Origin of the sequence: Saccharicrinis aurantiacus (genome assembly GCF_947489045.1) — a bacterium.
GTDB classification, from domain to species: Bacteria; Bacteroidota; Bacteroidia; order Bacteroidales; family Marinilabiliaceae; genus Saccharicrinis; species Saccharicrinis aurantiacus.
In genome coordinates this window covers 1-57,671 of sequence record NZ_CANLCN010000014.1, presented here as the reverse complement: position 1 = coordinate 57,671, position 57,671 = coordinate 1, and the positions used below count along the sequence as shown (strand labels likewise).

Below are 57,671 nucleotides of genomic sequence, written 5' to 3'. Positions count from 1 at the left end.
CCAAGCCGACATTTGACCACAATCTTCGTTACCGCAGTGTCCATCGGGTGTAGCCGAATATTGCGTATCTGCAATTTGCTTTACAATCTCTTGGGTTTTCCAAGGTTTGCCAATGTAGTTGTATAAATACCCAACATGGTGGCTTGGCTCGTTTCCGTGTGCATATTGACCAATCATACCTGTGCTGAAAATTGGTAATACATCATCCGCAGTAGGATAGTAGGTAAACATAGAATCGAGTTTCTCTTCGAAACGATCTGCCGAACCTAGTTTATTAATTAAGCCCTGTGTGTTATGCGGTACAAACCAAAAGTATTGCCATGCATTCGACTCGCAATAATCATCGGTATATTCCTTGGCTATAAAATGCTTAACAAAGCTTCCGTCTGCTTCAAGGGTTCTTAAAAAGGTGCTTTCGCTATCGTAATGATTGGCCCAATTGTTCGAGCGTTGCATGAAGTAAGCATAGTCGTCAGTTTTGTTTAAATCCTTTGCCAATTGAGCAATACACCAATCATCGTAGGCATATTCCATGGTTTTAGATACCGACCAGTTTTCGTGCTCATTGTTTGTTGATACAAAACCTTTTTCTTTATACTCATCAAGGCGTTGTGCATCCTGCATGGCAGAAGCTTTACAGGCTTTGTATAGTTCCTCGGCATCAAAATCAGCAAGCATGCCTTTAAAGTATGCATCTACAATTACAGGTACTGAGTGGTAACCCATCATCATATCCGTTTCGTTTCCTTCGAAAGACCAAACTGGTAATAAACCTTTCTCGTGGTAATGTGCCATTAAGGATTTAATCATATCCTTAACTCGGGCTTCGTGCATGATTGTGTATAAAGGATGCGCAGCTCTAAAGGTATCCCAAAGCGAAAATAAATCGTAGCGCGTATAATCGCTGGCATTTTCAACTTCTCCGTTCGGAGCTTTATAATCGCCTTTTACATCAGAGAAAACGCGAGGATTCAACATGGTTTGATACAATGTGGTATAGAAAGTTCTTTTTAAAGAATCGTTAGTTGTGCTGATATCTATTTTCGATAATTCAGCAGTCCATTCTTTACTAGCTTCAGCTTTGATAGTAGCAAAATCTTTGTTGTCTAGCTCCGCTGCAAAGTTGGCTTCAGCCCCTGCAATGCTCGATGAGGCAATGGCTACCTTTACTTCAATTACCTCAGCATTTGCTGAATCGAAGTTTACCTTTACTTTGGTGTGCTTAGCTTTTGCTTCGTTCTTTACCTCTTTATTTTCGGCAAATAGATTGTATGAATCAAAGGCTGAAGAGAATTCAGCTTTAAAATAAACGCGTTGGTCGGCAGCCCATCCTGAAGACATTCTGTATCCAACTAGAGTTTTATTATCAATTACTTTGATGTACGTATCCGTTGGACCATCCCAGTTTAGCGAGTAGCCTAAATCTAAAAGAATAGCTTTGCCTTCATCTTTTGGGAAATGATAACGTTGCACACCGCCACGGCTCGAAGCAGTCATTTCTGCTTTAATGCCAAAATCTTTAAGGTTTACCCAATAGTAACCCGGTTGTGCGCCTTCTTCATCGTGTGAAAACACAGAAAAAGGACGGTTGCCATTTTCTGCAATGGTTCTGTTGCTGCGCTTATTAACTGGCATAAACAATAAATCGTACAAATCACCAGCGCCAGTTCCGCTAAGGTGTAAATGACTAAATCCGCTTATTATCGTATCCTCGTATGAGTAACCTGATATTCTATCCCATCCGCTTAAGCCATGATCGGGACTTAACTGCACTGCACCAAAAGGAAACTGTGCGCCAGGATAAGTATTACCCGGGCCATCGGTTCCCATAAATGGATTTACTAGGCTTAGTAAGTCTTCTTTAACTTGAGTTTGTTTGGGTGTGCATGCCACAAGCAGACTAATGAGTATTGTGAATAAAATTAATTTAGTCATATCTAGTTGATTTTTGATTCGTGAATAGTTTCGAAAGAAGCCGCATCAAATAAAGACCAGCCTTTGGCTCCTGATTGTAGTGCTGTATCAAACGCCTTTTTAAGAGAATCGCCTTCGAGGTTTGGCACAAATAAGCCCGTGTAAATTGGGAATTTGTTGTTAACAGTAGCTACGCCTTCAGCTGTTGTTTCGCCAATCCAAGCAATGTCTTCCTTATAAAAGTTGTGGTAAATCATAGGAAGAGCACCATCTAAGTTCCACTGATCCCAAGCTTGGTAAACCATAGTTCTTGACATCTCTGGCGATGGAAATACCGCTGCTGTTAGTGCTTTGTTTTTGCTGTGCACCATAGTTGCAATTTGATTCACCAATTGCGTTACCGTATTTAATCGGAAGTTTACCCAGTTGGCATCGGTGTTTGGATCGTCTAAAGAAAGTGGGCTGTAACCATATTCAGCTTCAAAAGCTTTTAGGTTTGATGGGTTGTATCCGTAATCCCATTCGGCATATACTTTATCTTGAACAATGTTGTAGTTACTCCAAAGGTCGGTTGGCAAAATGGCATCGCAATAGCGCACATAATCCAAATGAATACCATCTAAACCTTCAATTTCAAGTAAATTATTTACTTGCGTAAAGATGAGGTTTTGTACTTCAGGAATTGAAGGACAAAGCCATTGGTAGTAATCTACGTAAGGTCGTTTATCAAAACACGATTCGCCAAGGCGGTTGACTGAATACCACTCTGGATTTTGCAAAGCAGTTGTGTCACCTGGGCGGTTTAAGGTCCACATCCACGCGTGTACCTCAATATTTAATTGATGCGCCAAAGGAATAACTGTATTCAGTACTTTTTCGTTGGCACCAATGAGGATGGCGTTTATGCCCGCAGTTTTGTATTTTGCGAAATCAGCATTCCATTCTTGTTCCGTTTTAGTTTCATTGGCATGAATCCAAATCCAATTCTTTTGGGATGCAGATTGCTCTTCTTGCGAGGAACATCCGCATAGCAATGCCACAATGGCAATAAGTGCGTTGATATGTAAAAACTTCTTTCTCATTACTTATAGTAGTGCTAATTTATTTTTCGTAATCGTCCTTCAGTATTCGATAGAAAAGAGGTTTTTGAGTCTGGTGTTGTTCCTGTTATTTCAAAAGAGTGGCTTAAGGTGTTTAGGGTAATCTGGTATTTTTGGCTCAGTTCAATATCGATATTTAAAGCCTCCAAGCTTTTAGCATAGTGCTTGTTTAAATTAAAATATTGCTTTTGCGCTTTGTAAATATGAGCGATAAATTGACGTAAGAATTCGGTTTCGTAATCGTAGAAATTGTCACCCTCCGTTGTTTCATATTCTAAGAAGGTTACCATTCCCCAAAGTTCGGGGCGGTGCATATCAATGGCGCCAATGGGCGACCATACCCAATTGTTCTCGGGTAAGAAACGTCCGGTATTGGGGTGTTTCTTTTTGTGGTATGTGCCATTAATAACTTCAGACTCCCATTGAACTCTTGAAAAGTTTATCCGCATATTTTCGCCATGAACAGGCAATCTTTTAGGTGTGTTTGTTGAAATTATGCTTTCCCACGGAATGGCTACTTCTACTGTCCAACTATCATCCTTATCATTTGGATTGTTTAGGGTGCCGTTAATTTTTATGGCTGATTGTAAGCCCTTAATGTCGTATTCGTTAATAACTGGGCCTGCCTCGCGATATGGTTTGGCCAGATATAAATCCCACGCAGTATTTAAGGCATTCAATTCTAATTCGATGTAATTGTGCGTATCTCCATTGGCATCAATGAAAATTTCAATATCATTATCGTGAAAAATGACTTCATCTCTATCTTTAATGGTAGCCCAAATATGTTCTTCCTCTATGTAAAATGCGAAGTACAAAAAGTCATCGTTCCAAAGCATTTTAGCCATTGTTTCAAAGTAGGGCTTGTGTATATCATGTCCTTCAATATCAACAAATAGGTTTGTCCACTGCGCATCTTGCCACTCGGGTTTATTGATGTCGCCGTTGATAACAATATCACCAGTTATTTTTTTGCATAAGTATCTCTCGGGCTCAATAAACCTAAAGTCTTGAGCTGACAAAGCTATGCTGCACAAAATTGTGATTAACGATATGTAGACTCTTCTGTTCATTAGTAATTGCGTGGTTCTTTGTTTTCAGATTCTTTTTCCCAAACAGGTAAAACGCGTTCTTCATCATCGGCAATAGCCTTACGATAGAAGTCGTTGCTATAACCTTTTTGTTTTGGTCTGTTATCGGCATCACGCACCAAACCATCATTATATTTTACGATTAGATGATGCGATAATTGCGTCCATTCTTTTAGTAAGGCTTCAGCGTTTTGATTTCCAAACTCAGTAAAGTTGTTGGCACGCGTTACATTGTTATTGGAAGTTTGTTCTTCTTCTAATGCCCTGTAATCATTAATAATATTTGTTTGTACTTCTGTTTGTTTTGCTTTTACGTCTTCAATCATATCGCTATAGCGAAGATTTACATAGTTGCCCACAAAGTTGAAAACCCACCACATAGATTCCCATGAGAATTCGTTGAAGTTGGCATTGCTATATGACTCAGGAATACTATTTACAGATGCATTAAATGGCATGTAAATGTTGGTGTAGGTATTGTCTAAACCCAGCCACATTGTTGATTCTGTTTTAGTATCATCACCTTTTAGCTCAGCAATAAATGCATAAGCTGTAAGTGGCGTTGAAATGGGGCGTTCCCATGAAGCCTCGGTTTCGTCGACAGTAAATGTTAGCGGACGAGAGCGGTTGGGGTTGCCATGGGGTCCGGCTTTAAAGCCTTTTTCCATATCCCATGCAGTACCATCGTAGTGACTTCTGCTCAAATCCATTATATCTTGCAGCGATAATTTTTCATCGGGTTTAATCCATAAAGGATAGCGCTCAGCAGATTTATCGCCACGTGCATAATCAGCTGTAAAGTTTTGTGATGGCGCTACTCTGCGGAAGAAATCCCATACGCGCATTTCGGTATATCTTAATTTGGCAGGATTAGCAGGATCGTATGTGTCGCAAAAGCTAAATGTACCATCGGTTTTAGGATTGTAGTAGCTTTTCTTTTTGGCAAAGCTTACCACATCTTTGGCGTACATTACGTTTTTTTTGTCCTTAAAATCGATTTTGCCAATGCGAGCATGGTTGGCATGGGCACTCACGTATCCATCGGGCACTTTTACAGCTACCCATATGGCACCTTTTTCATTGGCACCTTTGCCTATCATTTCTAAAATCCAAGCCTCGTTGGGGTCGGCAATGGAGAAGCTTTCGCCCTCTGAGCCATAACCATATTCTTCCACAAGTGAAGTGATTACTTTAATCATTTCACGAGCCGTTTTAGAACGTTGTAAACCCAATTCCATTAGGTGCCAATATTCTAAAAATTCGTTGGTGTTGTGCAGTTCTTCTCTTCCGCCAAAGGTAGTTTCGCCAATGGTAACATTAAACTCATTAATGTGGTAACCTATGGTGTGGTATTCTTCTTTAGCTTTTGGTATAAAACCTTCTTTTTTGTTGGGCCACGAAACTACTTTAACGCTGTCCGTTTTTGTGTACAAGCCACCTTTATGAACAGGGAATGCCGGAGAATAAGCTCCATCGTTGGCATAAAAAATATAGTTGGCTCCGCTTGTTGATGCACCATTTGTAATTAAAAAGTTGGTGCAGGCAAAACTTTCTGCCACAAAGCAAAATACTACGAATAAAAGAAGGCTGCGCATGTTTATATTTTTTGATTGTGGAACAAAATGATTTGTTGGTTCTCAGAAATAGCTGTCATTTTTTTAGAAACGAGCTGCCCATTGGCATTGATGAAGCTTAGGCTAAAATCAGTTCCTTTCTCAACTTTAAAAGTTAAGTATCGGTTCATATCATCAATGGAGCCGCTTGTTTCTCCGCTATTAATGGTTTCTCCATTAGCAATTAGGCTTACTTCTGCTTTAACGCGATTGTTACCCGCTAAGCTGCAATCTTCATTTTTGAGCATTACCACTTGTAATTCAACGCTATTTTGTGAATTATTTCTAGCCAGTTCCTTTTGGTATAAATCAATGTACCTATCGGTAACATCAACGGCATGCACGTATTTTATATTATCATCCCATACCAATGGAAAATGTAGTTTGGTTGGCTTAAACGATGATGCATACATCCATTGTTCAGGTTTTGATTTATCGGCCTTGCCGGCACGCTCTAAAAACCAAGCCTCGTCAAAAGTACCTGATGGATAATATTCGGTAAAGTGCCATTGGCCGTTTACATAAACCTCAACCCAATTGTGGTTGCCTGAGTTGTTAAACCAATCGGGAGTTCCGGCAACACGAGCCGGAATACCAACAGATCTAAAGGCATCAACCAATAGTATTGATAAACCAGAACACGAAGCCATGCCCAGTTCCATCGATTCGTATGGACTCTGGTCGGGCTTTTCTCTATCGGTATTATATTCTACATTGAGCTCATTAAGAATATTGTTGTTAATAGCCCAAATGGTCTCTTCAATACTTGAAGCATCGCTCACATATTTGCTAAACCGTTTATAGAAATCAGGGCGCCAATAATCTCTGCGTTCGTTTAATGAAGCATAAGGAAGTACTTCGTTAAAGAAAACATCCTTATCCAAATTCTTTGCCCATGCATAATCATTGCGAGCGATATAGGCATATTTAATATTCTCAATTAGATATTCTGCACTTAATTCTTCTAAATCATGTTTGGGCATGTATTGAATTAAAAATTCAAGTGCTTCTTTTTGCTCGCCTTTAAAATGCGCTAAAGCCATTTCTAATTCGTGTGCGTTATTGCCACTTTGGGCAAGCGCATTTTGAATTGGTTCGCTGTACTTGTTTGAACATGAAGTTGCGATAAGCAATATTGCTAGTGCAATTATATTTAGTGTTTTATGCATATTAGTATGTGTCAGTTATTGATTTAAGTGTGATGGATTCGGTGGATAAAGTTTTACCATTGGTTGATTTAAAATCGATTACATACTCTTGGTGAGGCACTAAATCGAAATAGTTGTCGCTCCAACGTCCTTCAATAGAAGTGCTTATCTCAAGGTTTTTAATGAATGTATTGCTCTTAAGAATTACTTGTTGTATTCCGTTTTTAGAAACTATCTTATAATCGATTTTACCTTTGCTAAGTTTTAAGTCTTTTACTTTAGAAAATAAGAAGGTTGATTGTGTATTGTGTTTCTCATACGCAGTATTAAGTACCAATACTAAATCGTTCAGATTTTCTGATTTGCTTAAAGAGGTAAGTGTTTCGTTAAGTATTATTTTATTCTCATTCGCTTTTAATTGGAAGTCTTTGTTTTGCTCCCAAACCATTGTACCATCCAACTTAATAATTTGAAGGTGACTGCTTACTTTGCAATCCTCAATTTTATCAGATATAATGTGAACGCTTAAATTACCCTCGTTAATTATTGCTGAAGAGATTACTGACTCAAACGCTTTTTTTATAAAATATTGCATGGCTTTCCAGTTGCCTAAATAGTCGATTCCCGACCAAGATACGGCTGGCCAAACATCGTTTAACTGCCAATATAAAGTGCCCATGTTAAAAGGTTTGTTACGACGGTGTGCCTCAAACCCAATGCGCATTCCTTCGGCTTGCATTACCTGATTTAGATATACAAAATTTTGAAAGTTGCTTGGCATAATGTAGTCGCGCTCCATGTATTCTTTAATGGTAACATTACCAATAGAGCTTTTTTGGTGGGCTCGCATTACATCAGAATCTATATCCCAATCTTTCTCTTCAGAAAATGTTTTTATGGTTTCCATGCTTGGGAATGATTGAAAGCCAAATTCACTCATGAAACGAGGTACGTACTCATTCATTTTCTCAAACTCGTGTTTTCCCCACCAAACACCCCAATAATGGTTATCGGCAATGTTCATGTCGGCTTTATTGCCCCAATTGCTGATGGGAGAGGAGTCGTAGTAGAATCGTTCCGCATCAAGCTCTTTAATTTTTCGCGGAAGCAGTTGGTTGAATAATTTATCGTAGCCCTCAAGTAATTCTTTTTGGTCGGCTTCGGTATAGCCATATTTTTCTTGCCATCCCCAGTTATCCCAGCCAACTTTAATTTCGTTGTTTCCACACCACATGGCTAATGAAGGGTGATTTCTTAGTCGCTTAATATTGTATTCAGCTTCTTTTTCAACATTGTTTAAAAATGCATCATCAGAGGGATACATGGTGCATCCGAAAATAAAATCTTGCCAAACCAATATGCCTTTTTCATTGGCCAATTTATAGAAATAATCATCTTCGTAAATACCACCGCCCCAAATACGAACCATGTTCATGTTCGATTCAATCACATTATCGAAATACGTATCGTAAACAGAATCTCTTACTCCACCTAAAAAAGAGTGGTTTGGAATTGCATTAACCCCTTTAATGAAGGTTGGAATGCCATTTACCTTTAAATAGAAACTTTCGCCAATTGAATCAGGCTCATTGATGACTTCAATGGTTCTTAGTCCGATGCTTTGTTTTTGTTTATCGGCAATATTATCATCAATAACTAATCGTGTCTCAAAATGGTATAAATGTGCTTCTCCCATTCCATTGGGCCACCATAATTCAGGATCATCAATGGTATATTTTAATGTAATGTTGTTTGTGCCCTTTTGTAAGTTTACTGATTTGCTGGCAACAATATCTCCATCGGCTATAAGCTTTAATTTTGCATCTATTTGAGACGAAGACTCTACTTCAGTATCAAAAGCAATTTGAGCTTGTTTGCGACTTAGCATCTTTTGAGTAAAGTGCACATCGGTAATTTGTGCATCATTCCAGGCTTTAATCGAAATTGGTCGCCAAATACCCGACGTTACAAATCGTGGTCCCCAATCCCAACCATAGTGGTAAGGTGCTTTGCGGGTAAAAACACTCAGGTGTTCATCAGACCTATCATTATCTGCCGGATAGATAAAGTTGGATTTATCAAAGGCAGGCATGGCCATTTTTATGGGAGAGTGAAAATATATTTGAATGGTATTTTCACCTTCAACCAAGTACTCTTTCACAGCCTTTTCGTAAGCAACAAACATATTCTCAGTAGAAAGAATTTGATAGCCGTTTATGCTCACGTCAGCATAAGTATCTAAACCTTTAAACTCAAAATTAATGTGTTGGTTGCTAAGAAGTTTTTGATCGACAAAAAAGGTGCCCTTGTATTGCCAATCCTTATGTTCAATCCATTGTAAGTTCTCTTCATTATTGCCATAAAATGGATCTTCGATAATTTTATTTTTAAATAAATCGAGGTGTACATTTCCGGGCACAACTGCAGGATACCAATCGTTACTCTCAGCTTGTGAGAATTCCCATTGGGCTTCTAAATCGTTAATGGAAAAATTTTCTTCCATTGATTGGCACGATTGAAAAAGCGGTGCCAAACAAACTGTTACTAGAACTGATAATTGAAGTATCCTGAGCATAATAGATTATTTTAGTTGTTTGATTACCGAAAGTGCTGCTGTAATTTTTTCGGTATCAACAGTTAATTTTGAGTATTCTTCAGACTCTACATTTCCCATGTTTAATCTGTGATTAAAGAATTCCATCTCAGATTTTATTTCTTTCACTGCCGACATATGAAACTCAGTGGCGCCAGTTTCTTTTTGTAGTTGAGCAATATTTGAAGCATTTACGCCGCTGCCTACTAACACTGTAATTCGATTATTGGCTTGTTGAATCATTTGTTGTAAGGTTTTACGTCCTTCAACAGCTGTATCTTCCATACCAGAACTAAGCACAATATCAACCCCAATTTCTATCAAATCATCCAAGGATTTTTTGGGGTCATTTGACATGTCAAATGCTCTATGAAAGGTAAATTTCATTGGACGAGCTAGTTCAACCAATTCTTTTGTGCGTTTAATATCAATACTACCATCGGCATTTAAAACGCCTGAAACTACACCGTGTACTCCAAGTAGTTTGGCTAATTCAATATCACTTTTAATTACTTCAAACTCTGAATCAGAGTATAAAAAATCGCCACCGCGTGGCCTAACAATTATAAATATATCAGGATGCCCTGTTTCTATGGCAGCTTTAACAAAACCTGCACTTGGAGTTGTTCCGCCCTCTTTTATGTTGTTACATAATTCAAGACGATCTACTCCAAGTTTTAAAGCTGCTTTTACACCTTCTATATTGTATGTACTTACTTCTAATTTAAACATTGATGCTTTTTAATAAACTTTTTAACTGTATAAATTAGAGCAGAGTTAATCCCGCTAAGGATTTGTAGTTGATTAATGATTGGTCCTCTGGGTTGAGTTCGGTAATTAGGTAATTTAATTTTTCGGTAGGTATAATATTAAAGCTTTGAACAGAGCCAAGTTTTTCACTTAGGGCAACAGAAACTACCAAGGCACTTCTTTCGGCCATTTTTCTTTTTACCAAAACTTCTGTTCGGTCAATATCGGTTAATCCTTTTTCAATGCTAAAGCTTCTTGTACCAATGAAAAAGATATCGGCATTTACCTCATTTAATATATTAATGGTATCTGCGCCAACTGTAATAGGAACGCCTGATAATATGCGGCCTCCTAAAAAGTGCGTTTGAATATTTGGTTTATTGAGCAATTCAATGGCAACAGGTAAACAGTTAGTCATTACCGATATATTTATATCGTTGGGTAATTGACTGGCTATTTCTTGATTGGTAGTACCTCCATCTATAAAAATAAGCATATCGTCTTTTAATAACGAGATGGCTTTTTGTGCGATGATCTTCTTCTCTTCAAAGGCAAAAGTTTTTCTATCATCATAGTTCATAGGGATGTATGCTGCAGATTCATTTAGTACTGCTCCGCCATGAACTTTTCTGATAAGCCCTTTTTGCGAAAGTTCTTTTAGATCTCTTCTAATGGTATCTTCAGAAACATTCAGTTCTATACTTAATTCTGATGATAAAACTTTAGATGATTGTTTTATCATATCCAGAATTTCCTGATGCCTTTCTTCCTTTAACATTGTAGTGTGCATATTATATATAATTAGGTGAATTTATTGTAGTGTTATGTATGCGGATACGTTCCAATGGTTCAATTCATTTTCCTTTTCTTGTTGTGCCTGAGGAATTGAAATTGAGATTGTATTTTCTCCTTTTTTCAGGTTGTTGAGTTCAATAACAAAGGGCTCCACTTGTGAGCCTGGGCACCAGTTTGATCGAGAATAATCAGATGATGCAATAAACTCATCAATTTCTAATTCTTTGGTATCTCCTGTTTTTAGGTTGCCCATAACGGCAGTTCTTTTTTCTGTCCAAACACCAGAATGCGGGTTGAAACGTCTGAACGAAGCACAATCATCTCTCCAAGGAATATCGCTATAAACGATTTCATTGTTTACTGTGATAATGTTCTCCTTTTTTACAAATTCATCGCCACCAGAGTGACCGCCATGACCCGTTGTGATGTAGTGTAATTGTGCACTTTTATAATTAGCGGGTAATTCAAACGTGTATTCTAAGTTACCTCTGCTAAAACCATCATATAGTTTTTCAGGTTCAATATACCTTACAGTATTTACTAATGGAATTACCTGAGTTTTTGTAATAGGATCTACTTCAGCTTTCGATTCTGTATAATTTAGTTTGGCAGAGAACTCATATCCTCCTTGAGTCCAAACATCAATAAAGGCCCCAATCCATACTTCTCCTTCTAATTCGCTAATTAGTTGAGTTACATCTTGCTCCCAAACTACTTTTTCTTCCCAATGTGGGATGTATACAGGCTTACGTTTCATTAACTTCGGATCGTTAGAATAATACCCGATTCCAAAAGGAGTCATAAATCTTAAAATCTCAATCGAAGGCTTGTAATTTTCTGTTGGTACAACACCCGGAAATTCAATATTTTGATTCTCAAATTGGGCTTTAAAATCACTGTCTAATAAAAAGTTAATATCACTGCTTTGCGGAATTAAAAATAGTGAACCAGTTTTATCCCAGGGATCGCCAGCTGATTTAATTTCGGTCTGAACACTTACTGTAGCTTGTTTGCTGTATTTTGGTAATTGTACTTTTTTTAAGATAATTCTTCCGTTATCAACTTTAATAATCTTCTCATCTAGATTTGTGCAGTTTTCTGCCGGATTAAAGTTGACTGCTTCCTCATTGAAAATAACAATGGATTTATCTCCAATAGATTGATCTTTAACAGAACAAGCTGATATGATTACTGCTAAAGCAAATATTATAATTCTATTCATCGTAAATTAGTTATTTAAGTTGCTTACTGATGGCGGGCGAGAGTTTATTTCTGATGCCCATTCTTTATTGGGTTTGTTGCCCATTACAAAGTGTAACTCTCCGCCATTCATGATTTCTTCGTAAGAAATATACGAGCGGTTTAACTCTTTGCCATTTAAGCTTGCTGATTGTATATAAAAGTTTTCGTCTGAATGATTTTCGGTTGATATAACAAATTGTTTATTTCCTTGCAAGTTAATGCAGCTTTTTGCAAATAATGGTGTTCCAATAATAAAATTACCATCGGTTGGGTTAACAGGGTAGAAGCCCAATCCGCTTAGTACATACCAAGCAGACATTTGACCCATATCTTCGTTACCGCTAATTCCATCAGGAGAATTTGGATATTGCTCTCTCATAATTTGATGTACTAACTCTTGTGTTTTCCATGCTTGGCCAATATAGTTATACATATAAGCAATGTGATGACTTGGTTCGTTTCCATGTGCATATTGCCCAATCATACCAGTGATATCTGGGGATGCATCTTCTCCTGTAATCTCTGAGCTTTCGTTAAATAATAGAGTCAACTGTTTTTCAAAAGCATCTTCATTTTCAAACTGATTAACGAGTCCTTGAATATCGTGCAAAACAAACCACGAGTGTTGCCACGCATTTCCTTCTGTATAATCGGTTCCAACTCTGTGTGCTGAGTGTTTAGGATCAAAGTTTTCTCTCCAATTGCCATTGGAATCTTTACCGCGCATAAAACCAACTCTTCCGTCGAATAAATGTTGGTATGCCATTGAGCGATTTAAGAAATATTTGTAATCATCCGTGTATCCCAATTTATTGGCCACCATTGCTACGCCGTAATCATTGTAAGCTAATTCTAAACTGATGGTTACTGATTCATCCATTAAATTATAAGGGATGTAGTTGTGTTCTCTCAATTCTTTAAGTCCACGTTGGTCTTGCATCATGGTTGCTTTCATTGCTTGAAAAGCCCTTTCAGTATCAATGCCCGGAAGATTTTTCATAATAACTTCGGCAAGCATTGAAACGGAGTGATAACCTGTCATGGTATTGGTTTCGTTTCCTGCTAAAACCCATACCGGTAAAATGCCAGTTTCATCGTAATGCGCTAACATTGTGTTGGCAATATCAACAGCAACATCGGGGTTTGTAATGGTTAATAATGGATTTTGTGCTCTAAAAACATCCCAAAGTGATAACCCCGAATAATGATTTCTACCATCGGCTTTATGTACTTTTATATCTCCACCTCTGTATTGCGAGTCAACATCCGACGCTAAAGTTGGGGCTAACTTAGAACGATACAAGGCTGTATAAAAAACGGTTTTTTTGTCAATATCTTCTCCCTCAACAGTAATGTTACTTAAGCTTTCTGTCCATATATTAGCAGCCTGTGTGCGTGCAGTATTAAAATCCCAAGTTTGGTTCTCTGTTTGTAGGTTTGCAATAGCACCTTCTTTGCTAACGCTAGAAATACTAACCTTAACTAGTATCTCATTAATATCTTGCTTGAACTTAAATAATGTATTAATGGCTTTGCCAGTTGCTTTTTTGTTTTTGGCTATGTTAATATTACCTGTAGATATTACATCTTGAATCGGTTCTGAGAATTTAGCGCAGAAATATACCCTTTGATCTTTGGCCCAGCCTGTGCTATATCGTTTTCCGATAACAGTATGTGCATCTATATATTCAATCTCAGTTTCGGTACTTGCATCCCAATTTACAGCATATCCAAGGTCAAGTACTATATTCCTATTACTACCTTTCGAAAAAGAATATTTATGGAAACCTGTACGAGGAGTAGCTGTTAACTCTGCTTTTATACCTGTTTCTTTAAAGTTTACACTGTAATAACCAGGTTCTGCTACTTCATCATTGTGGGTATAATATGCAGCATAAGGCTTATCATCTCGTTGTTTATATATTGTATTTATATCAAAATCGGCAATTGTCGGCATTAGTGAAATGTCTTGTAAATCTCCAATTCCCGCACCGCTAAGGTGTGTGTGACTAAATCCAACAATTATACTGTCGCTATAGTGATATCCTGATACCCAGTTCCAACCTGATTGACCATTGTCTGGACTTAACTGTACCATCCCGAAAGGTAATTGAGCACCTGGGTATGTGTGTCCATGTTCATCCGTGCCGATAAATGCATTTACGTATTTATTCGGCAAATCCGCATTGGTTGTAATATTTGTTGTATTGCAACTACTTATAGTGATAATAAGTATGATTGCAATATAGTAATGTCTTATTTGCATGGTATAGTTTTTCGAATCAATATCAAATATAATACCAAAAATGCATAAACACGCATGTTATTCTTCGTGTTATTAATATTTTATATAACACATTTTATATTTTAGTTAAACTTTATTTAACAAACGAATATCTCGTATGTCACGTAAATACAGGCTTATGTTGTTTGTGAGTGTTGTTTTATAGGCTGTTTGTGTGATGTTAAAATAAAAGATAAAAATCTATTTCTTTACTTTTCTTATTTCTTGGCATGTGATTTGTTAGTGTATTGAAACGAAAATTAACACTTGCAAACGTGCATAAACACGAAACTAACTCACAGGAGAATATTAAGGGGATGAATTACTATGATTCAAACCTGCTAACACACTTAATTAATTTATAAAAATCATTACATGAAAAATCTATGGTTATGTATTTTTTTACTGTTTACGGGGGCAGCATTTGCGCAGCAAACAGTAACAGGTAGGATCACTACTCCGGAGGATCCTGAGGGATTACCTGGCGTTAATGTTACCATTAAGGGTACTACTAACGGAACGATTACAAATATTGATGGAATGTATTCTATCGATGTTCCTAGTGCTGAATCAGTACTTGTTTATTCTTTTATTGGATATAAGAATATTGAAATGCAAGTTGGTGATGAAACGAATATTGATGTTACGTTAATTGGAGATTCAGAACAACTTGATGATGTTGTTGTAACAGCATTAGGTATTAAAAGAGAGAAAAAGGCACTTGGGTATTCAGTAGCTGAGGTAGGTGATGAAGCTTTTGAGACATCTAAAGCAGCCAATCCAATGTCGTCATTATCTGGTCGTCTTTCAGGAGTACAGATTAACTCAACCGGACAGGGACCTGCAGGTTCTACATCGGTAATTATCCGTGGTAATGCATTAGCTGATGGATCTAATGAGCCATTATACGTAGTTGATGGTGTACCTATTTCTAACAATCAGTATTCAGATGCCAATAATAAAGATGGTGGTGGTATTGATTCAGGTAATGGTATGTCAGGTATTCCGGCAGATGATATTGAGAATATCTCTGTATTAAAAGGAGCTTCTGCAACTGCATTATATGGTTCTAGAGCAATTAACGGGGTTGTAATGATTACAACTAAATCAGGAAAAGGGACAAAAGGAACAACGGTTGATTTTTCATCTACAACCACAATTGACCAAGCTCGTGTTTATTCAAACTGGCAAGATCAGTATGGACAGGGTAATTTCGGTAGCGCGCCAGCTTCAATGCAAGAGGCTAAAGACAACACAAGTATGTGGGGTGCTAAATATTCAGATGTTGATACTTATACTGATTATAGAGGAAACACTTCAGAATATCGTTTTTACGATAATGAAAATAATTTCTACGAAACTGGTGTAACATTAAGTAATAGTGTTGCAGTTAATCACAATACAGAATCTTCATCAATCAGAATGTCATATAGTAACCTTACAAATCAAGGTATCGTTCCAGGAACGGAGTATGATAGAAATGTAATTACGGTGAATGGTTCTACAAAAGCACTTAATGATAAGTTAGAGTTAACAACTAAATTATCATATATTAATGAGAATTCTACTAACCAAATGATTGGTAACTCTCCGTATGGTGCAAGTTTAATGGGTACGCCAAACAACGTTCCATTATCAGACCTTAAGAATTATAAAGATCCTGTAACAGGTATGCCAATTGGTTTTGGTGAAAGAAACTCAAATGTATATTGGAATTTACACGAAATCAATCACCAATATACAAAGGACAGAATTATGTCTATGGCACAAGCCAAATATACCATTACTGATGATTTAAGCGTAATGGCTAGATATGGTAATGATAAAACATTCTTCAACAACGAATCACTGTGGCCTATGGGAACTCCTTTTTATGAGTCAGGTAGAGCTTCTACTATTAGAGCAACAGATTCAGAAACTAACGTTGATGGTATGTTGAGCTACAACAAAGATTTCGACGGTTGGGGTATGACAGTGAATGCTGGGGGTGCCATGATGCATAATGTATATGATGAGTTAGAAATGTTTGATGAGAACTTTGTAGATCAATCTTTACAAAAACCAGGTTTTGGTCAAACAAGACAGCACTTTCCTTTATACCGCGAAAGAAGAATTAACTCTCTTTTCGCAACAGCACAATTCAGATATCAAAGTATGTTCTATGTTGACTTGTCTGCACGTAATGACTGGTCATCAACATTACCTTTAGATAACAACTCTTACTTTTATCCTTCTATTAGTTCATCGTTTATCTTTACTGAATTATTCGATCAACCATCTTGGTTTAGTTTCGGAAAAGTGAGAGCTTCATGGGCACAAGTAGGTTCTGATACAGATCCTTATATGTTACGTCCGTTTTATAAAGTGGATGGTAACTTACATCCAGGTCATGGAGGCGACTCTCCTTCAGCTGAAATTGATGGTGGAACAATTCCTAACGACAACTTAAAGCCATCGATGAACGAGTCTTACGAAGTTGGTTTAGATTTACGTTTCTTCAATAATAGAGTTGGACTTGATCTTACTTATTATAACTCTACTGCGAAAGATCAAATTGTACAAGTAGCTACTTCAGCAACTTCAGGTTGGGAAAGAGCAATTATTAATGCTGGTTCTATTCAAAACTCAGGAGTTGAGATTAGTTTAAATGCAGAGGTAATTAGAACAAAAGATTTTAGCTGGAATACAACATTAAACTATGCTTATAACGAGAACATGGTTCTTAGCTTAGCGGATGGAGTAACTCAGTTAACATTATTTGAAAGTAATGGTGTAAACATTGTTGCACAGCCAGGTGAAGAGTATGGACAAATTTTAGGTACAACTTACCAAAGAGATGACAACGGTGATATTGCTTTAGATGCTAATGGCCGACCAATGGTATCAGATGAATTACAAACAATTGGAAATGCTTATCACAAAACAATGGTAGGTTGGGTAAACCAATTTTCTTATAAAAACTGGTCTGCAACTGTAGTGTTTGATGGTAAGTTTGGTGGAGATATTTATTCTACAACAGAAGCAACTGCTTATAATACTGGTAGACATCAGTCAACTTTACAAAGAGAAGGATATGATGGCGGTATGTGGTATCCAAGCGAACTAGGTGGAGTAGGAACAACATCTACACCGCAAGAGTTTTACCAGTCGGTATCCAATGTAGATGAGCAGTTTGTTTACGACGCATCTTATATTGCCATTCAAGAGATTAACCTTTCTTACACACTACCATCTCGTTTCTTCGAAACTAACAAATATTTAAGAGGTGCTTCAGTAGGCTTATTTGCCAGAAACCTTGGATATGTTTGGAAAGCTACAGATAATATCGATCCACAAGCATCATTCTCAATCGCAAATGGTGGAGCAGGTGTTGAGATGGGTAATATGGCATTACCAGCAAGTTATGGTTTCAACTTAAATGTAAAATTCTAGAACAATGAATACTAAAAAAATTATATACATAATGCTTGCAGCAGTTTTAACACTGACTACTGCTTGTACAGATAACTTTGATAAGACCAATTCGGATCCAAACAAAGTTGAGAAAATTGACCCAGCATATTTGTTTACTCGTACTTGGATGCGTTATAACGGATCTCCGCACGAGGAGTTAAGAAGTAACCTTATCATGGCAGGTCCATTATCAGGTATTCTTCAATCGGCTTACAGAACAGGTCAAGGTTTCGAAGGAAACAACGATGGTTACAACGAAGCCAAAATGATGGAGATGTATAAAGATGCAGTTAAGCACGGTATCGATATGCTACAAATCTTAAAAACAGATACTGAAAATGATAATACAGCAAAAATTGCAATGGGTACTATTACTATGCAATTTGTATATCAAAGAATAACTGATCTTTATGGTGATATCCCTTACCATGAAGCTGGTTTAGGTTTTCACGAAGGAATTTTTTATCCAGCTTATGATTCTCAAGAAGATATTTATAAATCTTCAGTAGATTCATTAAAGAAGTATCGCGATATTCTTTTAACGACTGATGCTGAGCCTTTCACAGGAACAGAGGATATCTTTTTCGGAGGTTTATCTCAAGATGCAGCTAAACAGGCTTGGGCAAAAACAGCGAACTCTTTAATTTTAAGATTAGGGATGCGTGCTTCTGCAGCTGACGAGAGCTGGGCTCAGCAAACTGTTGAAGAGGCAGCAGCTAATCAAGCAGGATTAATTACATCAATTGAAATTGCTGATGGTTTTATTATGCAAACCAAAGCTGTTGGTGGCGACTGGGGTAACCATATTAATGGAGCAAACTCTGGTGGTGCTTTACACGGATGGGGTCATGGATATATTGGTGAAGAGTGGTTACGCGAAGCACAAAAGAATAGAGATCCAAGAATCTTTTATACTGTAGCTCAGGTAATTAATAATAGCGGATGGAAAGCTTGGACAGGAATGCCAGATTACGATGCGTTTGCTCAAGCTTCAAGACCAGGTGAGCCATGGAAGCCTGTAACTTATATGCCAGTTAGAGCTGGAGGTACAGAGTCGTATTCTATACGTGGTATGATGAGTGTTGATGGAGATAGATTATTTGCAGATTGGACTGTTGAGTTGGATACATCTGCAACAGGTTCTCCTGAGTATGTACAATATCACACAGTTGCATCAGTTAATCCAGAAACTATTGGACATCAAGAAGCTCCGATTGTTGTGTTTGGTGGCGACGAAACTTACTATATTTTAGCAGAAGCAGCACAAAGAGGATGGAGCGTTCCAGGAGATGTGAACTCAAATTTAGAAATGGCTTTGAATATGACATTTGATAAATATCCAACTTTATTCGGAACTGAGTCAAACTCACCTCGCGAATATATGGCTAAGCAAGCTGCTCACGAAGGTGTAAATATCGATTATAACGATATGGCTTCTGTTTATATCAATAATATCATGTCTGAAACTATTGATTTAGAAGTTATCTGGACAGAGCGTTGGAAATCAATGATGTCAACATTTACATATGATGCTTTTGCACTTTGGAATAGAACTAACTTAGAAATTGTTCCTCAAGGTATTTCTTACCCAGGAACTGAGTTTATGGAAATTCCATCGTATACTGCTGAAGAGGTTGCTAATCCTCAATTAGGTGTGGCAATCCCAGCTAGCGATTATACAAGTGAGCCATTCCATAATGGTGGAGATACAGGCGGTACTCGTCCTCGTAGAATCAACTACCCAAATAACGAGCGTACTAACAATACCGAGCATGTTGAAGCTGCTATGGCACGTCAGCAAGCAGAGTATGGTAGAGCGGGTAGCGGAACTCACTTTATTACAACTAATATGTGGATTTCAAAAAAGAACTAGAAATACATCTTATATAGCCCATCTTAATGGTGGGCAATATCAAATTTAAATTTATTAAGGAATCTACAAACCAAAAAACAAAGGGCTCTTATTCTTATTAGATAAGAGCCCTATTTATAATTAGTTATACCTTAGTTGTATAACAAACATTTTTTTTACCATGAAAGTAGATACGTTCTCAGAAGTCGAAAAAAAATTTATTGAATTATCTGGTGTCACCACATCTTCTACTAAAACCCCGTATGTTGTGGTCGATAATTTTCCGAAACTTGGGTTTATGACGGCCCTAAGGTTTTTGGAGTGGGTTAGCGAAAACCCTAACGGAGTTATTAGTTTACCAACAGGAAAAACACCTGAATATTTTATTCGTTGGACCCAGTTTATGCTTGATAACTGGAATAACGAAAAAGGAAAAAAGATAAGAAAAGAGAACGGACTTAAAATAGAGAAGAAGCCCGACCTTAGTAAGCTACATTTTGTACAGATTGATGAGTTTTATCCAATCAGTTCAAACCAAAAAAATAGTTTCTATCACTACGTTAATGAGTATTATATCAAAGGGTTCGGGTTAAATCCGGATAATGCTTTATTAATAAACTGCGACGAAATTACCTTGGCCGATGGTAAATCTTTTGCACAGGTTTTTCCAGATAGTACAGTAGATTTATCATTGCGTTATCGCGAGGCAAAAGGCGCAACAGAAAAAGAGCAGCAGCAATCTATCTTTATGATTGATGATTGGTGTGTGCAATACGAAAATAAAATTCGCGAAAAAGGTGGTATTGGTTTCTTTTTAGGAGGAATTGGTCCTGATGGGCACATTGCTTTTAATACCCGTGGAGCTGATCATTTCTCTACTACGCGTTTAACTAAAACAAATTTTGAGACTCAAGCCCAAGCTGCCGGAGATTTAGGTGGTATCGAGGTGTCTAAAAATCGCTTGGTTATTACCATCGGTTTAGAGTCTATTACATATAATAAAGATGCCGTAGCATTAATTTTTGCTGCAGGTGAAGCTAAAGCACCCGTAGTTAAAAATGCTTTGGAGTGTGATCCTTCGGTACTATATCCAGCTACTGTATTACAAAAGCTTAAAAATAGCAGATTCTATATCACTAAAAGTGCTGGGGTTAAGCTTAACGATAGTGTTGATGCTTACTATAGAACTGGTGAGTGGACCGCTGAAAAAACAGAGCGTGCCATTATCGACTTATGTCGAAGAATTGATAAGTTCGGACCTAAATTGGAATTAAGCGATTTACAGGCCGATACTTATTGTAGTCTTATTCCTAATTTATCTTTAGATACAGTTCAGGAAGTAGTAAATTCAGTAACTGCTAAAATAGAAAAAGGTCTTCGCAAAGAGAAAGACCAGACTTTCTACCATACAGGCCCGCATCACGATGATATTCAATTGGGTATTCAGCCCCATGTAAATCGTATTCTTCGCGATCCATCTAATGAGTCGGTATTCTCAGTTTTAACTTCTGGTTTTACGGCTGTAACTAACGATTTTGTTACAGAAACATTAAATAGCATCAAAAGACTTTTGGATGAAGGACGCATTCAAATGGTTGATTTTCCTGATTTCTTTGAGTCGGGTTATAAATTTAAATGGGATAAGGATGTATATCACTTCCTATTAAATGTAGCATCTGAAGAAAGTTTAGAACGCGTTAGAGGTTTGTGCCATAGAGTAGTAAGAGCCATAGTTCAAATTTGGGATGTTTATAATAAAGAAGAACTTAGAAATACCATAAACGCTATTTTAGCGAATATCAGAGATAGTTACGATGGACAAAAGAATCCTCCTAAAATTCAGAAACTGAAGGGGATGATTCGCGAGTTTGAAGAAGAATTAGTTTGGGCGCATTCGGGTGTTCAGGTTAAAAACGTTCGTCACTTACGTTTAGGTTTCTATACTGGCGATATCTTCACAGAGCAGCCTAATAGAGACAGAGATGTGGCACCTATTTTAGCTGAGTTTAAAAAGGAGAAACCAACCGTAATTAGTTTGGCACTTGATCCAGAGGGAAGTGGACCAGATACGCATTACAAAGTATTGCAAGCTATTGCTGATGCGGTTCGTTTATGGAGCGAAGAGGAAGATTTAAGCAACTTGCGCATATGGGGATACCGTAACGTTTGGTTTAAATTTGCTCCTTCAGAGGCTAATGTAATGGTGCCGGTAAGTTTAAATGCTTTGGATGTATTAGATCGCTCGTTTAGCGATTGTTACCTAAGTCAGGTAAATGCATCGTTCCCAAGTCCTGAGTTAGATGGTAAATTTAGTACATTAGCCAAAAATATTTGGGTCGATCAGCTCGAAGCAGTTCAATATCTATTAGGAAAAGATTACTTTTACACCAATAGTAATCAGGCAATACGTGCAAGTCATGGTCTTATTTTCTTTAAAGAGATGAATGTGAAAGAATTTTTAGAGCAAGCACGTGAGCTCGAAAAATCTATGGAAGGCGTAAATTAATACAAAACACATTATCAATATATAAGCCTGCTTTTTAGCAGGCTTTTTTTACTCATATAATTATGGATACAGTTTTAGGAATAGATATAGGAGGAACCTCTATTACTTGTGGATTGGTAAAAGGCAAAGAGTTAATTTCGGTTCTTAGTAAACCTACCTTGGCTGATAAAAGTGCAGAAGAGGTGTTCGAAAATTTAGCTTCGTGCATCGATACCTTAATCAATAATCAGGTAAAAGCAATTGGCTTAGGAGTTCCCGGTCTATTGAATCAAGAAGAAGGATGTATTTTAAATATTTCCAATATCCCCGCTTGGAAAGATTTCCCGCTAAGGAATAAGCTACAAGAAAAATATAATATCCCTGTTTTTTTAGATAATGATGCCAACTGTTTTGCATTAGGAACCAAGCATTTTGGTAAAGGTTATAATTATAAAAACTTTGCCGGAATTGTGTTGGGTACCGGAGTTGGTGGAGGTTTAATTATTGATGATAAAATACACAGTGGTTTATTTTGTAGTGCCGGAGAAATAGGATGTATGCCATATAAAGATGGAACATTCGAGACCTATTGTGCTAGTACATTTTTCCCGAATAACTATAAATTATCAGGTAAGGAAATGGCCGATAAAGCCAATGCTGGTGATGCAGATGCAATAGCGGCTTTTCATGCTTTTGGTTACCATTTGGGTAAATTGGCTACAAATATCATTTTTACTTTGTCGCCCGAGGCAATTATTTTAGGAGGCTCAATCAGTCAATCTTTCCACTTGTTTAAAAGCGGATTGGATGCAGCCATGGAAGAATTTCCATTTAAGAGTATTTCATCTAATATAGATATTATCCCTGATCACTTCGATAATATTGCCGTATTAGGGGCTGCCGGATTATACTATAACTCACTTTAAAATTAAAATATGACATACTTTCGTTTTTCTGTTTGGATGCCATTAATTGTGGCTCTCATTTTTATGAGTTCATGCTTGCAATCTCATAAGGTTCAAGCAGATGAATTAGCCTTAGTACCTCTTCCTAATCATATCAAAATTACAAATGGTTCGTTTCAGCATCAAAGTATAAAACTCATTATTGAAGATAATACACTTTCTGAAGCATCTCAAAAACATTACATTGCCGGTATTGAGCGTTATTTTACGCTTAATGATAATGCAAATGCACAGTTGGTACTTCAATTCAAGTCTAAGCTTCAGCCCGAAGCGTATGAATTAGATATCAACAAAAACAATATTGTAATTGCCGCTTCTACTAATGAGGGTTTTATATATGGCCTTGTTAGTTTATTTCAGTTGGCAGACCAATATTCTTCCCAAAATGCAGGTTTACCATGTTTATTAATTAAGGATGCACCTCAATATTCGTGGCGTGGGATGCACTTAGATGTGTGTCGCCATTTTTTCGATGTTGACTTCATTAAGAAGATGCTCAACGGAATGGCCTTAAATAAACTAAATACTTTTCATTGGCATTTAACCGATGATCAAGGTTGGCGTATTGAGATTAAAAAATATCCTGAGTTAACAGAAAAAGGCGCTTGGCGCGAGGAAACAGTAATAGGCCACATGGCTGAACATCCACTACGGTTTGATGGAGAAAAGCACGGTGGGTTTTATACTCAGGAACAAATTAAGGAAGTAATAGCATATGCAAGTGCCCTTGGTATTACTGTAGTTCCAGAAATTGAAATGCCAGGACATGCGGTTGCAGCTGCACGTGCTTTTCCTGAGTTGACTTGTACAGGCAAGCCTCTACCGTTTAATGAGTGGGGCGTAAGCGACGATGTTTTTTGTGCAGGTAACGAAAAAACTTTTCACTTTTTGCAAGATGTATTGGATGAAGTGATAGAATTGTTTCCATCGGAATACATACATGTTGGTGGCGATGAGTGCCCTAAAACAAAATGGGAACAATGTAAAAAGTGCCAAGCTCGCATGCAGGCCGAAGGATTAAATGATGAAATGGAATTGCAAAGTTATTTCATTAAACGTATGGAGAAATACATCAGCTCAAAAGGCAAAAAGCTCATTGGATGGGACGAGATTCTTGAAGGTGGTTTGGCCGAAGGCGCTACGGTTATGTCGTGGCAAGGTGTTTCGGGAGGTATCGAAGCTGCTACACATGGACACGATGTAATTATATCGCCAAACGATGATGTTTATCTTAATTTTTATCAGAGCCCATATAACGAACCAACTGCTATTGCAGGTTTAATTACCATGGAATCTTTATACCATTGGTCGCCAATGCCCGAGGGTTTAGATGCCAAGTATCAGCACCATGTTTTGGGTGCACAGGGTAATGTATGGACTGAGTATATGAAAACTGAGGCTGATGTAGAATATATGGTTTATCCACGCTTAGTGGCCATTGCAGAAATTCTATGGACTGAGGATTCTTTACAGAATTTTCAGGACTTTACGCGTAGAATGAATTATCAGTATAAGCGATTGGATAATTTGGGTATGCGTTATAGAGTGCCATATCCAGAAGGAGCCTTACCCGTTGAAGCTTTAAGCACTGAAAATAATACGCTAAAATTGACTGTTCCGATAAGTGATGCTTCTATCTACTATACTTTAGATGGCACTTGCCCTAAAGAAAATGGATTGCTTTATCAGGATGCAATTGTTTTTACAGACCAGCTTACTACGTTAAAATGTATAAGCAAAACAAAAAATGGTAGATGGAGTGCTGTTCACACATCTAAGGTTTATGTAAATGATCTTCTTATAAAATCAAGCATTGATGCTAAAGATGGAGCACGCTATAAAATTAAAGCAGGAGAGTTTACTACTGCAAATGTTAGCTTCTCTGCTGCTGATAAATCAGGACTTATGCAAGGCATAGGTATTGCAGATGCTGCTCCCGATAAGTTTTTCGCACAAGAAGTATCGGGTTTTATAAAAGTTCCCGTTTCTGGTATTTATACTTTTAAGCTTACGTCTGCAGATGGAAGTATTTTAAGTATTCATGATAGAGAAATTATCAATAATGATGGTTTTACCTATGCGCGAAGCCGAGAAGGAAGAATTCAACTTGAAAAAGGGTTGCATCCGTTTGTTATAAAGTACTTCCAAGCCAAGTACGATAAAGTTCTTACCTTATCAGCTATTGCTCCTGACGGAACTGTGGTAGATTTTTCTACTAGCAATGTTTATCACTAGTTATATAATATTTTTTATTCAAGAGGCTATTCCTATGGGAGTAGCCTTTTTTTTGTATCAGATTCTTAAATGTTAATAAATGTGTACGGAGGGTGAAGTTGAACTAATGTTCACTTATTGACTGTATCCCTTATTAATAGTGGTTTATATTGAAGTGTACTTATGTATTAAAATAATAAAGTTTACAATCTTATTAAAAAACTTTAAAAAGTATTAGTAAGTAATAAATCTTTTTGCATATATTGCAATCGAATTAATCTATGAATATGAACTTTTGGAATCAAGACATACTAACAGAATTATCTGGTGTTGAGAAGAAGCAGTTTCTGGCAAAAAGGCGCATTGTAAAACAATTGTACAGAAATGGTTCTATGTCCGTAGCGGAGTTGAGTAAACAACTTCTGCTTAGCACACCAACCGCAGTTAATTATGTGAACAGTCTGATTGAAGAAGGATATATAGAAGAAAAAGGTTTAGGGGAATCAATTGGTGGAAGAAAACCAATGTACTACGACCTAAAGCCAAATTCGTTTTACTTGCTTGGGATTGATGTTGGGCGCAAAGGTGTTAAAATAGCACTTTTCAGCAATAAACTTGAGTGTTTTCATAAGTGGGAAGAAAAAGCCTTCGACTTAAGTGAAGGTGAAAATCTGATTGATTTATTAGAAACATACGTAAACGAATTCGTAAAGGAAACTCTAATTGAGTCCTCTCAAATTGTGGGTGTTGGTTTAATTATGCCGGGTCTTATCGATTCAAGTAAAGGTGTTAATTATACCTTCCTTAAAAAAGAGAGTGAGAACCTATCAGAAGAACTATCAAAGAGATTTAATCGTCCAGTTTTTGTCGAAAATGATGCCAAAGCACGTGCCCTAGCCGAACTCCGTTATGGTACAGCACAAGGTTCAAAAAATGCTTTAGTAATCTTTATTGGTTATGGTTTAGGATTAGGTATGATTCTGAATGGCAAATTACACCTCGGAAAGTCTGGTTTTGCTGGTGAGTTTAGTCACATTCCAATTGAAAACAACCGTTTATTTTGTAATTGCGGTAAAACCGGATGTTTAGAGACTATTGCCTCGGGTGAAGCCCTAGTACGTATGGCCAATGAAGGAATTAAAAAGGGGATGCGCACTGTACTAACCGATCGTTTAGCCGACGGAAAAACCTTATTACCTGAAATGATTGTAGAAGCCGCTCTTGCAGGCGATCAGCTTTCTTTTTCGGTAGTAAATGAAGTGGGCGTTAACTTGGGTAGAGGGATTGCTTATTTGGTTCAGATTCTGAACCCTGATAAGATTGTATTAAGCGGCAAAGTGGCCGAAGCAGGAGAGTTTTTAATCAATTCAATATCACAAACATTATATCAATATTGTTTACCCAAATTAAAGGAAGATGTTGTCATAGAAATGTCAACACTGGGTGCTGATGCAGGTATTATAAGCGCAGCAACTTTAGTAATGGAAAGAGTTCTAGAGAACTAATCACCCCGGGAATTTCATCTCGGATATATTATACTACAAACACCGCCAGCTTCAAAAGAGAAGCATACAGTTAACTTTATTAGTAATCATTTTAAACACGCAATCATGAAACATGCATTGTTATTTATTTTGATACTGATTTCGGGTACGCTTATGGCGCAGAAATCAGTCAATGGAACAATAATATCTACAGAAGATGGCTCTAGTTTACCGGGTGTTAATGTAATTATTAAGGGCACCACAACCGGAACAATATCTGATATTGACGGTAAGTATGTACTTGAGGTTCCAGATGGTGAATCCATTCTGCAATTTTCATTTATTGGCTATGATAGTCAAGAAATACAAGTCGCGAATCAATCAACAATTAATGTTCAACTAGCACCAAGTGCAGTGGCCTTAGAAGGTGTTATTGTAACAGCTTTGGGTATAGAAAAAAAATCGAGAGGATTAACTTATTCTGCGCAACAGTTAGATGGAGATGCCTTAGGTCGTGCTAAAGATGCCAATATGGTTAATGCATTGGCAGGTAAAAGTGCAGGTGTTATTATTAACAAAAGTGCTTCTGGTGTAGGTGGTTCGGCTAAGGTAACCATTAGGGGTAACCGTTCTGCTACAGGAAATAACCAACCACTTTATGTAATCGATGGAATTCCAATGATTAATTCATCGGGTACACAACCTGCAACCTCAATTGGAGGTACTAACGATGCAGGAGCGCGTGATGGTGGTGATGGTATCGGCAACTTAAATCCAGATGATATCGCAAGTATGACTATCCTAAAGGGAGCATCGGCAGCTGCTTTATATGGTTCTAGTGCAGCCAATGGGGTAGTTGTAATTACAACCAAAAAAGGTAAGTCGGGTAAGCCAGTGGTTAATTTTTCATCTAACCTTACTTTCGATAAGGCTATTGAAACGCCAGATTTCCAAAATAGTTATGGTGTATCCGAAGGTGGCAGAAGCTGGGGGTCAGCTATTAATGGAGGCCATGATAATGTTGATGAGTTCTTTCAAACAGGATATACAGCAATTAACTCACTATCCATTAGTTCTGGTACTGAAAAATTCCAGTCGTATTACTCGTATGCTAATACAAATGCTGAAGGTATTATTGGTGGAAACAAGCTGAACAAGCATAACATTAACATCCGCCAAACGGCAAATTTATATAATGGTAAGCTGCAGCTTGATGGTAATGTGAATTTGGTTAATCAGAAAGTAGAAAATAGACCAACACCTGGAGGTTACTATTTCAACCCGCTTGTGGGCTTATACCGTTATCCACGAGGTGAAGATATCTCGCAATATAAGGATGAATATAAAAAGTATGATGTAGGTCGTAATTTTGATGTGCAAAATTGGCACCAGCAGCCAAGCTCTTGGGAGCAAAATCCTTGGTGGTTAACCAATATGGTACCAAGTGAAGATGTTAGAAATAGAGTTATTGCATCAATCACGGCTAAATGGAATATTAAGGATTACCTAAACTTCCAAGTGAGAATGAATTCTGATAATACCTTTGATCAGTACGACCAGCATGTATATGCCACAACTGCAACCGAATTAGTGGGTGGCGACTATAATAATGGTAGATACATTACCAGTAATCGTCATGAGTCTTTATCATACGGAGATGCATTATTAAATTTTAATAAGGAAGTAGCTCCAGAACTTACTTTAGTAGCGTCATTAGGAGCTAGTATAACAGATATGCAACTGCGTTATAACCTAAAAGATTCTCGCCCTGATGGTCTTGAAGTTGCTAACGTATTCAACCAAGGTAATATGTTAGGAGCTGGTTATATTGAAGAAATTAATTCACGAACGCAAATGCAATCGCTTTTTGCAACAGCTCAGCTGGGTTGGAAAAATGGATTATTTTTTGATGTAACAGGTCGAAACGATTGGTCATCAACCTTAGCTTATACAGATAGTAAAACCAGTGGTTTCTTTTATCCGTCGGTTGGTTTAACAGCTGTATTGAGTGAATTTATAGCTATGCCAGATGCTATTGACTTTCTGAAGGTAAGAGGTTCGTTAGCTAGTGTGGGTAACTCTATCCCATTTGGTATTAGTCACCGAACGCATACCATGGGAGCTGGTGGTAGTTTAATATTTAATGGTAATGCACCATTTGATAATTTAAAGCCTGAGATTTCTCAATCGAAGGAAGCTGGTTTCGAAGTGCGTTTTCTAGAGAATCTATTTACTTTTGATTTCACATGGTATCAAACCAATACTATTAATCAATTCTTTCAACTTCCTGCACCAGCAGGTTCGGGCTATACTACTTATTTTGTGAATGCCGGAGATATTAAAAACCATGGTGTTGAGGTGGTATTAGGGGTTAACCCGATAAACACCGCAGATATAACATGGCAAAACAATTTTAATTATTCGCATAATAGGAATAAAGTTGTGGAGCTACATCCTGATATGAAAGCCTTTAATTTCGGAAATCAAACCAGTAGTTCTTATTGGATGAGAATGGAAGAAGGCGGTGCTTTTGGCGACATATATGGTAAAGTTTATGAACGCGATGAGGCCGGAAATATTCAGTATGATGCAGAAACAGGATTGCCACTTGTGGGTTCAGAGTTTGGTAAAATTGCAAATTCAAACCCAGATTTCAACTTATCATGGAATTCTGATTTCAGATATAAGAATTTTAGTTTAGGTTTCCTTATTGATAGCAGAATTGGGGGTGATGTAGTTTCTCTAACACAAGCCGATTTAGACCAATATGGTGTTACTGCAGCAACAGGCTCAGCACGCGATAAGGGCTATGTAATGCTTGAAGGAACAAAGATTAACGATGTGCAAGGATTCTACGAAATGGTTGGTGGACGCGATGGTGTATCTGAGCAATATGTTTATTCTGCCACGAACATACGTTTACGTGAGCTATCCTTATCGTATAATTTACCTTCTACATGGATGGAAAAGACTAATTTCTTAGATAGAGCTACCGTTTCTGTAATCGGTCGTAACCTATTCTTCTTCTATAACGAAGCGCCTTTCGATCCGGATGCAACATTAAGTACAGGCAACGATTTACAGGGTGTTGATGTATTTGGTATGCCAACAACACAAAGCTTAGGATTTAATTTGAAACTTACTTTCTAATCCCTATAAAACGAAAATCATGCGAAAAAATATATTTAGAAAAATAGGAATTTTAGCCATATCTGCTACGTTGGCATTTGGCTGTACAGATAAGTTTGAGGACTTTAATATTGATAAAAGCAAGGTTACAGATGAGCAATTAAAGGCCGATTATTATTTCTTAGGAGGCTACTTTCCTCAGATGCAGCAAATGATATATTGTAACTTTAACTGGGGATGGGGTATCAATTGGCCCTTTCAAATTATGCAAAATCTGAGTGCCGATATATTCTCAGGCTACATGATGACTCCTACACCTTTTGCTAGTAACGTGAATAATACCAATTACGCGCTAGTTGATGGTTGGAACGGATCTAATTGGGATTATACGTATGGATATTTCATGACAGCATCTGGTGAGGTTGAGCGTTTAGCTGCTGAAGAATATCCGCAAATTAACGCGGCCTCTAAAATATTAAGAGTTACAGCAATGCACCGTATCTCAGATATGTATGGGCCAATTATCTATACAGGATACGGAGATTCACAAACAGGTGGAGATTTTGATTCTCAAGAAGAAGCTTACTATGCGTTTTTCGAAGATTTAGATTATGCTGTTGAAGAGTTGGATAAGTATATTACAGAGAATCCTGGTGTAATGCCTTTAGAGCGTTACGATCTAATGTTTGGAGGTGATTTCACTCAATGGATAAAATTTGCCAATTCACTTCGTTTACGTTTAGCTATACGTATTTCAAATATCGACCCTAATAAGGCAAAACTAGAAGGAGAAAAAGCTTTGCAAAATCCTTATGGAGTGCTCGAAGCAATGGATGCTACGGTTAGTGGTAAGGGATATAACCATCCGCTATTTGCTCTATCTGTTCAGTGGGGCGACATTAAAATGGGCGGTGCCATTGAATCAATCATGACAGGATACGAAGATCCAAGGTTAGAAAAATACTTTTTACCTGTTACTGATGCCGAATTGCAAGAACAGAATATTAAGTACAAAGGTATTCGCCAGGGTATTGATTTGGTTGATAAGGCTGTTTATGTAGATCATTCATCGCTTAATTTTACTTCGGGTACACCGGCACAATTAATGACTGCAGCCGAAGTGTATTTCTTAAGAGCTGAAGGAGCGTTACGCTCATGGGCTAATATGGGCGGAACAGCTGCCGATTTATACCAAAAAGGTGTAGAGGCATCGTTTACGCAATATGGTTTAGGTGTTGGCGATTATTTAATGAGTGATAATAAAGCAGCTGCTTTTACAGATATTAAAAATACCACGGGAGTAAATAATATTGCAGCAGATGCACCAGAGCTGAATAATGTTTCGCCTAAATGGGAAGATGCTGCTGATTTTGAAATTAAGCTACAAAAAATCATCACCCAAAAATATATAGCCATGTTCCCAGAAGGAATGGAAGCGTGGGCCGAGTATCGCAGAACAGGCTACCCTATTCTTATGCCAGTGGTGATAAATAATAGCCAAGGTAAAATTGATACCGACAAGCAAGTGCGACGCTTAAACTTTTCGGTAACAGAGAAAAGTATAAATCCTGATGGTTATGCTGAAGCAGTTCAGTTATTAGGAGGTGAAGATACAGGGGGTACACCACTGTGGTGGGATGTGCGTCCATAAAACCAAAAAACTACCAAATGGCTCCTAGTCTTAGGGCTGGGAGCCTATCATAAAGATTAAATAAACAAAGGGCAAGTAACCAAGCTAACCTTTTAATCAAAGTGAAGCCAAGCAATGGAATTGGCAGTAATCATCTGTTCGTCAGATTAAATACAAGTACCATGAATTTAGATAGATTTTCCGAAGTAGAAAAAAGATTTGTAGAGTTGTCAGGAATTAAAACATCAACAACTAAGATACCATATGTAATGGTAGATAACTTTCCGAAACTTGGTTTTTTAACTGCACTACGATTCTTGGAGTGGGTGAGTGAAAATCCGGAAGGTGTTATCAGTTTACCGACAGGTAAAACGCCAGAATATTTTATTAAGTGGACCCAATACTTACTCGAAAATTGGGACAATGCAAAGGGCAAAAAAATAAGAACAGAGTACAACGTTAAAGCCACCAAAAGGCCAAACTTAAGTAAGTTACATTTTGTGCAGATAGATGAGTTTTACCCAATCACATCTACACAAAAAAATAGTTTCTATCATTATGTGAACGAGTATTATATAAAGGGTTTCGGCTTAAACCCCGATAATGCTTTACTCATTAATTGCGATGCTATTCCGCTTGCGAATGGAAAAACATTTTCTGAGGTATTTCCAGATAGTATAGTAGATTTATCATTACGCTATCGCGATGCAAAAACGCTTAAAGAAAAGGAGCAGCAGCAATCTATCTTTTTAATTGACGATTGGTGTGTGGGGTACGAAAATAAGATTCGAGAAAAAGGTGGTATCGGATTTTTCTTAGGCGGAATAGGACCCGATGGACACATTGCTTTTAATACAAGAGGGGCAGATCATTTTTCGACTACCCGATTAACAAAAACAAATTTTGAGACTCAGGCACAGGCCGCTGGTGACCTTGGGGGTATAGAGGTATCAAAAAACCGTTTGGTAATCACCATCGGCCTTGAGTCTATAATTTATAATAAAGATGCTGTGGCACTCATTTTTGCAGCGGGAGAGGCAAAAGCTCCTGTGGTTAAAAATGCATTAGAGAGTGCACCTTCAGTATTGTATCCTGCAACTGTTCTACAAGGACTTAAAAATAGCAGGTTTTACATTACGAAAAGCGCAGGGGTGAAGCTAGCCGATAGTATTGATGCTTATTACAGAACGGGAGAATGGACTTTAGAAAAAACGGAACGTGCCATTATCGATTTATGCCGCAGAATTGACAAGTTTGGACCAAAATTAGAGCTTTCTGATTTAAAAGCTGATCCATACTGTAGTCTTATACCTAATCTTTCTTTAGATACCGTTCAAGAAGTGATTGAGTTGGTTCAGGGTAAAATAGAAAAAGGTTTGCAAAAGGAACAGAATCAAAGTTTTTATCATACTGGTCCTCATCACGATGACATTCAGTTAGGAATTCAGCCGCATGTAAATCGTATTTTGCGTGACTCATCTAACAGATCTGTATTCTCGGTTTTAACATCCGGTTTTACCGCAGTAACCAATAGTTTTGTAACAGAAACACTCGATAATATTAAAGTTCTATTGGATCAGGATAGAATTCAGATGATCAACTTTCCTGATTTCTTTCAATCAGGTTACAAGCATAAATGGGATAAGGATGTGTATCACTTCCTATTGAATGTGGCTTCTGAGGATACCTTAGAGCGAGTGCGTGGACTTTGTCACAGAGTTGTGAGAGCCATCACCCAAATATGGGAAGTGAAAAATAAGGAAGAACTTAGAAATACCATCAATGCCATTTTAGCTAATATCAGAACTAGTTACGATGGACAAAAGAATCCGCCTAAAATTCAGAAGTTAAAGGGGATGATTCGTGAGTTTGAAGAAGAATTGGTTTGGGCACATTCAGGAGTTCAGGTTAAGAATGTTCGTCACCTTCGTTTGGGCTTTTACACAGGCGATATTTTTACAGAGCAACCCAACAGAGATAGGGATGTTGCGCCAATATTGGATGAATTTCGCAAAGAGAAACCAAGTGTAATTAGTTTGGCTTTAGATCCTGAAGGAAGTGGGCCAGATACCCATTATAAAGTATTGCAAGCTATTGCCGATGCCGTGAGATTGTGGAGTAAAGAAGAGGACTTGAGTAATCTGCGCATATGGGGATACCGTAATGTATGGTTTAAGTTTGCGCCATCAGAAAGTAATGTAATAGTTCCTGTGAGTCTAAATGCCTTGGATGTTTTGGATAAATCGTTTAGCGATTGTTATCTAAGTCAGGTAAATGCTTCATTCCCGAGTCCTGATTTTGATGGTAAGTTTAGTACTCTAGCCAAAAATATTTGGGTAGAACAGCTCCAAAGTATCCAGTATTTATTGGGTAAAGATTACTTCTATACCAACGAAAATCAGGCCATAAGGGCAGGTCATGGTTTAATTTTCTTTAAGGAAATGAGTGTAGAGGAGTTTTTGCTAGAAGCCAGAGAACTAGAGAAATCAATGGAAGGTATGGTATAGAAAAAAATAGAAGAGAATGATCTTTTGTGTGGTCGATGCAAAATTTTTAATAGTTACGAATTGGTGTTTGTAGATTTCTATTCAGAATATTTTGTATTGTAAATCATTTAAGATCACTAATGCTAGGGATAAATACACTATTTTACAACTAAAGTATTATTCATACACACTAGCTTATTATAAGTGTAACCTGTTGATTAATGCGCCTTAATCGCAGGTTACATTTTCTAAACTCAACAAAATCGTATTTGGAACACATAAAGAGGAATCTTTTTTATTGTTTTTATCGCAAATAATAAAAGAATAGATATTCATCTTTTATCTTAGTATTCCACTTAATCCATATGGTGTAATTAGCTTGTTAAAAAAGACTTGCTCATAGCATCAGATTTAAACAAACAAAAATAGTAATTATGGATACCGTATTAGGAATAGATATAGGCGGAACTTCAATTACCTGTGGTATTGTTGAAGGGAAGGAACTTAAAAATATATATAATAAACCAACCTATTCTCACTTAGATGCCGAAGGTGTATTTAGTAACTTATTAACTTGTATTGATGAGGTATTAAGTGATCAGGTAATCGCAATTGGCCTAGGAGTTCCAGGTTTAATTGACGAAGAAGAGGGGCGAATTCTGAATATCAATAATATCCCCTCGTGGAAGAATTTCCCTTTAAAACAGCGTTTGCAAGATCACTATAAACTACCAGTTTTTATTAATAACGATGCCAATTGTTTTGCTATAGGAACAAAGCATTTTGGAAAAGGACAAGATTATAAAAGTTTTATCGGTATTGTTTTAGGTACTGGTGTAGGCGGTGGTGTTATTGTAAACGATAAACTTCATAGCGGAGTGTTATGCAGTGCTGGCGAAGTTGGGTGTATGCCCTACTTAGATGGAGTATTTGAGGATTATTGCGGCAGTACTTTTTTTCCAAAGAAAAGTAATTTAACTGGTCAGCGATTGGCACAGCTTGCTGAAATTGGTGATGAGAAAGCCTTAAAAGTATTCCGTGAGTACGGACAACATATGGGTAAGTTAATTAGTAATTTAATATTTACCTTATCTCCAAATGCCTTCATTTTAGGTGGTTCAATAACACAATCCTTTCATTTGTTTGAACCGGGTATTAAATCTGTGATAGAGGATTTCCCCTTCAAGAGTGTCTCAGAAAAAATAGAAATTGTGCCTGATCATTTTGATAATATTGCCATTTTAGGTGCTGCCGGACTTTATTACAATTCACTATAAATACATTAATATGATAATACTGAATCATCGTTTTTTGCAATTTGTGAGTATTATATTACTTACGATAGTTTTTGTGGGCTGTTCTAATAATTCTAAAAAAGATCAAGCCATATCGCTCGTTCCATATCCTAATTCTTTAGAAATTGAAGAAGGACTGTTTGAAAGCAAAACTGTAAATATAAATTACAGTAAAGCTCCCGAATACAAGGATATTATTGAATTATTTATTCCGAAGATTGGTGAATTTCTAACAATAGATGAGGAAGCATCAGATGGCTCAATCAATATAATTGTTGATGAAAAACTACAAAAAGAGGCCTATCAACTAAACATACAGGGTGATCAAATAAGTATCGTAGCAGGCAATAAAAATGGGTTTATATACGCATTCACCACCTTGTTGCAGTTATTTGATCAGTATGCTGCTGAAGATGTAGCTATTCCATGCATGCATATTAACGATTCGCCACAATATAGTTGGCGTGGTATGCATCTCGATGTGAGCCGTCATTTTTTCGATATCACTTTTGTGAAGAAAATGTTGGATGCTATGGCACTTCATAAACTCAATGTTTTTCATTGGCATTTAACTGATGATCAGGGGTGGCGAATTGAAATAAATAAATATCCGGGTTTAACCGAAAAAGGTGCTTGGCGCGAGGAAACCATTATTGGTCATATGGCGGAACACCCCAAAAAGTATGATGGTGTAAAATATGGAGGTTATTATACGCAAGAGGAAATAAAGGAAGTAGTGGCTTATGCCGATGAGTTGGGCATTATGGTTTTGCCAGAGATTGAAATGCCCGGACATGCTGTTGCTGCAGCGCGTGCTTTTCCTAATTTAACCTGTACAGGCAAGCCTCAGCCATTTAATGAGTGGGGCGTAAGCGATGATGTTTTTTGCGCCGGTAATGAAAATACCTTCCATTTTTTACAAGATGTGATTGATGAGGTTATTGAATTATTCCCTTCAGAATATATTCATGTTGGTGGCGATGAGTGTCCTAAAACCAAATGGGAGACTTGCAAAAAATGTCAGGCTCGCATGAAAAAAGAGGGACTGCATGATGAAATGGAATTGCAAAGTTATTTTATCAAACGAATGGAGAAATACATTAGCTCAAAGGGCAAAAAGCTAATCGGATGGGATGAGATCCTTGAAGGCGGTTTAGCCGAAGGAGCTACAGTTATGTCGTGGCAAGGTGTTTCTGGCGGTGTTGAAGCAGCAAGTCATGGGCACGATGTAATTATTTGTCCGAATGCAGAAGTGTATCTCGATCATTATCAAAGTAATTATAACGAACCATTGGCTATTGCTGGTCTAACAACAATGGAAAGTATTTATAATTGGTCACCAATGCCCGATAGTTTGGATGCCAAATATAAACATCATGTATTAGGGGCGCAGGCTAATGTATGGACAGAATATATGCCTGCCAGCGAACAAGTTGAATATATGGTTTTTCCACGATTAAGTGCTTTGTCCGAAATGTTATGGACAAATGATGAGGTACAAAACTTTGATGCTTTTACAGCCAGGATGAACCAACATTATAAGCGTTTGGATGCATTGAATTTGAATTATCGAATTCCTTATCCCGAAGGTTTATTACCTGTAGATGTTTTAACTCCAGTTACGAATAACGTAGAGTTGCATGTGCCAATTGATGATGCTCAAATTTATTATACTACCGATGGAAGTGATCCGAAGAAGAGCGGTAAGCGATATGTTAATGAGTTGGTTTTTTCAGATGATAAACGAAATGCAATTGAATTTAAGTATGCTACAAAAATGCCCAATGGCCGATGGAGTAATTTAGCCTCCTCCTTAATATACAATAACGATAGATTTAAATCGTATACTGAGGCTGTTGAAACAGGTGTACTCAGCAAGGTAAAGGTGGGCGAATTTAGTTCAACTCAAATTAGTTTTGAAGAATGGAATCATACCAGAATTCAAGATGGAATTCGAGTATCGAAAAAAGCTCCCAAAAACTTTTTTGGTGAAGAGTTATACGGATATATCAAAGTTCCGGAATCAGGCGTTTATACTTTTACCTTGAGTTCTAACGATGGAAGTAAATTATGGATTCATGATAGAGAGATTATTGATAATGATGGTTTCTCATATGGCAGAACTCGCGAAGGCAAAGTTGCATTAGAAGCAGGGATGCATCCTTTTAAAATAATTCACTTTGTAGCAAAATATGGAAGCAACCTTGAGCTAACTGCCACTGCTCCTGATGGAACAATTATCAACTTCGATGGTAAGAATGTTTATCATTAAAAAATGATCACAAAAAAGGATTAGCTTATCATAGAATTCTATTTTAATCTAATCCTTTTACAAATGCGATGTTATGAAACGATTATTAGGTTTAGATGCTTTAAGAGGATTTACCGTTGCAGGTATGATATTGGTGAATGTTCCGGGTAGTTGGTCGCATGTATATGCCCCATTGCTACATGCTAAGTGGAACGGTTTAACGCTTGCTGATTTAGTTTTTCCATTCTTTATTTTTATAATGGGCGTTTCTATTGTGCTTGCCTTTTCAAAAATATTAGAGAAAGGCACCAGTAAGCAATTAATAATTACTAAGGTTATAAAACGGAGTATTACCATATTTGTCTTAGGCTTAATCCTAAATTTAATATCATATCGCTTTCAAGAGTTTCGTATTCCAGGGGTTTTACAGCGAATAGCCATCGTATATCTTACTGTTTCCTTATTGTATATATGCTGTAAAGTGCAGTTAATTTATATAATCGGAGGCATACTTTTAATTGGCTATTGGTTATTGATGGTTTTTGTGCCAATCCCGGGAGAACCCATAGCTTCTTTAGAACCTGTTACCAATTGGAGCAATTATATTGATAGTTTAGTAATTCCATTTAAAATGTATGGTGGTACATGGGATCCCGAGGGTTTGCTGAGTACATTACCAAGTATTGCATCTGCGATAGCGGGAGTATTTGTAGCTGAAATTATCCGTAAAAATAAGCTAACAATACAAGGTGTAAGATTAATGCTATTAAGTGGTTTGGCTTTTGCAACTATAGGGGGTGTTTGGGCATTTAGTTTTCCCGTTAATAAAAACTTGTGGAGTAGTTCATATGTGATGCTTACAGCAGGTATAGCAACACTTATATTGGCATTATTCATTTATATGATTGATATGAGACAGAAACAGAAGTGGGCGCAAGTAGGCCTGCATTTTGGAGCCAATGCTATTTCGGCCTATGTGTTACATTATTTGCTAATAATTCCACTGTCGTGGATTTCAATAAGCGGAAAGTCGATTCAAGAGTGGTTTATGTATGCGCTACCCAATATGGGATGTCCGCATAAATTAGCATCGTTTATATGGGCCATATCTTTTATAGTTATTTGCTATTTGCCAATACGACTGATGTATCAACGTAAGATTTTTATTAAAATTTAATAGCAATCGCTTTATTAAAAAAGATCCATTCATGTATTATATTTCTTCATTATAATATCTTTGAAACTCATTATTATCTAACAACTATTCTATGAGTTTTAAAAATATAGCATTAAGTCTATTGGCAAGCTTGTTACTTTTGGCTTGCAGCAATAAAAGAAATAGTATCTCCGAAAAACATTGGGGAGTTCATAATGGTAAAGCCGTTAAATTATATACGCTTACCAGTAAAACTGGGATGCAAGTAAAGATTACCAATTATGGTGCGATTGTTACCTCTATTATGGTGCCCGATAAAAATGGAAAACAAGGTGATGTTGTGCTAGGGTTCGATAATTTAGAACAATACATAGGTCCCAACCCATGTTTTGGTGCCACTATCGGAAGGGTTGCCAACAGAATAAAGGGTGCTAGTTTTACGATTGATAGTATCCGATATGATTTAACAAAAACAGAAGGTGATAATATATCACACGGAGCTCAAGAATTTAATAAAGCTGTTTGGGATGCTGAGGTAATTAAGGATGATAAGGGTGTAGGTTTAAGCATGCATTATTTCTCTCCAGATGGGAGTCATGGATTTCCGGGGAATGTTGATAGTTATGTAAGCTATATATTAGCAGATAGTGCTTTGGTGATCAAGTTTGAGGCCATTACCGATAAAGCAACCCATATTAATATGACCAATCATTCGTATTTCAATTTGGCAGGTACTGATAAAAATATCTACGATCATCAAGTGCAAATTAATGCGAAAGAGTATACTGCTATTGATGACGAGATTGTACCAACAGGAGAAATAAAATCGCTAAAGGGAACTGATTGGGATTTAAGCACAATGAAACCACTTGCTGAAAATATTCACAAGCTGAATTATAGAGGCTATCACTATAATTATGTACTTAATAAGGCTCCCCATTTATTGGCTAAGGTTATGGAGGTGCAAGAGCCAGTAAGCGGACGAACCATGCAAGTATACACAACACAGCCAGGTATCCAGTTTTATACAGGCAATGCCATATCTGAAAGCATTATTGGTAAATATGGGCACAAATATGGCATGCATTCAGCATTCTGTGTTGAAACGCAACATTTCCCGAATACACCAAATTGCTCTAATTTCCCTTCAACTTTAATTACTCCAGAAATGACTTATGATGAAACGGTGATCTATAAGTTCGGAATTATGGAATGAGATTAATTACCGATGTTCATGCTTATATATAGGGAGCTTAAATTATAGATAAAATAAAACCCGCTGCAAAAATAAATTGTAGCGGGTTTATATTTTGTAAGATAATAATCTTTACATCTGAGCTACTAACTCTTTCATCACCAAAGTCATCTTTGGTTGAGCTGCAGCCGCAACTTCTTGCACTTCTTCGTGTGATATTTCAACTATTTCTCCAGGAACACCTGAGTCAGTAATTATTGAAACTCCAAAACAAGTCATTCCCATATGTTTGGCTACAATAACCTCAGGAACAGTACTCATTCCAACAGCATCAGCACCTAAAATGCGGAACATTCTATATTCAGCAGGAGTTTCAAAAGTAGGGCCCGAAGTACCTACGTAAACACCTTCTTTAAGGTCTATATTATTTGCTTTCCCAATTTCAAAAGCCTTTTGAATTAAAGCTTTGTCATAGGGCTGACTCATATCTGGGAAACGAGGTCCTAGTTCATCAATGTTTTTACCAATTAAAGGATTGGTAGGGAACATGTTGATATGGTCGTTAATTATCATTACATCGCCCACAACAAAATCAGGATTTAAACCACCACTAGCATTACTTACCATTAGTGTTTCAATACCCATCAATTTCATTACACGCACAGGGAAGGTAACTTGATCCATTCCATAGCCCTCGTAAAAATGGAAACGCCCTTGCATTGCCATTATTTCTTTTCCTCCAAGCATTCCGAATATTAATCTTCCGTGGTGTCCTTCTACTGTTGATACAGGGAAGTTAGGAATGTCGGTATAATCGATAGTGCATTTAATATCAATTTCATCTACCAATCCACCTAAACCAGTTCCTAAAATAATACCAATTGAGGTATTGGTCTTAGAGGTTTCTTTAATGTACTTAACTGATTCTTTTATTTGATCTAACATAATTTAATATTTTATCTTTCAGATCTGATTCTTTATTGTTAATAATTTGTATTTCTATAGGTAAGCTATACATATTTTGAGCCAATTTTGAATTATTTGGTAAAAGTTCACCAAATCGAACAGCGTCTTTCTCGGTTGTTACAATAATGGCATTATCGCCCAAGGTATTTAATTGTTGCCCAATATTGTTAATATCTTTAGCCGAAAAGTTATGATGATCGCCAAACTGCATCAATTTAGTTTCTTTTGCAATTTGTGATACGTAATCAAACATTAGTTTTGGCTGTGCAATACCCGATACTAACAATACACTTTTATCTGTAATATTTATTGATTGTTTTTTATCCGCAAAAGCGGGATAAATATTTTTGTAACCAACGCAAGTGAAAAATATGCTTTGATTTGGGTTTAATGAGAGTTTGCGCTTATAATACTCTTGCTCAGCTATACTGATGTCTTGCGGGCACTTACTAACTATAATAATATTTGCTCGTTTTTTTCCTACGGGTAATTCGCGTAGCTCGCCAACAGGCATTAAATGGTCTTTCCAAAAAGGACGATTGTAGTCCATTACCAAAATGCTAAAACCGGGCTTTACGTAGCGATGTTGAAAAGCATCGTCCATTAGCAACACATCGCACTTGGTTTCTAATTTCATTAAAGCGTCTACTCCTATAACACGTTGCTCAGCAACCACTACCTGAACTTCAGGAAACTTGTTGTGCATTTGCATGGGCTCGTCGCCAATATCAGACGCGCTTGAAGAAGAATCCGCAATGACTAATCCTTTAGTTTTTCGTTTATATCCGCGGCTCAGAACTGATACGTTATAGGCATCTTTCAATAATCGCATAATCCATTCGGTATGCGGCGTTTTACCAGTTCCGCCAACGGTAATGTTACCTACAGAAATAATTGGCAGATCGTATTCTTTGGATCGAAAATTACCGATGCTAAAATCAAATAGTAAGTTACGAATAGATGTAACTAAACCATACAATATGGCAAAGGGTAATAGTAAATAACGCAGATGTTGAATAAACTTCACTATGGTTTTCTAATTAATAAGAAAGTCACAAAAGTACCTGTTTGCAGGTGTTTTGTGACTTTTCAAATATTACTTTATAGTTATCTTATTTCGATAGAGTAGGGCAGGCGAGCTTGAATTGGCTGAATTTCTTTAATTTGATTCATCAATTTAATCTCTTCGTAATTAACACCCAAAAACGTTTGTGCTGCAAATGCTTTTGCCTGCGCACCCATACCGCTAAATATTTCTTCGAAAGGTGATTTTTGCTCAGGTAATTCTTTAATTCTATACTTCTCTAAACCGGCTTTTTCTTTGGCAATTTCAATGGCAGTATCAATACCACCAAGTACGTCGACTAGGTTAATATGTGTGGCATTTTCACCACTCCAAACACGTCCTTGACCAATTTCATCAATGGCTTCGCTGCTTGTACTTCTTCCTTCAGCACATCGGCCAATAAATACCTTGTAGAATTTTTCAACTGAAGTTTGCATCATTGCTTTTTCATCCTTGCGCATCGCACGGTTAATCATTGGGAAATCGGCATACGTATTGGTTTTTACACCATCAAAAGTCATCCCAAGTTTATTGGTTAACAATTTCTCAGCATTCGGAATCATACCAAAAACTCCAATTGACCCGGTTAAAGTAACCGGACTAGCAACAATTGTATCGGCACAACATGCAATATAATAACCGCCTGAAGCTGCATAATCTCCCATGGAAACGATAACAGGTTTTACTTGCTGGCATAATTTTACTTCGCGCCAAATTACGTCAGATCCCATTCCTGATCCTCCTGGGGAATTGATGCGAAAGACAACGGCTTTAATACTTGAATCTCTTCGAGCTTTACGAATTGTTTTACTTAGTTTTTCAGAATTAATGCCATCATCAGAACCATCGTCAATACCACCTTCAGCATAAATTACAGCAATTTTATCTTTTGTAAAGCCTTTACTTTTCTTCTTCACTTTTGCCGATTTATAATCCGATAAGGATACTGAAGCTAGATCGTCGTTTAATTCTGTATCAGTTATTTTTTTTAATTCATCAAGTAATTGATCTTTATACCAAAGTCCATCCACCAATTTATTATCCAAAAGAATTTGGTTATCGTTGAACATAGATGAGTTATCGGCTAAACGATTTAGTGTTTCAATAGAAATACCTCTGGATTCGGAGATCTGCTCTTTCATATAATCCCAAATAGAACCGATGTAAACGCTCGTTTGCTTTTTAGACTCCTTACTCATATGATCTAACATAAAGGGTTCTACAGCAGATTTAAATTTACCATGCTTAAATATTTGCATCTCAACACCTAACTTTTCAAGAGATCCTTTAAAGAAAGTGCGCTGTGAGCTTAATCCTTTATATTCTAGCATTCCTTGTGGTGGCATATATACTTTATCGGCAACCGAAGAAAGATAATAGCCTGTTTGTGTATAAATTGGAGCAAAAGCGTATATAAATTTACCCGAATCTTTTACTGTTTTAAGAGCATTTCTGATTTCATCAATAGTTGCGATACCTGCTTGTGGAGTGCCACTTTCTATTACAATTCCTTTAATTCTATCATCGGTTGCAGCCTTCTTTAGGCTTTTTAAAATCTGATTTAATCCCAGTTGCGCTTCTCCGAAAGGAGATTCTCCAATTAATTGAGTAAATGGATCCTCGTTGACACGTTCTTTAATAACGGAGTTTAAATCAACTACCAAAATAGAATTATCCTCAACAGTTACTTCAGTATCACTACTGAGTGACGCAACAGTTAATATACCTAAGAAAAAGAAAAGAACTATAAACAAGGCTGTTACAATAGCTCCAATAGTGGTGAATAATAATCTTCTAAGAAATTTTAGCATAATAAGTTAAGTTATTAAATTATCTAACTACTCTTAATAAAAGCATTTAAGAGTGTATTGATTTAAGAAAAACATAAATTTGTACCGAAAGATACTTAATTATTCTGATTATTGATTTAACAATATTTTATGCATAGAGTCATTCTGCTATTGGGCGGTAATTTAGGCGATATAAAAACTACACTTAAACATGCCAGAGATTTATTATCAAATGAAATTGGTGATGTTATAAAACAATCGAAACTATACGAAAGTGAACCATGGGGATTTGAACATGCCCAAAATTTCTTAAATCAAGTAATTGAAATAAAAACGGCATTTTCAGCCAGAGAACTATTAGTTGCTACTCAAAATATTGAGAGAGAGTTAGGCCGCAAGCAAAAAACAAGCACGCATTACGAAGGGAGATTAATAGATATTGATATTCTTTTTTTTGATGATATAATTGTTGATGAGTCGGATTTAATAATTCCTCATCCTCGTTTACACGAGCGTTTGTTTACATTACTCCCGTTAAATGAATTGTGGTCGGATTTTAATCATCCGTTATTAAAAAAGAGTATTTCGGAATTAAGCGATGAGTGTGAGGATAATTGTTGGGCAAGAGAACTGAAATAAAAAAGGTTACAAACCCAATGTGCTTGTAACCTTAATATCTTTAGTTGTGTTATTAAAGTTTGCTTCCGTAGGCTAAATCACCTGCATCACCAATGCCAGGGATGATGTACTTTTTGTCGTTCAGTTCTTTATCCACTGCACCAACCCAAAGTGTAGTTTTATCACTAGGCATATTGTTTTTAACATATTCAACTCCTTCTTCGCTAGCAATAAGCGTAGCAATGTGAATGTGCTTTGGATTTCCTTTTGTTAATAAGGCTTTGTAAGCTAATTCAATAGAGGCACCACTAGCTAACATAGGATCGGTTAGTATTACTACTTTATCTTCAATTGAAGGAGAAGCTATATATTCAATATGAACATCGAAATCACCTTTCTCAGTGTACTTGCGATAAGCTGATACGAATGAATTTTCTGCATCATCGTAATAGTTAAGTACACCTTGGTGTAAAGGTAATCCGGCTCTTAATATGGTGGCAATAACTACCTTATCAGAGTATACAAACTCATGAGAAATACCAAGTGGTGTTTCAATATCAACGCTACGGTAATTTAGATCTTTACTAATCTCGTAGGCTAATATTTCGCCCATACGCTCAATGTTCTTTCTGAAACGCATTGGGTCTTTTTGAATGTTTTTATCTCTTATTTCCGCTACAAACTGGTTGAATAACGAATTTTGTTTGTTGAAAATATGGGTATCCATAAAATTTTATTTTGTTGATGTATTAAATTCTAAACTCATTAATGGCTTCGATAATATACGAAACATCCTTGTGGCTTAGGGATGGATAAATGGGTAAGCTTAATACTTGTTTATGAATTTTTTCGCTCAGTGGCAAAGATAAGTAATTATACTCAGACAAAGCCTCTTGCTTATGCGGAGGAATTGGATAATGTATCATACATCCAATTTCTTTTTCATTTAAATACTTAACTAATTGTTCTCGTTTGGTTGTTTGTATAACAAACAAATGCCATACGTGTTGCTCGTGTTTTTGAACAGCCGGTAAGGTAATAAGCGGGTTGGTAATTTCCGAAAGGTATTTGTTTGCAATCTCACGTCTTTGCTGATTCTCTTGATTAAGAAATTTAATTTTAGTACTTAATATAGCCGCCTGTATTTCGTCTAAACGTGAGTTAACTCCTGTGTATTTGTTTTCATACTTTTTATCAGAACCATAATTAGCTATTGCTTTTACGGTTGCAATTAATTCTGTATTGTTTGAAACTACAGCCCCACCATCACCAAGTGCACCAAGGTTTTTACCCGGGTAAAAGCTAAACCCTGCTGCATCGCCAAGCGCACCCGTTTTAACTCCCTTATATTTTGCACCAATGGCCTGTGCGTTATCTTCAATAAGTAATAAATTATATTTTTTTGCAATGTTTTGGATTTCAATAAAGTCGCTAACCTGACCGTATAAGTGCACCGCCAAAATAGCTTTCGTTTTTGGAGTAATGTCTTTTATAACTTGTTCAGGATTTAGGTTGTAATAGTTTTCATCAGGTTCAGAAAAAACAGGAATAAGCTTATTGTTAGTAATGGCTAGTACAGAGGCTATATAGGTGTTGGCTGGTACAATCACTTCATCACCATCCTTTAAGTTGCCCAATACTTTATAGGCATTGAAAATTAGCGTAAGGGCATCTAATCCATTGCCAACTCCTATGGCATGATTAGTACCAACAAATTCGGTTAATATTTTTTCGAATTGCCTACATTCTTCGCCTAAAATAAACCAGCCAGAATCAATCACCTCTTCCACGGCTTTCATCAATTCTGCTTTATGTAGTAGGTTTTGTTTCTTTAAATCTAAAAATGGTATCATCAAAAGACATAGTTTTAACGTAACTCTATTAGTTTTGTATCCGAAATTATAATAATATAATTTTGCCAGCGTTCAAAGATATAAAAGAACTCTTTACCTAATATGCAAAGCAACATCAAATACATAGAACTTCCGAAAATAAAGGATCTGAGGGGGAATCTTACCTTCTTAGAAGATCATAATCAAATCCCTTTTAAAATAGAACGTGTATATTGGATTTATGATGTGCCTGGCGGCGAGGCGAGGGGAGAGCATGCTTTTAGAAGCACTACCGAATTAATTATTCCTTTGGCAGGAGGATTTACGGTGGAAACACAAGAGGGAAATATTAAAAGCTCATTTGAGCTAAATGAAACCAACAAAGGAATCTTAATTCCACCTATGACTTGGCGCAAAATAACGAGCTTCATATCCAACAGTGTATGTCTTATTGTTACAGATAGCAAGTATAATGAGGACGATTATATTAGAGATTTTGAAGAGTATGTTGAATCTTATAAGGAGCTTGTTTAGATGAAGTATACCATTGACGATTGCACCATAATCGAGATCCCTAAAAATCATTCTGATAGAGGTTCTTTATCCGTTGTTGAATCCAACAATTCTATTCCTTTTGAAATAAAAAGAGTGTATTTCACTTATGATATTCCTTCGGGTGCAGAAAGAGGTGGACATGCGCATAAAAATCTTTTCCAACTGATTGTTGCTGCCAGTGGTAGTTTTAATGTACTAGTTGATGATGGAGTTAATTCTAAGGAATTATTCTTGAATAATCCATCCAAAGGTTTAATAGTCACACCAGGTATTTGGCGTGAGATTAATAATTTTAGCGCCGGTGGCATTGTATTGGTTATGGCTTCTGAGTTATATGATGACGGCGATTATTATAGAAACTATTCTGAATTTAAGGGGTTAAAATGATAGAAGTTGTTAGATATACCAGTGATAAAAAAGAAGAGTGGGATGATTTTGTTGGGAAGTCTGATATACCTGTTTTTATGTTTTATCGTGATTATATGGAATATCATAAGGATAGGTTTGTTGATTATTCCCTTCTTGTTTACGAAAACACTAAATTAAAAGCAATTTTACCTGCACATGTAAATAAAGATCAACTTGTAAGTCATGGTGGCTTAACCTTTGGTGGTATAATAAAAAATTCAAAAGTTACTTATTTACAGACTGTCAATTACCTAAATCAGATTAACCTCTATGCTCACAATAATTTTCTAAAAACAGTATATATTAAGTTAACACCTTCCATCTATTCAGAAACATCAGATCAATCACTATCTTATATTTTGCAGAGAAATAAACTTCCGCATTCAGATCTAAAATTGAGTACATGTATCAATACCAAACATCATAATTTTCCGAAAAGTAGTATTGAAAAACGAAAATTAAACCTAAAACATTTTAATCTAGGCATTTCTGATAAGTATGAGGAATTTTGGAAAATCTTAACTGATAACCTCAAAAAGATTCATAATACGAAACCCGTTCATACCATAAATGAGATATTATATTTACAGCGACTATTTCCTAAAAATATACTCTTATACACTGTTATAAATAAGGAAACTAAAGAGATAAATGCAGGAGCGGTATTATATAAATTTAAAAATGTTCTTAAACTTCAATATTTATCAGCTAGTGAAGAAGGACGAAAAAATAGAGCGTCCCATGCATTATACTATAGTTTTATAAATCATTTTAAAAACGAGGTTGATTATATCGATCTTGGGAATTGCATGGAAGACAAAAACGAGATAAATACAAGCCTACTATATATTAAGGAGCGGTTTGGTGCAAAGGTATACCCAATGTGCGAATATGAGATCTCCTCAAGTTCTGTGTGCATATAGCAGTTTTATCTACAAAATTTCCGGTAGAACCTATTAATTATTTGAAGCAGGTTAAGAAAAGCTAATAAAGAAACAAATAATAGTGACAAAGTAGTAATCCAATTAGCCCATTTCTGGCGTTCTGATATCTCAAACTTATATTTAGAATACCCTGTAAATTTATTGGCCTCAATTATCTGGCTCGATGAAAAATGCTCCCCGAGTTGAAGGTTGTTTTCTTTTGGAAAAACATATGATACTGGATTCTTAATATTTAATTTATTATTCTTGTCGATAAGCATAACATCACCTACTCGAAGATTGAGTTGAGGAAATTCCTCTAACTTATATCCAAAAATAGATTCCTCAGGATATAACTGAGAAACTCCAGCTATAAATAAATCATTCCCTTGAACCTTACTTCCATTTAATATAACCGATTTATCAATAGACAATATTTTAGGAGTCAATTTATTTAGTTGCTTATAATTCTCTGAAAGGACTTTAGGGTTATAAGGTTCTTGGTGATAGTTAGATGTTCTCAAACATAGAAAACTTAAAGAAATAACTACCATTATTAATCCTATAGCAATCTTTCGTTCTCTCAAATAAAACCAATCAATTTTATGAAATAATAAACAGCTAAAGGTTATTAATATCGGGATATAAAGTGATATCCAACGTATTAAAGTGGAACTGTTTTTTAGGTATGGCGTCCCCTTTAAAATAGTATTCCAAGAAGTACTATAGTAATTAAGTATTAGCGGAAGGCTCAATATTATTAATAGTAATATTATATTATAAAATACATTAATATTAATTTTATGCCGATTATGTCGGATAATGAAATATGTTCCTAATAGAATTAGCACAAACGGAACAATTGTTACTCCATAAGTATATTCGTGAGATCCCAAATTAAAGGATTTGTTTGTCATCAGAACATTAGCAAACTTAGTTGGGCCTCTAAAAAGTAAAGAGCTGATGATAATGACTAAAAGCCCAATAAACGATGGATACCCTGGCAAGGTATAAAAATCACGAGGAAAAAAACTAAGAAAACTTAATGAAGCATTTAACTGTGCTGCAGATATCATTAACCCAAGTATAACTACAAAGAATAGCTTAATGATAAAATACCTTTGATTAATAGTAGACTTGCCTGATAAATAATATAACAAAAATAAGGCGACAATACACAATATCATTATTGGCAATAAATGTATGTTCCCGCTATATATTGAATAAGCAATTAATAGGCCCCCAATTACTACATCCTTAATATAGTTTTTTTTTAACGTCTTATTAAATAACACTATCGCCAATAGAGGTATCAACATAAATGAATGATAAGTTAAATGACCAACAATCATCCTTACCAAATAAAATCCATTAAACAAAAACATCGTTCCTCCTAATAAGGCTACATAACTATCTACGTTATAGAAACGACTTAATAACCTATAAAACCCAATAAATCCAAGAAAACCAAATAGAAGTATAGTTAACTTAATACTTAAAAGAGGCTCAAAGTAAAACGACAAAAATTGGGGAACAGAATAATACATTGATTGAGGATTAGGAAATTTAGGTAATCCTCCTCCAAAGGATGGTGTAAACCAAGGGACTTCAAAAATTCCGTTACACTTATACCAATATACCCCATCCAATAAATAAGGATAAAAAAGACTGTAATCATGTCCAATGCATCCATTAATATTTGGAAAATAAGCTCCAAAAATAAAATAAAAACAAAGAACTATAATTAACCCATAAATTGTAACAAGTAGATTTTTACAGTATTTTTTATCTTTCCACATTATTTATGTTGGTTTATGCTTTCTTATAAGAAGTTTATTCTAGACACTAGCAATCTTTTATCAACTTTGTATAGTGCAAACTGGTTGTAATACTTGTCTTATTATGTGTTAAGATGAAATTTAAACATTCTGATAAGAATCAATTAAAAAGCAAATCATAATACCTTATCTTATGACAAAAGTACTATTTTTACGTGATTTTTCTTACAAAATACTTTACAATATACACATCTACTATGTTAATTAAAGATTATAAGAATAAATTCTATACATTTCTTAGTATCTGCCTTTATTACTTCGTAGCAATGTTTCAGGGGGTAGATGTTTGTGACGAAGGCTTTGCGTTAAGCTCATATCAACAAATATTTAATTGCCCTGAATCAATAGAGTACAATATGCTGTTTTGGCTAACAACCGTACTAGGAGGATTATGGCATACTCTATTTCCTGATGGTGGTATTATTAGTTTCAGGATATTAGGTGCAACTACTCTTCTACTTACTTCTATAATATCATATAAAACCCTTAAAGAATATCTACCTATCAAATATGTTCTATTAAGTATTCTAATGATTGTAGTGAGTGATGGCTTTGCTGATGTCTCATTCAACTATAACTTCGTAACAGGCTTAGTTTCTGTAATAACATTATTCCTTTTTTATAAGGGGTTAATTCAACAAAAGAAATTATTTTTATTCATTGCTGGTATAACGACTAGCCTATGTTTATTTACAAGCCTACCAGCTATTACTTTAGCCGCAATATTCCTAGTCATTCCTTTTTTTCAAATTATAAACTCAGAAATAAAAACAGCTAACACATTACGCAACCTTGTATTCTATCTATTAGGAATAGTATTAGGCACTACTCTAGTTCTTATAATAATTAAGATTCTTGGACATTGGGAAATATTTACTCGTGCCATATACCTACTTAGCTCACATTCTAGTTCACCTGACAGTAACCACAACTTAGCGACATTACTTATTAAGTTTATTAAAGATTATCTAAGAGTTATATATTTTGCCTTAACATTAATTTCAGGTTCCATATTTTTCCTTATAGCTAGAAATCAATTAAAAGGACAGGTATTGAAAATTACTTGTGATATTATAGCGTTTTTATTCTTCGCTGTTTTACTTCATAGGGGAGTCATATACACATTATATGCGATGTGTATTTTGGGTTGTGTATCAGTTATTATTAATAAATCTTACAACCATCAATATAGAGTTATTGCATTTGGAGCTTTAATTACGGCAATTATACTACCATTAGGTACAGATCCTGGAATTCATAGCATAGGTTATGCTTCAATCTGGATGAGTCTTCCTTTTATTTTTATAGCTGTTAATAGTATAGATAAATTTTCTATTTGCATTAATCTCAATAAAATACCATTTACGATTAATATTAATAAAGGTAAAATCTCTCATCTAACTAATGTATATCTGCTTTCCTATTTTCTATTTATGATTATTTCTGTTTTTAATGGCGCTTATTTTGATGACGGAAGTAGGTTAAAAAAAACGTTTATTATTGACTCTCCACTTGCTAACAGGGTATACACTACACAAAGCCGATCTATTATTATTAATACAGGACTCAATAAGCTTAAAGAAGTTGTTAGCCCTAACGATTATCTATTGGTATATGATAAACTACCATTGTTCCATTACCTGACTCAAACAAAACCTTACCTATATAATCCTTGGGTATGGGCATATGATAGCCCAAACTTTATAACCCAACTTGAGAGAGCTGAAAGAGAAATCTCAGTAAAACCTGTCGTATTAGTTCAAAAATACGAATCAATTATGTCCTTCTCTGAGCCGGTTAAAAATTATCTAGACCCATCTGCAGAAGACACCTATTTAAATAGAACAATTAACCACAAGGCATTATTGGACTTTTTAAGTAGAAATAATTATTTTATTCACTGGGAAAATGAATATTACACAATATATGTTGTCGATGAATAATCTGTGTTTTTTTACAAAAATTATGTAATCTTAGATTCCCAAAACTTCATATATTCCTTAACTACTATAATATAATCATGGTGTTATAAGGCGCACAACCTCTTGATGCAGGTATAATTTTATGCCAGAACGAAAATATTTTAAAGCTTCAATATTAGTAGTTAACGAAAATGGTAAAAAAAATAGAGTCTCTAATGGGATGTATTATTCTTAATTTTAGAATACCTTAATAAGGTAGATTATAGACCTTGGATCTAGTATGAATGAGAAGGCTAATATATATGAAAGCCGACTGTATATAAAAAAAGATTTGAAGCTATACATATTTCTGTAGCGATTTCTGCTTACGAATCTAGTTAGTAAATTAATGCAAACTGTAATATAATTGATGATGAATTTTGAAATAAGAGAATATAACCCATGCCTAAAGAAACAATGGGATAGCCTAATAATGGAATCTGATTTGCCTTCTTTCATGCTGTTGCGTGATTATTTAGAATACCACCAGTATAAGTATACTGAGTTATCACTAATGTATTATAAAAAGAATAAGCTAATTGCTGTTATCCCAGGTAATACTGTAAACAATACTTTTTATAGTCACCAATTCATAAGTTACGGTGGAATAATAGCTAAAAGAAATTGCTCTCTCTTTGATTTAGAAATTATTTATGAAGATTTAGAAGTTTACCTTTTAAAAAGAAAGATCACTAATATTCAAATTAAACTAGCTCCTTTTTACTATTACGAATCGCAATCTCAGGTTCAGGACTACATTTTAAGTAAAAAAAGAATCGATAATTTAAGCACTAAAATAGGGTGTTTTATTAATACATCTAAGCACATATTCCCCAAAAGTTCAATCGAGAAACGAAAACTAAACCTCGGCCTTTTTAATATTGGAGTTTCTGAAAATTACAGTGAATTTTGGACCGTATTAGATAAAAACCTTTGGGAGATGCATCAAACAAAACCAGTTCATAATATTGAAGAAATAACTAAACTAAAACAATTATTTCCTTCATTTATAAGTTTATTTACGATAAATGACAAAATAGATAACTCTATTCAATCTGGCTGTATTTTATTTAAGGAAAGAAATACACTTCGAATACCATACATTGCAACTTCAATAGAGGGTCGGAAAAATAGAGCAACACATGCCTTATACTATTCTATAGTAGAATATTATAAGAATAGTTTTGGGTATATTGATTTTGGAAATATTAATACAGAGGAGAGAATAAATCGAGGGTTATTAAACATGAAAGAACGCTTTGGAGCCTCTATTTATAAATCCTCTATTTACACATACAACACATACTTTAACTAAAAATCTTAGCTAATCTTAGCTTTAATAACGTAAGCATAATAAATCTATCAAAATGAAAAGAATTTAACCTTGCGTAATAATACTTAAAACTGCGTAGGTCATTCGCCTTAAAGAAAATGTATGTATACATAATTGCTTCCCTTTGCTCAAAACCTTTAACTACCTCAGGTAATTTTAGGTCACCATCAGTTAAAAAAGATTTCGATAATTCTACAACTTTATTATCATAGGATATGATATCTTCAGTTTTTTTAAAATGGCTTACTGAATATTTATTTCTTCGATAGCAAACTGTGGAAATATTAATATATCCTACCTTATGATTTCTACTTAGAGTAAGTAATTCTGGTGAATCTTCAATAAAGTAATATTCATCCTCAAATTTATCTATTAAATCACTTGTATCAATAATTGATTTACGATAACATATAGTAACTGAATTAATAGTATTATTGGTAGCTATATCATAAAAAGCATTTCCCTTAATGACTTGACTCTTTTTAAGTACATTTTTTTTATACTGTCGTTGAAATCTCTTTTTATACATATACAATTCATCAAACTGCGTATGTACAACACTATAATCAGGATTGGCTTTAAGAAAATCAACTTGCATTTGTAGTTTATTATTATGAATCCAAAAATCGTCGCCACCACAGAATGCTAAATACTCCCCTTTTGCAGTACGCAAACAATTTGCATAATTTCTAACCAAACCTAGATTTTCTTTGTTATTAATAAAAATAATATTAGAATGTTTGCTTGCATACTTTTGAATCAATTTTTCGGAGTGATCTTGACTACAATCATTTGCAATAATAAACTCGAAATTAAAGTTCGTTTTCTGCATTAAAACAGATTCAATCATTTGTTCGAGATATTCTTCTTGATTATAGACTAAGGCAATTACAGAAACGACAATAGACTCTTCCATCATAATATTTTTATACACTTAGGTATGTGTGCTGATTTAGTGAAATTGATTATTTAATAGAATGTGTCGCGAATATATTTTAATATCTTCGCAAAAAAAAATATTAATTTCTCATCCTTGTTTATAAAAAGATTCATAAAAAGATTAGCAAACAATAAGTTATTAAATACATCACTTAAGAATTCTATACAAGTAGTGGTTAAATTTATTGTGGGTATTCTAAATATTAAGATTGTTGCTTTAATTATTGAACCTACCGGTATGGCACTTGTTAGCCAATTTCAGAATTTTTTACTTTTAGGGAGCAATTTAACTAGCATTGGGCTAAATAATGGTATTGTAAAATATATCTCACAATATCAATACTCTGTCAATAGGAAACAAATTATATTCTCTACTTCACTTGTTGCAACCATCGTATCTTCTTTTATTTTTGGATTATGTGCTATTATCTTTGCAACAAATATTTGTGAATTCCTTTTTGATTCTAAACTATATAAAAGTATTATACAATCATCAGGTTTATACTTTTTATTTACATCATTAGTTAATCTATATTTATCTTTTTTGAATGGTAGCCAGAATCTTAGATCTTTTATTAAGTATAATATCTTAACTAGTATTTCTAGCTTTATTACCGGGGTTGTATCTGTGTATTTTTGGGGACTAATAGGATTGTTATGGGGGCAAATTTTGCTCTCTGTTGTTCCAATGATACTTATTATTCGACATATCAGCAAAGTGTCTATGTTTGAAGGCTCCCCCTTTTCGTTTTATATACTAAGGAGATTAGCTAACTATAGTTTAATGGCTATTGTTAGTGGGACGCTTAGTCCAATGGCCCAATCTGTTATACGTAAAATTATAGCTGAAGAACAATCATGGCATGTTGCAGGATTGTGGGATGGAATAAACAAAGTTAGCAATAACTATATATCTCTTGTAACCTTATCATTTACTTACTATTTTCTTCCAAGCTTTTCTCAGTTAACAACAGTCCCTCAGGTTCGCAAAGAAGTGTATAAATCAGTTATTACTTTAGTTCCTATTCTACTTATTGGTGCTGGAAGTATATTTTTGTTTAGAAATACCATAATATCGTTTCTGTTTAGCAATGAATTTAAAGAAATGAATTCACTTTTTATGTGTCAAACAGTTGGTGACTTTTTTAAAGTTTTAAGTTGGGTAATTGGCTTCTTATTTATTGCAAGAGAAAATACGAAGTTATTTGTATTTACAGAAATTGCCTCATTGCTATTGATGATTATAATAGCCAAATTGCTTATTCCTTACCATAATTTGCCTGTTAATATGTATTATCTAATCGATAATATTATTTACTTTACAATTATGATAGTAAGTTTTAATATAGTCTATAGAAATTAATTAAAATACATTAATGAATATTCCAATCGTATTTTCTTTTAATAATAATTACTGTGTAAAAGCCGGTGTAGCAATCACTTCACTGCTTAGTAATGCCAATAGTAATATCTCCTATGACATATATATATTATATTCTAGTTCAAGATTGAGTAATGATAATAAAGTTTTAATAAATCGATTGTCTGAAGAGTTTAATAATTGTGAGATATCCTTTATCGATGTAAAAGGTGCTTTTGGGAATGAATATGAGGTTAGAAATGTTACTATAGATAGTTATTATAGATTACTAATACCAGAGTTGCTACATCAAATTCCTAAGGTAATATATTGCGATGTAGATACCATAATAGATAGAGATATCACAGATATCTTTACCTTGGATATCTCTAAATACTTAATTGCCGGAGTAAAGGAGTTTCCGTCAAGTTGTAAGAAATCTATTGCACGATACCTTACCAATATAAGTATTAATCCTAGAGAATATATAAATGCCGGGGTACTTATTTTTAATAATGCGATGATCAATAGAAATCCCAATTATAATTCTATTGTTATGAATATGCGTGGACAGAAATTTAGATTCCAGGATCAAGATATTATTAATATTATTTTTAAAGGTAGGATTTGTTTTTTGCCGAGTAGTTTTAATTATTCATCTGGTAGTATCGAACAATGTATTAAAATTAAAGACCCCCATATAATACATTTTATTCTTAAAAAACCGTGGGATCAACCTAAGGTATTTGGCGATTTATGGTGGCAGTATTATAAGAATTCTATATTCTATGATGAAGACTATTATCAAACATATCTTGTTCAGAATAGTATAGATATAGATAGGCATATTAGAATTGGAAGAATTCTTAAGAAATTTGGATTATATAGAATATTAGACTGGTTAAATTAAACTTCCCCCTCATCACTAAAGCTATAATACCCATTATCAGTAACAATAATATGATCCAACACCGGAATATCCATCACCTTGCCAGTTTCTTTTAATTTATTGGTTATGGTTTTATCCTGATGGCTAGGTTGCGTATTTCCCGAAGGGTGATTATGACACAGGATTATGGAGCTTGCCAACTGATCTAAGGCCGTTTTCATAATTAGGCGGGTATCAATTACGGTTCCGGATATTCCACCTTGGCTAATTTTGTTCGTTGATATAACTCTATTAGCTCTGTTTAAAGTAATAATCCAAAACTCCTCATGGGGGAGATCTGCTAAAATGGGGTGCATTAATTCATACACATCATTGCTCGAAGTAACTTGGGGTTTTACGCGAATCTCACTTTGTTTACGGCGCTTTCCAAGCTCAAGAGCTGCTACTATCGAAATTGCTTTCGCTTCTCCAATTCCTTTAAAATTACTCTGAAGGTATTCAATCGACTGTTTTCCAAGTTCGTTTAAATTATTATCAACAGACTGTAAGATACGTTTTGATAATTCTACTGCTGATTCATCACGGTTTCCAGATCCAATTAGTATGGCAATTAATTCAGCATTTGAAAGGCTTGTAATTCCTTTTGCAATTAGTTTTTCGCGTGGGCGATCTTCTACAGCCCAACTTTTTATGCTTAGCTTTTGATATTTCATTTAAGGTTAAAGATTAGTAAATCATCAAGATATAAAACTAATACGATTCCCTCAAAAACTATGGCATAAAAAAAGCTTCCATGAATGTATCATGAAAGCTTTATGTAGTCCGTAGGGGAATCGAACCCCTGTTACCAGGATGAAAACCTGGCGTCCTAACCCCTAGACGAACGGACCGAACAACTGTATTTCAGTTTTTATTTACATCTATTAATTAGATTAATAGACATTACAATTCCAATATAAAAAATCCTATAACTTATATAGAATTCATTATGTATGTAGTCCGTAGGGGAATCGAACCCCTGTTACCAGGATGAAAACCTGGCGTCCTAACCCCTAGACGAACGGACCG

Annotated in this window: 39 protein-coding genes and 2 tRNA genes (1 of these 41 running past the window's edge); 21 read left to right on the top strand and 20 right to left on the bottom strand. The window is 35.7% G+C overall.

What is annotated here, in order from left to right:
- The 10 genes in view from QMO11_RS15445 to QMO11_RS15400 are tightly spaced (at most 34 nt apart) and all read right to left on the bottom strand, a layout consistent with a single transcriptional unit that may run on beyond the window.
- On the bottom strand, positions 1-1,935 hold the 5' portion of the coding sequence (locus QMO11_RS15445) for a GH92 family glycosyl hydrolase (RefSeq protein ID WP_282038112.1). 315 nt of this gene lie to the left of the window's left edge; only the first 1,935 of its 2,250 coding nucleotides appear in the window; it begins with the start codon at positions 1,933-1,935; its stop codon lies beyond the left edge, outside the window.
- A gap of 2 nt (positions 1,936-1,937) precedes the next feature.
- Positions 1,938-2,996 (bottom strand): family 10 glycosylhydrolase, encoded by a 1,059-nt coding sequence (locus QMO11_RS15440; protein WP_282038110.1) that lies wholly within the window; start codon positions 2,994-2,996, stop codon positions 1,938-1,940.
- Positions 2,997-3,010: 14 nt separating this feature from the next.
- Entirely contained in the window at positions 3,011-4,087 is a 1,077-nt protein-coding gene (locus QMO11_RS15435; protein ID WP_282038109.1) for a carbohydrate-binding family 9-like protein, read from the bottom strand.
- Positions 4,087-5,700 carry a C69 family dipeptidase gene (locus QMO11_RS15430; protein ID WP_282038108.1) on the bottom strand — a complete coding sequence of 538 codons (1,614 nt, stop codon included), beginning with the start codon at positions 5,698-5,700 and terminating at the stop codon, positions 4,087-4,089. Before QMO11_RS15430 ends, QMO11_RS15435 begins: the two co-directional genes overlap by 1 nt.
- 2 nt (positions 5,701-5,702) lie before the next feature.
- Positions 5,703-6,887, bottom strand: a complete 1,185-nt coding sequence (locus tag QMO11_RS15425; RefSeq protein WP_282038107.1) for a transglutaminase-like domain-containing protein — start codon at positions 6,885-6,887, stop codon at positions 5,703-5,705.
- Between the two features lies 1 nt (position 6,888).
- Positions 6,889-9,441 (bottom strand): beta-mannosidase, encoded by a 2,553-nt coding sequence (locus QMO11_RS15420; protein ID WP_282038106.1) that lies wholly within the window; start codon positions 9,439-9,441, stop codon positions 6,889-6,891.
- Positions 9,442-9,447: 6 nt separating this feature from the next.
- The gene (locus tag QMO11_RS15415) at positions 9,448-10,191 is read right to left on the bottom strand and encodes a copper homeostasis protein CutC (RefSeq protein WP_282038105.1); all 744 of its coding nucleotides are present in this window, start codon (positions 10,189-10,191) and stop codon (positions 9,448-9,450) included.
- A gap of 34 nt (positions 10,192-10,225) precedes the next feature.
- Positions 10,226-10,999, bottom strand: coding sequence for a DeoR/GlpR family DNA-binding transcription regulator (locus tag QMO11_RS15410; protein ID WP_282038104.1), 774 nt, complete (start codon positions 10,997-10,999; stop codon positions 10,226-10,228).
- A 21-nt stretch (positions 11,000-11,020) separates the two neighbouring features.
- Complete coding sequence (locus QMO11_RS15405) at positions 11,021-12,226, bottom strand: peptide-N-glycosidase F-related protein (protein ID WP_282038103.1); 1,206 nt, start codon at positions 12,224-12,226, stop codon at positions 11,021-11,023.
- A 6-nt stretch (positions 12,227-12,232) separates the two neighbouring features.
- Positions 12,233-14,512 carry a GH92 family glycosyl hydrolase gene (locus tag QMO11_RS15400; RefSeq protein ID WP_282038102.1) on the bottom strand — a complete coding sequence of 760 codons (2,280 nt, stop codon included), beginning with the start codon at positions 14,510-14,512 and terminating at the stop codon, positions 12,233-12,235.
- Between the two features lie 393 nt (positions 14,513-14,905).
- Here QMO11_RS15400 and QMO11_RS15395 point away from each other — a divergent pair, with 393 nt between their 5' ends.
- The 13 genes from QMO11_RS15395 (at position 14,906) to QMO11_RS15335 (ending at position 40,146) form a co-directional block, all read left to right on the top strand.
- Positions 14,906-17,962: a SusC/RagA family TonB-linked outer membrane protein gene (locus QMO11_RS15395; protein ID WP_282038101.1), complete on the top strand. Its 3,057-nt coding sequence runs from the start codon at positions 14,906-14,908 to the stop codon at positions 17,960-17,962.
- A 4-nt stretch (positions 17,963-17,966) separates the two neighbouring features.
- Positions 17,967-19,856 carry a SusD/RagB family nutrient-binding outer membrane lipoprotein gene (locus QMO11_RS15390; RefSeq protein WP_282038100.1) on the top strand — a complete coding sequence of 630 codons (1,890 nt, stop codon included), beginning with the start codon at positions 17,967-17,969 and terminating at the stop codon, positions 19,854-19,856.
- A 160-nt stretch (positions 19,857-20,016) separates the two neighbouring features.
- A complete protein-coding gene (locus QMO11_RS15385) occupies positions 20,017-22,341 on the top strand; it encodes a glucosamine-6-phosphate isomerase (RefSeq protein WP_282038099.1) in 2,325 nt (774 codons plus the stop codon).
- Between the two features lie 62 nt (positions 22,342-22,403).
- Positions 22,404-23,246 (top strand): ROK family protein, encoded by an 843-nt coding sequence (locus tag QMO11_RS15380; RefSeq protein ID WP_282038098.1) that lies wholly within the window; start codon positions 22,404-22,406, stop codon positions 23,244-23,246.
- Positions 23,247-23,255: 9 nt separating this feature from the next.
- A complete protein-coding gene (locus tag QMO11_RS15375) occupies positions 23,256-25,520 on the top strand; it encodes a family 20 glycosylhydrolase (RefSeq protein WP_282038097.1) in 2,265 nt (754 codons plus the stop codon).
- 266 nt (positions 25,521-25,786) lie between these two features.
- Complete coding sequence (locus QMO11_RS15370) at positions 25,787-27,004, top strand: ROK family transcriptional regulator (RefSeq protein WP_282038096.1); 1,218 nt, start codon at positions 25,787-25,789, stop codon at positions 27,002-27,004.
- Positions 27,005-27,109: 105 nt separating this feature from the next.
- Positions 27,110-30,133, top strand: a complete 3,024-nt coding sequence (locus tag QMO11_RS15365) for a SusC/RagA family TonB-linked outer membrane protein (RefSeq protein ID WP_282038095.1) — start codon at positions 27,110-27,112, stop codon at positions 30,131-30,133.
- 19 nt (positions 30,134-30,152) lie between these two features.
- On the top strand, positions 30,153-31,763 hold the full coding sequence (locus QMO11_RS15360; protein ID WP_282038094.1) for a RagB/SusD family nutrient uptake outer membrane protein: 1,611 nt from the start codon (positions 30,153-30,155) through the stop codon (positions 31,761-31,763).
- Between the two features lie 161 nt (positions 31,764-31,924).
- Entirely contained in the window at positions 31,925-34,249 is a 2,325-nt protein-coding gene (locus QMO11_RS15355) for a glucosamine-6-phosphate isomerase (RefSeq protein ID WP_282038093.1), read from the top strand.
- 413 nt (positions 34,250-34,662) lie between these two features.
- Positions 34,663-35,505, top strand: a complete 843-nt coding sequence (locus QMO11_RS15350) for an ROK family protein (RefSeq protein WP_282038092.1) — start codon at positions 34,663-34,665, stop codon at positions 35,503-35,505.
- Positions 35,506-35,515: 10 nt separating this feature from the next.
- A complete protein-coding gene (locus QMO11_RS15345) occupies positions 35,516-37,795 on the top strand; it encodes a family 20 glycosylhydrolase (protein ID WP_282038091.1) in 2,280 nt (759 codons plus the stop codon).
- Positions 37,796-37,868: 73 nt separating this feature from the next.
- Positions 37,869-38,951: an acyltransferase family protein gene (locus QMO11_RS15340; protein WP_282038090.1), complete on the top strand. Its 1,083-nt coding sequence runs from the start codon at positions 37,869-37,871 to the stop codon at positions 38,949-38,951.
- Positions 38,952-39,042: 91 nt separating this feature from the next.
- Positions 39,043-40,146 (top strand): aldose epimerase family protein, encoded by a 1,104-nt coding sequence (locus QMO11_RS15335; protein WP_282038089.1) that lies wholly within the window; start codon positions 39,043-39,045, stop codon positions 40,144-40,146.
- A 111-nt stretch (positions 40,147-40,257) separates the two neighbouring features.
- Here the strand turns inward: QMO11_RS15335 and QMO11_RS15330 are convergent, their stop codons facing one another.
- From QMO11_RS15330 to sppA, 3 genes are all read right to left on the bottom strand, one after another.
- The gene (locus tag QMO11_RS15330) at positions 40,258-41,070 is read right to left on the bottom strand and encodes a purine-nucleoside phosphorylase (protein WP_068472233.1); all 813 of its coding nucleotides are present in this window, start codon (positions 41,068-41,070) and stop codon (positions 40,258-40,260) included.
- On the bottom strand, positions 41,042-42,118 hold the full coding sequence (gene lpxK, locus QMO11_RS15325; RefSeq protein WP_282038088.1) for a tetraacyldisaccharide 4'-kinase: 1,077 nt from the start codon (positions 42,116-42,118) through the stop codon (positions 41,042-41,044). The genes QMO11_RS15330 and lpxK overlap by 29 nt, the downstream gene beginning before the upstream one ends.
- 80 nt (positions 42,119-42,198) lie before the next feature.
- On the bottom strand, positions 42,199-43,968 hold the full coding sequence (gene sppA, locus QMO11_RS15320; RefSeq protein WP_282038087.1) for a signal peptide peptidase SppA: 1,770 nt from the start codon (positions 43,966-43,968) through the stop codon (positions 42,199-42,201).
- 129 nt (positions 43,969-44,097) lie between these two features.
- Between sppA and folK the strand changes: the two genes are divergently transcribed.
- Positions 44,098-44,586, top strand: coding sequence for a 2-amino-4-hydroxy-6-hydroxymethyldihydropteridine diphosphokinase (folK, locus tag QMO11_RS15315; RefSeq protein WP_282038086.1), 489 nt, complete (start codon positions 44,098-44,100; stop codon positions 44,584-44,586).
- Positions 44,587-44,638: 52 nt separating this feature from the next.
- On the opposite strand, the gene upp is transcribed toward folK, so the two are convergent.
- Positions 44,639-45,292, bottom strand: a complete 654-nt coding sequence (upp, locus tag QMO11_RS15310; RefSeq protein ID WP_282038085.1) for a uracil phosphoribosyltransferase — start codon at positions 45,290-45,292, stop codon at positions 44,639-44,641.
- A 22-nt stretch (positions 45,293-45,314) separates the two neighbouring features.
- Positions 45,315-46,418 carry a DegT/DnrJ/EryC1/StrS family aminotransferase gene (locus tag QMO11_RS15305; RefSeq protein WP_282038084.1) on the bottom strand — a complete coding sequence of 368 codons (1,104 nt, stop codon included), beginning with the start codon at positions 46,416-46,418 and terminating at the stop codon, positions 45,315-45,317.
- Positions 46,419-46,520: 102 nt separating this feature from the next.
- Between QMO11_RS15305 and QMO11_RS15300 the strand changes: the two genes are divergently transcribed.
- From QMO11_RS15300 to QMO11_RS15290, 3 genes are read left to right on the top strand one after another with little or no spacing between them, the layout of a single operon-like run.
- Complete coding sequence (locus QMO11_RS15300) at positions 46,521-46,931, top strand: sugar 3,4-ketoisomerase (protein WP_282038083.1); 411 nt, start codon at positions 46,521-46,523, stop codon at positions 46,929-46,931.
- Positions 46,932-47,339, top strand: coding sequence for a sugar 3,4-ketoisomerase (locus tag QMO11_RS15295; RefSeq protein WP_282038082.1), 408 nt, complete (start codon positions 46,932-46,934; stop codon positions 47,337-47,339). It abuts the gene before it with no gap.
- Complete coding sequence (locus tag QMO11_RS15290) at positions 47,336-48,283, top strand: hypothetical protein (RefSeq protein ID WP_282038081.1); 948 nt, start codon at positions 47,336-47,338, stop codon at positions 48,281-48,283. The genes QMO11_RS15295 and QMO11_RS15290 overlap by 4 nt, the downstream gene beginning before the upstream one ends.
- A gap of 5 nt (positions 48,284-48,288) precedes the next feature.
- Here the strand turns inward: QMO11_RS15290 and QMO11_RS15285 are convergent, their stop codons facing one another.
- Positions 48,289-50,082 (bottom strand): hypothetical protein, encoded by a 1,794-nt coding sequence (locus QMO11_RS15285; protein WP_282038080.1) that lies wholly within the window; start codon positions 50,080-50,082, stop codon positions 48,289-48,291.
- Positions 50,083-50,318: 236 nt separating this feature from the next.
- Between QMO11_RS15285 and QMO11_RS15280 the strand changes: the two genes are divergently transcribed.
- Entirely contained in the window at positions 50,319-52,064 is a 1,746-nt protein-coding gene (locus QMO11_RS15280; RefSeq protein WP_282038079.1) for a hypothetical protein, read from the top strand.
- 391 nt (positions 52,065-52,455) lie between these two features.
- Positions 52,456-53,397 carry a hypothetical protein gene (locus QMO11_RS15275; protein ID WP_282038078.1) on the top strand — a complete coding sequence of 314 codons (942 nt, stop codon included), beginning with the start codon at positions 52,456-52,458 and terminating at the stop codon, positions 53,395-53,397.
- On the opposite strand, the gene QMO11_RS15270 is transcribed toward QMO11_RS15275, so the two are convergent.
- On the bottom strand, positions 53,390-54,331 hold the full coding sequence (locus QMO11_RS15270; protein ID WP_282038077.1) for a glycosyltransferase family 2 protein: 942 nt from the start codon (positions 54,329-54,331) through the stop codon (positions 53,390-53,392). The genes QMO11_RS15275 and QMO11_RS15270 overlap by 8 nt on opposite strands.
- 117 nt (positions 54,332-54,448) lie before the next feature.
- On the opposite strand from QMO11_RS15270, the gene QMO11_RS15265 reads away from it, so the two are divergent.
- Together QMO11_RS15265 and QMO11_RS15260 are read left to right on the top strand one after the other, a co-directional pair.
- Positions 54,449-55,717, top strand: a complete 1,269-nt coding sequence (locus QMO11_RS15265) for an O-antigen translocase (protein ID WP_282038076.1) — start codon at positions 54,449-54,451, stop codon at positions 55,715-55,717.
- A 13-nt stretch (positions 55,718-55,730) separates the two neighbouring features.
- On the top strand, positions 55,731-56,624 hold the full coding sequence (locus QMO11_RS15260; RefSeq protein WP_282038075.1) for a glycosyltransferase family 8 protein: 894 nt from the start codon (positions 55,731-55,733) through the stop codon (positions 56,622-56,624).
- On the opposite strand, the gene radC is transcribed toward QMO11_RS15260, so the two are convergent.
- From radC to QMO11_RS15245, 3 genes are all read right to left on the bottom strand, one after another.
- Entirely contained in the window at positions 56,621-57,316 is a 696-nt protein-coding gene (gene radC / locus QMO11_RS15255; RefSeq protein WP_282038074.1) for a RadC family protein, read from the bottom strand. The two genes, QMO11_RS15260 and radC, sit on opposite strands and share 4 nt — an antisense overlap.
- Positions 57,317-57,421: 105 nt before the next feature.
- A tRNA-Glu gene (locus QMO11_RS15250) sits at positions 57,422-57,493 on the bottom strand.
- 105 nt (positions 57,494-57,598) lie between these two features.
- Positions 57,599-57,670, bottom strand: a tRNA-Glu gene (locus tag QMO11_RS15245).
- Between the last annotated feature and the right edge of the window lies 1 nt (position 57,671).

Coding starts and splice junctions, on each gene's coding strand:
- QMO11_RS15285 (WP_282038080.1), bottom strand. CDS start 50,082: ATGTGGAAAGATAAAAAATACTGTAAAAATCTACTTGTTACAATTTAT.
- QMO11_RS15280 (WP_282038079.1), top strand. CDS start 50,319: ATGTTAATTAAAGATTATAAGAATAAATTCTATACATTTCTTAGTATC.
- QMO11_RS15395 (WP_282038101.1), top strand. CDS start 14,906: ATGAAAAATCTATGGTTATGTATTTTTTTACTGTTTACGGGGGCAGCA.
- QMO11_RS15415 (WP_282038105.1), bottom strand. CDS start 10,191: ATGTTTAAATTAGAAGTAAGTACATACAATATAGAAGGTGTAAAAGCA.
- QMO11_RS15380 (WP_282038098.1), top strand. CDS start 22,404: ATGGATACAGTTTTAGGAATAGATATAGGAGGAACCTCTATTACTTGT.
- QMO11_RS15370 (WP_282038096.1), top strand. CDS start 25,787: ATGAACTTTTGGAATCAAGACATACTAACAGAATTATCTGGTGTTGAG.
- QMO11_RS15420 (WP_282038106.1), bottom strand. CDS start 9,441: ATGCTCAGGATACTTCAATTATCAGTTCTAGTAACAGTTTGTTTGGCA.
- QMO11_RS15290 (WP_282038081.1), top strand. CDS start 47,336: ATGATAGAAGTTGTTAGATATACCAGTGATAAAAAAGAAGAGTGGGAT.
- QMO11_RS15350 (WP_282038092.1), top strand. CDS start 34,663: ATGGATACCGTATTAGGAATAGATATAGGCGGAACTTCAATTACCTGT.
- QMO11_RS15385 (WP_282038099.1), top strand. CDS start 20,017: ATGAAAGTAGATACGTTCTCAGAAGTCGAAAAAAAATTTATTGAATTA.
- radC (WP_282038074.1), bottom strand. CDS start 57,316: ATGAAATATCAAAAGCTAAGCATAAAAAGTTGGGCTGTAGAAGATCGC.
- folK (WP_282038086.1), top strand. CDS start 44,098: ATGCATAGAGTCATTCTGCTATTGGGCGGTAATTTAGGCGATATAAAA.
- QMO11_RS15270 (WP_282038077.1), bottom strand. CDS start 54,331: ATGGAAGAGTCTATTGTCGTTTCTGTAATTGCCTTAGTCTATAATCAA.
- QMO11_RS15405 (WP_282038103.1), bottom strand. CDS start 12,226: ATGAATAGAATTATAATATTTGCTTTAGCAGTAATCATATCAGCTTGT.
- QMO11_RS15340 (WP_282038090.1), top strand. CDS start 37,869: ATGAAACGATTATTAGGTTTAGATGCTTTAAGAGGATTTACCGTTGCA.
- QMO11_RS15375 (WP_282038097.1), top strand. CDS start 23,256: ATGACATACTTTCGTTTTTCTGTTTGGATGCCATTAATTGTGGCTCTC.
- upp (WP_282038085.1), bottom strand. CDS start 45,292: ATGGATACCCATATTTTCAACAAACAAAATTCGTTATTCAACCAGTTT.
- QMO11_RS15360 (WP_282038094.1), top strand. CDS start 30,153: ATGCGAAAAAATATATTTAGAAAAATAGGAATTTTAGCCATATCTGCT.
- QMO11_RS15305 (WP_282038084.1), bottom strand. CDS start 46,418: ATGATACCATTTTTAGATTTAAAGAAACAAAACCTACTACATAAAGCA.
- sppA (WP_282038087.1), bottom strand. CDS start 43,968: ATGCTAAAATTTCTTAGAAGATTATTATTCACCACTATTGGAGCTATT.
- QMO11_RS15260 (WP_282038075.1), top strand. CDS start 55,731: ATGAATATTCCAATCGTATTTTCTTTTAATAATAATTACTGTGTAAAA.
- QMO11_RS15300 (WP_282038083.1), top strand. CDS start 46,521: ATGCAAAGCAACATCAAATACATAGAACTTCCGAAAATAAAGGATCTG.
- QMO11_RS15345 (WP_282038091.1), top strand. CDS start 35,516: ATGATAATACTGAATCATCGTTTTTTGCAATTTGTGAGTATTATATTA.
- QMO11_RS15330 (WP_068472233.1), bottom strand. CDS start 41,070: ATGTTAGATCAAATAAAAGAATCAGTTAAGTACATTAAAGAAACCTCT.
- QMO11_RS15390 (WP_282038100.1), top strand. CDS start 17,967: ATGAATACTAAAAAAATTATATACATAATGCTTGCAGCAGTTTTAACA.
- QMO11_RS15410 (WP_282038104.1), bottom strand. CDS start 10,999: ATGCACACTACAATGTTAAAGGAAGAAAGGCATCAGGAAATTCTGGAT.
- QMO11_RS15335 (WP_282038089.1), top strand. CDS start 39,043: ATGAGTTTTAAAAATATAGCATTAAGTCTATTGGCAAGCTTGTTACTT.
- QMO11_RS15425 (WP_282038107.1), bottom strand. CDS start 6,887: ATGCATAAAACACTAAATATAATTGCACTAGCAATATTGCTTATCGCA.
- QMO11_RS15355 (WP_282038093.1), top strand. CDS start 31,925: ATGAATTTAGATAGATTTTCCGAAGTAGAAAAAAGATTTGTAGAGTTG.
- QMO11_RS15435 (WP_282038109.1), bottom strand. CDS start 4,087: ATGAACAGAAGAGTCTACATATCGTTAATCACAATTTTGTGCAGCATA.
- QMO11_RS15430 (WP_282038108.1), bottom strand. CDS start 5,700: ATGCGCAGCCTTCTTTTATTCGTAGTATTTTGCTTTGTGGCAGAAAGT.
- QMO11_RS15440 (WP_282038110.1), bottom strand. CDS start 2,996: ATGAGAAAGAAGTTTTTACATATCAACGCACTTATTGCCATTGTGGCA.
- QMO11_RS15365 (WP_282038095.1), top strand. CDS start 27,110: ATGAAACATGCATTGTTATTTATTTTGATACTGATTTCGGGTACGCTT.
- QMO11_RS15275 (WP_282038078.1), top strand. CDS start 52,456: ATGAATTTTGAAATAAGAGAATATAACCCATGCCTAAAGAAACAATGG.
- QMO11_RS15400 (WP_282038102.1), bottom strand. CDS start 14,512: ATGCAAATAAGACATTACTATATTGCAATCATACTTATTATCACTATA.
- QMO11_RS15295 (WP_282038082.1), top strand. CDS start 46,932: ATGAAGTATACCATTGACGATTGCACCATAATCGAGATCCCTAAAAAT.